The sequence below is a fragment of the Methylobacterium sp. WL7 genome, from assembly GCF_008040085.1.
Lineage (GTDB): Bacteria > Pseudomonadota > Alphaproteobacteria > Rhizobiales > Beijerinckiaceae > Methylobacterium > Methylobacterium mesophilicum.
The window spans coordinates 1-40,625 of record NZ_VRVG01000038.1; the positions used below are offsets into that span (position 1 = coordinate 1).

The 40,625-nt window shown below is 70.8% G+C and carries 46 protein-coding genes, 1 tRNA gene and 1 pseudogene; 28 read left to right on the forward strand and 20 right to left on the reverse strand.

Going from position 1 to position 40,625, the window contains the following annotated elements:
• From FV233_RS12305 to FV233_RS12330, 6 genes and pseudogenes are all read left to right on the forward strand, one after another.
• A pseudogene (locus FV233_RS12305) lies at positions 1-474 on the forward strand (cyclic nucleotide-binding domain-containing protein); the annotation flags it as partial.
• Positions 461-2,446: a family 2A encapsulin nanocompartment cargo protein cysteine desulfurase gene (locus FV233_RS12310; protein WP_147897648.1), complete on the forward strand. Its 1,986-nt coding sequence runs from the start codon at positions 461-463 to the stop codon at positions 2,444-2,446. The pseudogene FV233_RS12305 and the gene FV233_RS12310, both read left to right, overlap by 14 nt.
• Before the next feature lie 553 nt (positions 2,447-2,999).
• Positions 3,000-4,097 carry an LLM class flavin-dependent oxidoreductase gene (locus FV233_RS12315; protein ID WP_147897649.1) on the forward strand — a complete coding sequence of 366 codons (1,098 nt, stop codon included), beginning with the start codon at positions 3,000-3,002 and terminating at the stop codon, positions 4,095-4,097.
• Positions 4,097-5,047: an ABC transporter substrate-binding protein gene (locus FV233_RS12320; protein WP_147897650.1), complete on the forward strand. Its 951-nt coding sequence runs from the start codon at positions 4,097-4,099 to the stop codon at positions 5,045-5,047. Before FV233_RS12315 ends, FV233_RS12320 begins: the two co-directional genes overlap by 1 nt.
• 31 nt (positions 5,048-5,078) lie before the next feature.
• Complete coding sequence (locus FV233_RS12325) at positions 5,079-5,627, forward strand: cupin domain-containing protein (RefSeq protein ID WP_147897651.1); 549 nt, start codon at positions 5,079-5,081, stop codon at positions 5,625-5,627.
• A gap of 19 nt (positions 5,628-5,646) precedes the next feature.
• Positions 5,647-6,993 carry an LLM class flavin-dependent oxidoreductase gene (locus tag FV233_RS12330; protein WP_147897652.1) on the forward strand — a complete coding sequence of 449 codons (1,347 nt, stop codon included), beginning with the start codon at positions 5,647-5,649 and terminating at the stop codon, positions 6,991-6,993.
• Positions 6,994-7,147: 154 nt separating this feature from the next.
• Here the strand turns inward: FV233_RS12330 and FV233_RS12335 are convergent, their stop codons facing one another.
• Together FV233_RS12335 and FV233_RS12340 are read right to left on the reverse strand one after the other, a co-directional pair.
• Positions 7,148-7,510, reverse strand: a complete 363-nt coding sequence (locus FV233_RS12335; RefSeq protein WP_187278098.1) for a DUF6481 family protein — start codon at positions 7,508-7,510, stop codon at positions 7,148-7,150.
• A gap of 181 nt (positions 7,511-7,691) precedes the next feature.
• Complete coding sequence (locus FV233_RS12340; RefSeq protein ID WP_147856337.1) at positions 7,692-7,901, reverse strand: cold-shock protein; 210 nt, start codon at positions 7,899-7,901, stop codon at positions 7,692-7,694.
• A gap of 569 nt (positions 7,902-8,470) precedes the next feature.
• On the opposite strand from FV233_RS12340, the gene groES reads away from it, so the two are divergent.
• The 5 genes from groES (at position 8,471) to FV233_RS12365 (ending at position 11,859) form a co-directional block, all read left to right on the forward strand.
• Positions 8,471-8,758, forward strand: a complete 288-nt coding sequence (gene groES / locus FV233_RS12345) for a co-chaperone GroES (protein WP_007565402.1) — start codon at positions 8,471-8,473, stop codon at positions 8,756-8,758.
• Between the two features lie 90 nt (positions 8,759-8,848).
• Positions 8,849-10,483 (forward strand): chaperonin GroEL, encoded by a 1,635-nt coding sequence (gene groL, locus FV233_RS12350; RefSeq protein WP_147897653.1) that lies wholly within the window; start codon positions 8,849-8,851, stop codon positions 10,481-10,483.
• Positions 10,484-10,666: 183 nt separating this feature from the next.
• On the forward strand, positions 10,667-11,017 hold the full coding sequence (locus FV233_RS12355; protein WP_238261418.1) for a hypothetical protein: 351 nt from the start codon (positions 10,667-10,669) through the stop codon (positions 11,015-11,017).
• A 107-nt stretch (positions 11,018-11,124) separates the two neighbouring features.
• Complete coding sequence (locus tag FV233_RS12360) at positions 11,125-11,367, forward strand: DUF6522 family protein (RefSeq protein ID WP_147856339.1); 243 nt, start codon at positions 11,125-11,127, stop codon at positions 11,365-11,367.
• 123 nt (positions 11,368-11,490) lie between these two features.
• Positions 11,491-11,859: a hypothetical protein gene (locus tag FV233_RS12365; protein WP_147856340.1), complete on the forward strand. Its 369-nt coding sequence runs from the start codon at positions 11,491-11,493 to the stop codon at positions 11,857-11,859.
• Positions 11,860-11,977: 118 nt separating this feature from the next.
• Here FV233_RS12365 and FV233_RS12370 read toward each other — a convergent pair whose 3' ends face one another.
• Together FV233_RS12370 and FV233_RS12375 are read right to left on the reverse strand one after the other, a co-directional pair.
• Positions 11,978-12,505, reverse strand: a complete 528-nt coding sequence (locus tag FV233_RS12370) for a hypothetical protein (RefSeq protein ID WP_147897654.1) — start codon at positions 12,503-12,505, stop codon at positions 11,978-11,980.
• A 290-nt stretch (positions 12,506-12,795) separates the two neighbouring features.
• Positions 12,796-14,085, reverse strand: coding sequence for a TAXI family TRAP transporter solute-binding subunit (locus tag FV233_RS12375; protein ID WP_147857383.1), 1,290 nt, complete (start codon positions 14,083-14,085; stop codon positions 12,796-12,798).
• A gap of 181 nt (positions 14,086-14,266) precedes the next feature.
• On the opposite strand from FV233_RS12375, the gene FV233_RS12380 reads away from it, so the two are divergent.
• Positions 14,267-14,551: a hypothetical protein gene (locus tag FV233_RS12380; RefSeq protein ID WP_147897655.1), complete on the forward strand. Its 285-nt coding sequence runs from the start codon at positions 14,267-14,269 to the stop codon at positions 14,549-14,551.
• A gap of 233 nt (positions 14,552-14,784) precedes the next feature.
• Positions 14,785-15,099: a hypothetical protein gene (locus FV233_RS12385; protein ID WP_147897656.1), complete on the forward strand. Its 315-nt coding sequence runs from the start codon at positions 14,785-14,787 to the stop codon at positions 15,097-15,099.
• A 156-nt stretch (positions 15,100-15,255) separates the two neighbouring features.
• Here the strand turns inward: FV233_RS12385 and FV233_RS12390 are convergent, their stop codons facing one another.
• Positions 15,256-15,516 carry a hypothetical protein gene (locus FV233_RS12390; RefSeq protein WP_147897657.1) on the reverse strand — a complete coding sequence of 87 codons (261 nt, stop codon included), beginning with the start codon at positions 15,514-15,516 and terminating at the stop codon, positions 15,256-15,258.
• 181 nt (positions 15,517-15,697) lie between these two features.
• Here FV233_RS12390 and FV233_RS12395 point away from each other — a divergent pair, with 181 nt between their 5' ends.
• On the forward strand, positions 15,698-16,012 hold the full coding sequence (locus tag FV233_RS12395; protein WP_147857769.1) for a hypothetical protein: 315 nt from the start codon (positions 15,698-15,700) through the stop codon (positions 16,010-16,012).
• A gap of 307 nt (positions 16,013-16,319) precedes the next feature.
• A complete protein-coding gene (locus FV233_RS12400; RefSeq protein ID WP_147897658.1) occupies positions 16,320-16,580 on the forward strand; it encodes a hypothetical protein in 261 nt (86 codons plus the stop codon).
• Between the two features lie 106 nt (positions 16,581-16,686).
• Here the strand turns inward: FV233_RS12400 and FV233_RS12405 are convergent, their stop codons facing one another.
• Positions 16,687-19,137 (reverse strand): EAL domain-containing protein, encoded by a 2,451-nt coding sequence (locus FV233_RS12405; RefSeq protein ID WP_147897659.1) that lies wholly within the window; start codon positions 19,135-19,137, stop codon positions 16,687-16,689.
• A 519-nt stretch (positions 19,138-19,656) separates the two neighbouring features.
• Here FV233_RS12405 and FV233_RS12410 point away from each other — a divergent pair.
• The 6 genes from FV233_RS12410 to FV233_RS12430 all read left to right on the forward strand — a co-directional run bounded on the left by FV233_RS12410 (position 19,657) and on the right by FV233_RS12430 (position 21,610).
• The gene (locus FV233_RS12410; protein ID WP_147897660.1) at positions 19,657-19,917 is read left to right on the forward strand and encodes a hypothetical protein; all 261 of its coding nucleotides are present in this window, start codon (positions 19,657-19,659) and stop codon (positions 19,915-19,917) included.
• 157 nt (positions 19,918-20,074) lie between these two features.
• Entirely contained in the window at positions 20,075-20,359 is a 285-nt protein-coding gene (locus FV233_RS12415; RefSeq protein WP_147854925.1) for a hypothetical protein, read from the forward strand.
• 142 nt (positions 20,360-20,501) lie between these two features.
• The gene (locus tag FV233_RS12420) at positions 20,502-20,789 is read left to right on the forward strand and encodes a hypothetical protein (RefSeq protein WP_147854926.1); all 288 of its coding nucleotides are present in this window, start codon (positions 20,502-20,504) and stop codon (positions 20,787-20,789) included.
• A gap of 131 nt (positions 20,790-20,920) precedes the next feature.
• A complete protein-coding gene (locus FV233_RS30295; RefSeq protein WP_187277720.1) occupies positions 20,921-21,094 on the forward strand; it encodes a hypothetical protein in 174 nt (57 codons plus the stop codon).
• 75 nt (positions 21,095-21,169) lie between these two features.
• Positions 21,170-21,331, forward strand: a complete 162-nt coding sequence (locus tag FV233_RS12425; protein ID WP_147854927.1) for a YqaE/Pmp3 family membrane protein — start codon at positions 21,170-21,172, stop codon at positions 21,329-21,331.
• A 30-nt stretch (positions 21,332-21,361) separates the two neighbouring features.
• A complete protein-coding gene (locus tag FV233_RS12430; protein WP_147897661.1) occupies positions 21,362-21,610 on the forward strand; it encodes a hypothetical protein in 249 nt (82 codons plus the stop codon).
• 50 nt (positions 21,611-21,660) lie between these two features.
• Here FV233_RS12430 and FV233_RS12435 read toward each other — a convergent pair whose 3' ends face one another.
• The 3 genes from FV233_RS12435 to FV233_RS12445 all read right to left on the reverse strand — a co-directional run bounded on the left by FV233_RS12435 (position 21,661) and on the right by FV233_RS12445 (position 22,771).
• Positions 21,661-21,984, reverse strand: a complete 324-nt coding sequence (locus FV233_RS12435) for a hypothetical protein (RefSeq protein ID WP_147854929.1) — start codon at positions 21,982-21,984, stop codon at positions 21,661-21,663.
• A 202-nt stretch (positions 21,985-22,186) separates the two neighbouring features.
• On the reverse strand, positions 22,187-22,378 hold the full coding sequence (locus FV233_RS12440; RefSeq protein WP_147854930.1) for a DUF3606 domain-containing protein: 192 nt from the start codon (positions 22,376-22,378) through the stop codon (positions 22,187-22,189).
• Between the two features lie 75 nt (positions 22,379-22,453).
• Entirely contained in the window at positions 22,454-22,771 is a 318-nt protein-coding gene (locus tag FV233_RS12445; protein WP_147854931.1) for a hypothetical protein, read from the reverse strand.
• Between the two features lie 410 nt (positions 22,772-23,181).
• Here FV233_RS12445 and FV233_RS12450 point away from each other — a divergent pair, with 410 nt between their 5' ends.
• Positions 23,182-23,589: a hypothetical protein gene (locus tag FV233_RS12450; protein WP_147854932.1), complete on the forward strand. Its 408-nt coding sequence runs from the start codon at positions 23,182-23,184 to the stop codon at positions 23,587-23,589.
• Positions 23,590-23,752: 163 nt separating this feature from the next.
• Here the strand turns inward: FV233_RS12450 and FV233_RS12455 are convergent, their stop codons facing one another.
• The 9 genes from FV233_RS12455 to FV233_RS12495 form a co-directional block, all read right to left on the reverse strand.
• Positions 23,753-24,052: a hypothetical protein gene (locus FV233_RS12455; RefSeq protein ID WP_147854933.1), complete on the reverse strand. Its 300-nt coding sequence runs from the start codon at positions 24,050-24,052 to the stop codon at positions 23,753-23,755.
• Between the two features lie 229 nt (positions 24,053-24,281).
• Positions 24,282-24,905 carry a sigma-70 family RNA polymerase sigma factor gene (locus FV233_RS12460; RefSeq protein WP_246689970.1) on the reverse strand — a complete coding sequence of 208 codons (624 nt, stop codon included), beginning with the start codon at positions 24,903-24,905 and terminating at the stop codon, positions 24,282-24,284.
• A gap of 763 nt (positions 24,906-25,668) precedes the next feature.
• Positions 25,669-25,760: transfer RNA gene (locus FV233_RS12465), tRNA-Ser, on the reverse strand.
• Positions 25,761-25,772: 12 nt separating this feature from the next.
• Complete coding sequence (locus FV233_RS12470; protein ID WP_246689971.1) at positions 25,773-26,618, reverse strand: glycosyltransferase family 2 protein; 846 nt, start codon at positions 26,616-26,618, stop codon at positions 25,773-25,775.
• Positions 26,615-27,883, reverse strand: coding sequence for a diaminopimelate decarboxylase (gene lysA, locus FV233_RS12475; RefSeq protein ID WP_147854935.1), 1,269 nt, complete (start codon positions 27,881-27,883; stop codon positions 26,615-26,617). Before lysA ends, FV233_RS12470 begins: the two co-directional genes overlap by 4 nt.
• Before the next feature lie 134 nt (positions 27,884-28,017).
• Complete coding sequence (locus FV233_RS12480) at positions 28,018-28,365, reverse strand: lipoprotein (protein ID WP_147897662.1); 348 nt, start codon at positions 28,363-28,365, stop codon at positions 28,018-28,020.
• A gap of 116 nt (positions 28,366-28,481) precedes the next feature.
• Positions 28,482-28,784, reverse strand: a complete 303-nt coding sequence (locus FV233_RS12485) for a 3',5'-cyclic-nucleotide phosphodiesterase (RefSeq protein ID WP_147857822.1) — start codon at positions 28,782-28,784, stop codon at positions 28,482-28,484.
• A gap of 127 nt (positions 28,785-28,911) precedes the next feature.
• Entirely contained in the window at positions 28,912-29,613 is a 702-nt protein-coding gene (locus FV233_RS12490; protein ID WP_147897663.1) for a hypothetical protein, read from the reverse strand.
• A gap of 109 nt (positions 29,614-29,722) precedes the next feature.
• Entirely contained in the window at positions 29,723-30,343 is a 621-nt protein-coding gene (locus FV233_RS12495) for a DUF1134 domain-containing protein (protein ID WP_147857583.1), read from the reverse strand.
• A 347-nt stretch (positions 30,344-30,690) separates the two neighbouring features.
• Between FV233_RS12495 and FV233_RS12500 the strand changes: the two genes are divergently transcribed.
• Positions 30,691-31,164: a YHS domain-containing (seleno)protein gene (locus FV233_RS12500; RefSeq protein ID WP_238261423.1), complete on the forward strand. Its 474-nt coding sequence runs from the start codon at positions 30,691-30,693 to the stop codon at positions 31,162-31,164.
• On the opposite strand, the gene FV233_RS12505 is transcribed toward FV233_RS12500, so the two are convergent.
• Positions 31,145-32,026 (reverse strand): 3'(2'),5'-bisphosphate nucleotidase CysQ, encoded by an 882-nt coding sequence (locus FV233_RS12505; protein WP_147897664.1) that lies wholly within the window; start codon positions 32,024-32,026, stop codon positions 31,145-31,147. The genes FV233_RS12500 and FV233_RS12505 overlap by 20 nt on opposite strands.
• A 126-nt stretch (positions 32,027-32,152) precedes the next feature.
• The gene (locus FV233_RS12510; protein WP_147897665.1) at positions 32,153-35,089 is read right to left on the reverse strand and encodes a bifunctional [glutamine synthetase] adenylyltransferase/[glutamine synthetase]-adenylyl-L-tyrosine phosphorylase; all 2,937 of its coding nucleotides are present in this window, start codon (positions 35,087-35,089) and stop codon (positions 32,153-32,155) included.
• Positions 35,090-35,565: 476 nt separating this feature from the next.
• On the opposite strand from FV233_RS12510, the gene FV233_RS12515 reads away from it, so the two are divergent.
• The 5 genes from FV233_RS12515 to FV233_RS12535 form a co-directional block, all read left to right on the forward strand.
• Positions 35,566-36,276 carry a histidine phosphotransferase family protein gene (locus FV233_RS12515; protein WP_147857590.1) on the forward strand — a complete coding sequence of 237 codons (711 nt, stop codon included), beginning with the start codon at positions 35,566-35,568 and terminating at the stop codon, positions 36,274-36,276.
• A 103-nt stretch (positions 36,277-36,379) separates the two neighbouring features.
• Positions 36,380-39,115, forward strand: coding sequence for a hybrid sensor histidine kinase/response regulator (locus FV233_RS12520; protein ID WP_147897666.1), 2,736 nt, complete (start codon positions 36,380-36,382; stop codon positions 39,113-39,115).
• Positions 39,116-39,160: 45 nt separating this feature from the next.
• Positions 39,161-39,652, forward strand: a complete 492-nt coding sequence (locus FV233_RS12525; protein ID WP_147897667.1) for a chemotaxis protein CheW — start codon at positions 39,161-39,163, stop codon at positions 39,650-39,652.
• A 10-nt stretch (positions 39,653-39,662) separates the two neighbouring features.
• Positions 39,663-40,055 carry a response regulator gene (locus FV233_RS12530; protein ID WP_147856739.1) on the forward strand — a complete coding sequence of 131 codons (393 nt, stop codon included), beginning with the start codon at positions 39,663-39,665 and terminating at the stop codon, positions 40,053-40,055.
• 45 nt (positions 40,056-40,100) lie between these two features.
• Positions 40,101-40,625: response regulator (locus FV233_RS12535; RefSeq protein ID WP_147897668.1), on the forward strand; the 525-nt coding region annotated here is incomplete at its 3' end.

Consider the following 40,625-nt stretch of genomic DNA (forward strand, 5'->3'; position numbering starts at 1 on the left):
GGCGGCCCGCCCACCCCGGACGATCTCGACGAGCTGCTGACCCTGGTCTGGAAGAAGCCGGCCTTCTTCGTCGCGCATCCGCGCGCCATCGCGGCCTTCGGCCGGGAGGCCACCCGCCGCGGCGTGCCGCCGGTCGTCGTCCACCTGTTCGGCGCGCCGTTCATCACCTGGCGCGGCGTCCCGCTGGTGCCGAGCGACAAGCTGCCGATCGACATCGATCCGGTCACCGGCGCCGAGACCACCTCGATCCTGCTGCTGCGCGTCGGCGAGGGCGAGCAGGGCGTGGTCGGCCTGCAGAAGTCGGGCGTGACCGGCGAGATCGAGCCCGGCCTGTCGGTGCGCTACATGGGCACCAACGACCACTCGATCGCCTCGCACCTGGTGACCCGCTACTTCTCGGCCGCCGTGCTGGTCGAGGACGCGATCGCCCGCCTCGATAACGTCCTCCTCGGCAACTACCATGACTATGCCTGAGGGACTGGCCTTCGGTCGACCGGAGGCGAGCCCGGCCGAGCTCGCCCACAGCGATCTGATCGGGCGCCTCGCCCGTGAGATCTACCAGCAGGGGCAGGCCGCGAGCCAGCCCCTCGCCCCGACGCTGCCCGCGGGACCCCAGATCCCGCAGGCCCTCGAAGGGCTGCCTCAGGGACCGGGCGGCGCCCCGGTGCCGAGCGCGGCCATGGGAATCCCCTTGGTGCAGACCGGGGGGCAACCCTCCGGTCTGCACCCGGATGCCTCGGCGCTGGCGGCCCGCTCGTTCGGCGGGCCCGCCCTCGGCGTGCCGGGCCTCAGCGGCCCGACCTTGCCGAACCTCGCCCCCGCGAGCCCGGCCTTCTTCGACACCGCCGCGATCCCGCCGGTCCATCCGGCGAGCCCGCGTCCGGTCCTGCCGGATTTCGGGCTCCCGAGCGCGCCGCTTGCGTTCCCGGGCGGTGCCGACCTGCACCGTCAGGTGGCAGGGGATCATCCCCGCGCCAATGCCTTCGCGCACGCGGTCGCGCCGCAGCTGGTGCCGGCCGACCCGTCCCGGCCGGGCGTCGATGTCGCTCAGGAAAGCTTCGCGCGGACCGGGCACCTGTCCCGGGCGCCCGAGGCTCCGGTGTCCGACTACTACTTCCTGAACGCCGGTCCCGGCCCGGCCCGCAAGGCGCCGGCGAGCCCCCGGGTCGAGCCCGCCCGCTATCCGGGTCCGGCGCCGCGGCTGACGGCGCAGGGATCGAGCCCGGCGGCGGCACCGTTCGACGTGGAGCATGTCCGCCGGGACTTCCCGGCCCTGCACCAGAGCGTCAACGGCCACCCGCTGGTCTGGCTCGACAACGCCGCCACCACCCACAAGCCGCAGGCCGTGATCGACGCGACCTCGGAATTCTACGGGCGGCACAACTCGAACATCCACCGGGCCGCCCACACCCTGGCGGCGCGCTCCACGGACCTGTTCGAGGGCGGCCGCGAGGCGGTGCGCCGCTTCCTCAACGCCCCATCGAAGGACGACATCGTCTTCCTGCGCGGCACCACGGAGGCGATCAACCTCGTCGCCGATTCCTTCGGGCGGGCCAATATCGGCCCGGGCGACGAGATCATCGTCTCGACGATCGAGCACCACGCCAACATCGTGCCGTGGCAGCTCCTGTCCCAGGCGACCGGGGCGACGCTGCGGGTGATCCCGGTCAACGACCGGGGCGAGATCATCTTCGAGCAATACGCGGCCCTGCTCTCGGGCCGCACGAAGATCGTCTCGGTGACCCATGTGGCCAACGCGCTGGGCACCGTGAACCCGCTGCGGGAGATCATCGCGCTGGCCCACGCCTACGGGGTGCCGGTGCTGGTCGATGCGGCGCAATCCTCGCCGCACATGCCGCTCGACGTGCAGTCGCTCGACGCCGACTTCCTGGTCTTCTCCGGCCACAAGGTGTTCGGGCCGACGGGGGTGGGGGCGCTCTACGGCAAGACGCACCTGCTCGCGGCGATGCCGCCCTGGCAGGGCGGCGGGCACATGATCGAGGACGTCACCTTCACCCGGACCGTCTACAAGGGTGCGCCGGAGAAGTTCGAGGCGGGGACGCCGGACATCGCCGGTGCCGTCGGCCTCGGTGCGGCGCTCGACTATCTGGAGCGGATCGGCCTGCCGGCGATCGCCGCCTACGAGCACGACCTGCTGGAGTATGCGCAGGGCGGTCTCGCCGAGGTGAAGGGTCTGCGCCTGATCGGCACGGCCCGCGAGAAGGCGAGCGTGATGTCCTTCGTGATCGAGGGGCAGGAGAACGAGGCGGTGGCCCACCATCTCGACGCGCACGGCATCGCGGTGCGTTCGGGCCATCACTGCGCCCTGCCGGCCCTGCGCCGGTTCGGGGTCGACCAATCGGTGCGGGCGTCGCTGGCCTTCTACAACACCAAGTCCGACGTCGACGTGTTCCTGAAGGCGCTGCACAGCCTGCCGCGGCACTGAGCCGGCCCGCAGGGGCGAGGTTCCAGAACGAAGACCGGCCGGACCCTGAAAGGTCCGGCCGGTCTTTTTGCGTGTCGGAATACGGGGCGAAACCCAGGGCGGTGTGCCGTACCCTCGCGATCCATCGCGGGATGGCCCCTCGCTCGAAAACAAAGATCGCCTCTGATCCGTGAGCCGACGGTCAGCTTCTTCTCGTCATCCCCCGGTCAAGGCGAAGTCTCGTCCTGCGGCAGCGCGATATTCGAAAAACGGTTTCGTTGACGCTGCGGAGTTCCGAGCGGACCATCGCGATCCTGCCGTCGGATCCCACCGCCGCGTACGTCTCGCTTTGCCATGACCGGATTCGTGAAGCCCGCCATCACCGAGAACGCGATCGCGGTGGTCCAGCGCGTCGGAGGCAACTGCGGAAACGCGACCCGGACGCGGGCGCACCCGCTGGAGCGGCACCAGCGCGCCGTCCCGTGCGCGCGCATCCGCTGGCCGACGCGGTGCGCATCGCCGCCGGCAAGGCCGCCCTCGGGATCTGACCCGTCCCTCGACAAGGAGTTTCATCATGAGCCTGCTGCCCCCGGAGGCCGTCGAGTTCATCGGCTTCGTCGCCCCCCGCCATACCTCCGAGATTCACCCGGCCGAGGGTCCGTCCATCGACCGGGACTACCTGAAGCTCCTGGCCCAGGCGCATGAATGGGGCGGGTTCGACCGGGTGCTGGTGGCGTTCCATGCGACGGCGCCGGACGCCCTGTTGCTCGCCGCCCAGGTCGCCGCCGTCACCGAGCGGCTGGGGCTGATGATCGCCCACCGCACCGGCTTCACGGCGCCGACCGTGGCGGCCCGGCAATTCGCGACGCTGGACCAGCTCACCGGCGGCCGGGTCGCGATCCACGTGATCAGCGGCGGCGACGACCGGGAACTCGCCCAGGACGGCGACCACCTCACCAAGGACGAACGCTACGCCCGCACCCAGGAATTCCTGGACATCGCCCGCCAGAGCTGGACCGCCACCGCGCCGTTCGACTACGCGGGCACGTTCTACCGGGTCGAGCGCGGCTTCTCCGAGGTGAAGCCGGTCGATGCCATCCCGGTCTATTTCGGCGGGGCCTCGCCGGCGGCTCTGGCGGTGGCCGGCCGCCACGCCGACACCTACGCCCTGTGGGGCGAAACCCAGGCCCAGGTCCGGGAGCTGATCGGGCGCGTCCGAGACGCCGCCGCGCCGCATGGGCGCAAGCCCCGCTTCAGCCTGTCGGTCCGGCCGATCCTGGCCGAGACCGAGGCGCGGGCCTGGGCCCGGGCGGAGGATATCTTGGCCCGGACCCGCGCCGCCCGGGCGGCCAGGGGCCTCGGCGCGGCCGCCGCGCCGCAGAACGAGGGCTCGCGCCGGTTGCTGGCGGCGGCCGCCGCCGGCTCGCGCCTCGACAAGCGGCTGTTCACCGCCATCGCGGCCGAGACCGGGGCGGCGGGCAATTCCACGGCCCTGGTGGGGACGCCCGAGCAGGTGGCCGAGGCGCTGCTCGATTATCACGACCTCGGGGTGCGCACCTTCCTGATCCGCGGCTTCGATCCGCTGGAGGACGCGATCCAGTACGGCCGGGACCTGCTGCCGGCCTTCAAGGCGGCGCTTGCGGCCCGCGGCCGCGCCGCCGAGGCCGCCTGATGCGCGCCGCGTTTTTCTTGGTTCTCGCCCTGCTGGCCGTCGGGCCGGCCCGGGCGGAAGACGTGCTGCGGATGGGCGACCAGCGCGGCAACGCCCGCGCCCTGATGGAGGCGGCCGGCTTCCTCGACGGCCTGCCCTACCGGCTGGAATGGAGCGAGTTCCCGGCCGCCGCACCCCTACTGGAGGCGCTCAATGCCGGAGCGATCGATGCCGGCGGGGTCGGCGACGCGCCCTTCACCTTCGCGGCCGCCGCCGGGGCGCCGGTGAAGGCGTTCATGGCGTTCCGCAACCGGCAGGACGGGCTGGCGATCCTGGTGACGCCGGATTCGCCGATCCGCAGCGTGGCGGATCTCAAGGGCAAGCGCATCGCCACCAACCGCGGCTCGATCGGCCACCAGGTCGTGCTGGCGGCCCTGGAGGAGGCGGGGCTGCCGTTCGACGGCGTCGTATTCAGCTTCCTGCCGCCGGCGGACGCCAAGATCGCCCTCGCGTCCGGATCCGTGGATGCCTGGGCGACCTGGGAGCCCTACACCTCGACCGCCGAACTCGCCGGCCTGGCGCGGGTGGTCCGGGACGGCAACGGCATAACCCCGGGCCTGACCTTCACGGTGGCGCGCGACAGCGCCCTGGCGGCCAAGCGGCCGCTACTGGCCGATTTCGCCGCGCGCCTCGCGAAGGCCCGGGCCTGGGCGCTCAAGGACCCGGCGCCCTACGCGGCGGTCTGGTCGAAGCTGATCGGGCTGCCGGAGGCGGTGCCTTTGCGCTGGTTCAGCCGGGCTGGCTACCGGACCGGGCCGATCGATGCCGACGTGATCGCCGACGAGCAGCGCACCATCGACCTCTACGTCCGCGCCGGCCTGATCCCGAAGGCCCGCGCCCCGCAGGCGGCGGCGATCTTCGACACGGGGTTTTCCCAAGCTCTGTCCGAAGCCCCGGCGGCGGTGCAATGATGGGCACGCCCCCGGATCAGAGGTCCTGACAATGCACGACAGCGGCGACGGCCATACCCACGATCATCACGCCCATGATCATCTCGCCCACGATCACGGGGCCGGGGAGGGGGCACCCGAGGCGGCGCGCTGGAAGCATGACGGCGTGCGGGTGATCCCGGGCGACCAACTCGACAGCAACACCGCGCAGACCCCCGGCATGTTCCGGCAGGCGGCGGTCAACGCCGCCCGGGTCGGCGCCCAGAAGATCTGGGCCGGCACGGTGGCGATCCAGCCCGACGCCAAGACCGGCGTTCACCATCACGGCGCCCTGGAGAGCGTGATCTACGTGGTCTCCGGCCGCGCCCGGATGCGCTGGGGCGAGCGGCTCGAATATGTGGCCGAGGCCGGGCCGGGGGATTTCATCTTCGTGCCGCCTTTCGTGCCGCACCAGGAGATCAACGCCTCCACGGACGAGCCCCTGCACTGCGTGCTGGTGCGCTCGGACAACGAGGCCGTGGTGGTCAACATCCCGGATGTCGAGCCGGTGGAGCGGCCCGAATCCGTCCACTGGGTCGATCCGATCCACAAGCACCCGTGAATCCCTGCGGAGCGCAACCATGAGTCGAGACCGCCAGCTGCATCTCGGCGCGTTCATGCGCCCGGTGGGGATCCACACGGCCTGGTGGCGCTATCCCGGCGGCTACCCGGACGCGAACTTCAACTTCGAGCACCTGACGCAGTTCGCCCGGCGGCTGGAGGCCGCGAAGTTCGACGCCTTCTTCATGGCCGACCATCTGGCGGTGATGAACATGCCGATGGCGGCCCTGCGCCGCTCGGCCACCGTGACCTCGTTCGATCCGCTGACGCTGCTGCCGGCGCTCGCCGCGCTCACGTCGCGGATCGGGCTGATCGCCACGGCATCGACCACCTACAACGAGCCCTACCATGTGGCCCGGAAGTTCGCCTCCCTCGACCACATCTCGAAGGGCCGGGCCGGCTGGAACCTCGTCACCTCGGGCAACCCGGACGAGGCGCTGAATTTCGGCCGCGACGCGCATCTCGACCACGCGGTGCGCTACGCCCGGGCGCGCGAGTTCTACGCCGTGGTCACCGGCCTGTGGGATTCCTGGGCCGACGACGCTTTCCTGATGGATCCGGAGAGCGGCCTGTTCTTCGATCCCGACAAGCTGCACGTCCTCGACCACGCGGGCGAGTTCCTGAAGGTGAAGGGCCCGCTCAACATCGCCCGGCCGGTGCAGGGCTGGCCGGTGATCGTCCAGGCCGGCGCCTCGGAGGCGGGACGGCAGATCGCGGCCGAGACCGCCGAGATGGTGTTCGGCGCGAGTTCCACCCTGGAGGCCGCGCAGGCCTACTACGCCGACGTGAAGGGCCGGATGCCGGCGCTCGGGCGCGATCCCGACCACCTGAAGATCCTGCCCGGCGCCCTGGTGATCCTGGGCGAGACCGAGGCCGAGGCGCAGGCGAAGCGGGCGCGCCTCGACGATCTGGTCCATCCCGACAGCGGGCTCGCCAACCTGTCGGTGCGGCTCGGGGTCGACGCCTCCGGCTTCGATCTCGACGCGCCCCTGCCCGAGATCCCCGAGACCAACGCCAGCAAGACCAGCCAGGCTCAGATCCTCGGCGAGGCCCGCCGGACCGGCGCCACGGTGCGCGACCTCGCCCGCAGGGTCGGCGCCTATGCCGGGCTCCATTTCGTCGGGACGCCGGCGCAGGTTGCGGACCGGATGGAGGAATGGCTGGAGAGCCGCGGCTGCGACGGCTTCAACGTCATGTTCCCGTTCGTGCCCGAAGGGCTCGACGACGTGGTCGACCGGCTCGTGCCGGAACTGCAAAGGCGCGGCCTGTTCCGGCGCGACTATGCCGGCACGACCCTGCGCGACCATCTCGGCCTGCCGCGCCCGCCGAACCGGTTTTTTGCGTCGGACGAGACGGGCGGCGCGTGACCGAACAGGATGTGCCGTTTCTCGGAAGGATCGAGATCTGCGCGGCTGCCCAGGACGCCACTCCCGTCATTTCGGAGCGCCGCAGACGATTCCGGAATGACGGGGTGATCAAGGTGGAAAGCTTGGACGAACGGCTTTCGAAAAGAGCGCCGTGTTACCGCTTCACCTTGGCCTTGCGGGCGGCGAAGCGGGCGTCGCGGGTCGCCTTCTGCTCGGCGGCGAGGGCGGCTTGGCGCTCGACCTTCTCGGCGGCCTGACGGACGATCTCGGCCGCCGCGCGCTCCTGTTCGGCGAGGGCTTCGGCGGCACGGACCGCGTCGGCGGCGGCGCGGGCGGCCTCCCGCTCGCTCACCCGCACCTCGCGGGCCTCGACGACGGCCTGGCGCTCGGCCTGCCGGGCGAGGACGGCCGGATCGTCGGCCGGGGGGCGTGCCCGGAACTGGGCCAGCCGCTCTTCCTTGGCCTTCGCGCCGGCCTCGAGACGATCGGACAGCTGCGTTTCTTTGAATTGACCCACGGATACTCCTCGCGCGCTTCGCAGCGCCGGTGGCGAGAGCATCATCCCGAAAGGGTTTCGGAGACCGATGATGCCCGATCAAGAGCCCGAAACGGCATCGCGGATGCCGGTCCAGAAACAGAAGAAGCCGCTCCACACAGGGAACGGCTTCGAAACGCGTCCTCAGGGTGAGGCGCTCGGTTCAGGCGGCCTGGAGGCTGCCGGCGGACTGCTTGCCGCTGCGACGGTCGGTTTCCAGCTCGAAGGAGAGCTTCTGGCCCTCGATCAGGTTGCGCATGCCGGCGCGCTCGACAGCCGAGATGTGCACGAACACGTCCTTGCCGCCGTCGTCAGGCTGGATGAAGCCGAAGCCCTTGGTCTCGTTGAACCACTTAACGGTGCCGATGGTCATAAATATTCCAACTGCTTTAGAGCATGATGCGATCGACCAGCATTCCGGCCGATCAAAATCATCATACGGTAACAAAGATCCAGGGTTTGCTGCCGATGCGCTGCACGGGCAGCGAACGCTGGACGATCGAATGGGTCGAGCGCACGCCGTGCATGCGCTCATCCGCGAGTCGTCGAAAATGGGAGAGATGCAGAGCGCTCGCCCTGTTGTGGCGAGACGGCCGAATATCTGGCCTCAAATCGATATGCGTTCTCTAGCGCATTGCCGGGATAATCACAATCCCGAAAGAGGCTGCCGAGAAAAACGGTCCGGCGTGCCCGTGAAATCGCGGGTTCTTGCGATGTTGTTTTGGTGCACGACCTTCAATATTCAGGCCGCCCGTCCGGATCCGGGCCGCTCCGGCGGGTCGCGATCGGGCCCGTCGGCTTCGAAGAGCGTTAGCACTCTCGCCGATTGAGTGCTAAGAGGTCCCGACCCGGCGCGGATGATTCGGTCCGCTGCCGCCTTTCCCGTACGGGCTCCGTCATGCCGACGCGAGACCCGGAGGCGGGACGACCAGGATGCCACACATGAAGTTTCGCCCGCTGCACGACCGCGTGGTGCTACGCCGCATCGAGGGCGAGGAGAAGACCAAGGGCGGGATCATCATCCCCGACACCGTCAAGGAGAAGCCCCAGGAGGGCGAGGTCGTCGCCGTCGGACCCGGTGCCCGGGACGAGGCCGGCAAGATCAATCCCCTGGAGGTGAAGCCCGGTGATCGCGTGCTGTTCGGCAAGTGGTCCGGCACCGAGGTCAAGATCGACGGCCAGGACCTTCTGATCATGAAGGAATCCGACATCATGGGCGTCGTCGCCTAAGGGCGTCCGCCCAGCCCAAAGCTCCTCAAGCCCTTCGAGGCGCCCGCTCCGGCGCGCCTCGGGGCCGAACGACAACAGAAGAGATCGTCCATGTCAGCCAAAGACGTCCGTTTTTCCGTCGATGCCCGCGAGAAGATGCTGCGCGGCGTCGAGCTGCTCGCCAGCGCCGTGAAGGTGACGCTGGGTCCCAAGGGCCGCAACGTCGTGATCGAGAAGAGCTTCGGCGCCCCGCGCATCACCAAGGACGGCGTCACCGTCGCCAAGGAGATCGAGCTCGCCGACAAGTTCGAGAACATGGGCGCCCAGATGGTGCGCGAAGTGGCCTCGAAGTCGAGCGACATCGCGGGTGACGGCACCACCACCGCCACCGTGCTGGCCGCCTCCATCGTCCGCGAAGGCGTGAAGTACGTCGCCGCCGGCATGAACCCGATGGACCTCAAGCGCGGCATCGACCTCGCGGTCGCCGCGGTCGTGAAGGACATCAGCGAGCGCTCCCGCAAGGTCGCCTCCTCGGAGGAGATCGCCCAGGTCGGCACGATCTCCGCCAACGGCGACAAGGAGATCGGCGAGATGATCGCCCACGCCATGCAGAAGGTGGGCAACGAGGGCGTGATCACGGTCGAGGAGGCCAAGACGGCCGAGACCGAGCTCGACGTCGTCGAGGGCATGCAGTTCGACCGCGGTTACCTGTCCCCGTACTTCATCACGAACGCGGAGAAGATGATCGCCGAACTCGAGGATCCCTACATCCTGATCCACGAGAAGAAGCTGTCGTCGCTGCAGGCGATGCTTCCGGTGCTCGAGGCCGTGGTCCAGACCGGCAAGCCGCTGCTGATCATCGCCGAGGACATCGAGGGCGAGGCGCTGGCCACCCTCGTGGTGAACAAGCTGCGCGGCGGCCTGAAGGTCGCGGCCGTGAAGGCGCCGGGCTTCGGCGATCGCCGCAAGGCGATGCTCGAGGACATCGCGATCCTGACCAAGGGCCAGATGATCGCCGAGGACCTCGGCATCAAGCTCGAGAACGTGACGCTCGACATGCTCGGCCGGGCCAAGCGGGTGCGGATCGACAAGGAGAACACCACGATCATCGACGGGTCCGGCGAGAAGTCGGACATCGAGGCCCGCATCTCGCAGATCAAGGCGCAGGTCGAGGAGACCACCTCGGACTACGACCGGGAGAAGCTGCAGGAGCGCCTGGCCAAGCTCGCGGGCGGCGTCGCGGTGATCCGCGTCGGCGGCTCGACCGAGGTCGAGGTCAAGGAGAAGAAGGACCGCGTCGACGACGCCCTCCACGCCACCCGCGCGGCCGTCGAGGAAGGCATCGTCCCGGGCGGCGGCACCGCGCTGCTGCGCGCCAAGAAGGCCGCCCAGGGTCTGACCAGCGACAACCCCGACGTCTTGGCCGGCATCAAGATCGTGCTGAAGGCGCTCGAGGCCCCGATCCGTCAGATCGCCCAGAACTCGGGCGTGGAAGGCTCGATCGTGGTCGGCAACATCCTGGCCAACGCCTCGGAGACCTACGGCTTCAACGCGCAGACCGAGGAGTATGTCGACATGCTCCAGGCCGGCATCGTCGATCCGTCCAAGGTCGTCCGGGCGGCGCTCCAGGGCGCGGCTTCCGTCGCCGGCCTGCTGGTCACCACCGAGGCGATGATCTCCGAGCTGCCGCGCAAGGAAGCCCCGGCCATGCCGGGCGGCGGCGGCATGGGCGGCATGGACTTCTAAGCCGGCTCCAGACCTAAACACCACGATCCGGCGCGGGCGCTTTTCGCGGTCGCGCCGGATCCTCACTTGCAAGCCGGCCCGGGGCATCGATCCGGGCCTGCGCCGTCCCGCAACCGCGACCCCCTCCGCACCGCACCAAGCGGGCCGATGCGGGTTGACCCTGGTGCCGGTCGGGAGATTCTGATGCGCCTGCTCATCCATCGGGACGGGATCGTCCTGACGCTCGCCCCGCGCGCCGCCCTCCTGGCGCTGGTGACGACGGTCCTGGTGGCGCCCGCCCCGGCCCGTGCCTGGGGCATTCCCGGGTGCACCAACCTCCCCGAATACAATCGCGCCCTCGGCGCGCTCCAGGGCATGACCAGTGCCTGCGACATGAGCGTCGCGCATGCGCGCGAAGTCATCGCGGAGCATGACGGCGTCCCGGTGATGGTACCGCAGGCAGCGCCGCCGCCCCGGGTCCGGGTCCGGCGCCATCCGGCCCGATCTCACCACAGGACACCGCGCAAGCGGCGCGGCACGGCGCACGCCTTCTGATCCGCACCGTCGTTGTCCGGAGGAGCCAGCGCCCCGCTAAAGTTAGACGGTGGCGTCGATGCCGGCCGGCTCCGTTAGGGCACCCGTAGGGATAAAGGATTCGCGCCGTGCGGCTCGATCTCGGTCACAAAGGCGATTGGATCGTCGATCCCCGCGAGCTGGCGTCGCGCCTGGGCGTCACCATGGCCGTCCTCAAGCAGCAGGAACGCCTCGGCCAGGTCGAGGCTCGCATCAAGCCCGGCTCGGGCGCGGAGGCGGATCAGACCCGCGTGACGGTCCGCCTGCTCGACAAGGGCTGGCGGGGCATCTTCGATGAAAGCGGGGCGCTCATCGCCGAGGAGCGATGGTGACGGGCCGCCCGGAGCGGTTCGCGGCCGGGCAAAAGGTCATCGCGGCCAAGAAAGCCGCGGCGCCGGGACAATGCGTGGTACAGACCTGAAGAGATTCCGCCGCTGCTCTCGTCGAGGACCGACATGAACGCCTTCAGATGGCTTATGGCCAAGGTTATCGGCTTCCTGTTCTCGCAGACGATCGACCACAAGAACCGCAAAGCTGCTGCCGACAAGGAGGGCGGGACCTACGATGCCGCGCCGGCTTATCAGTCATCCGGGTTCGAAAGTGATTATCATGCGGCGACCAACCTGCTGAAGCAGCGGATGGACAAGAACTTTCCGGATAATTTTCACGCCCGGCTCGGGTCGCAGGCCAACAGCATGTACGATTACGGTGAGGACCGTGCGGAGGCCGTCGACACGGCCTCGACCGCGATCGCGATGGCGCTCCGGAACGGCGCGACCGTCAGCCAGGCCGCGGAGGCGGGCGCGGCCAGCGTCGGCATCTGAGGGGGGACGGACGGCTGCTCGGCCCCGCAGCCGTCTGCAAAAAGGGTCGCAACCGGGGAGAGAAGCCGCACGGCCCATCGAGCTCCGCGGCGTTACCGCGGGGCGGCCTCGGATCCGATCACCAGAGATTGCGCGGCAACCGCCGCTTCCAGCGCTCGCCGGCCTTGAGGGTGTCGCCCTGCCGGGAAAGCCGGACCGGGCGCGTCGGCATCGCGGCCGGCTGGCTCACGACCGCGACCGGCGCCGGGGCGAGAACCGGCCGCGCCACCGTGACCACGGGCGTCTGCGCACGCTTGGACGGCACCTTCGAAGCCGGCTTCGAAACGGCCTTGGCCCGGCGCACCCGCGGCAGGCGCTCGACCGACGGGGCGTCGTCCGCCTCGTCGGCGTCGGGCTCGCTCGCCGTCGCGAACATCGGAACGAGGCTCGGCAGCACCCGCCGGGCCGGGGTCTCGGGCGGCGCCGGCTCGACAGGGGCGGCGGGCGCGAACGCGGCCTCGGCCGGCTTGTCGGCGGTGTCCGGCGGAATGTCCCACCACAGATCGGGATTGTCGCGGTGTCGCGCCGTCGTATCGACCAGCGCGACGCGGGAGGTGCGGGTATGCTTGACTTCGACCGTGAACGGCCGCGCGCTCCGGCGCTTCATGTGTGCGGAATTCCTGAGACTAACGTGCCCGGCGGCGCAAAATGTGCCGGCAACGTTCAAGCATCATACGGGACTGAACCACGCGTTGTCGAGCGCGGAGATCAACAATCCTGTTCGTGCAGCATAGGCTTTTGGGATGACCTCAAGTGCCGCGGCTCCATAGCACAGTCGAAGTACTGCCTTCCGCGCTTCATGGTTGTGGCAGCGGTGCCGATATGGGTCCGTCGGGTTCGTGCGTCGCCACCTCCGGACCGGCCGCCGTGCCGGCCTCGAATCCGGGCCGTTGAAGGCTACGACGTCTGCCGCGCCGCGCGCCTGCGTCTCTGGACGGCCTCGCGGACATGCGTGACCAGCAGGGCGACGAGGCGCATCTCGACGCTCTCCGTCCGCCCGTGCGCCTCCGACCGGATCGCATCGGCTGCGAGCGCGTCGGCCTCCCGCTCCAGCCGTTCGAGGTCGGCGGGCTCGGCGCCCGACACGGACAGCCAGATCTCCAGGAGGCGCATGACCCGGGTCGGCGGCCGCCGCGGCCGGAAGCGGCGATACAGGCCGATGCCCGCCGCGCTCAGCGAGGCTGCCGCGCTGATCATCAGCCCGAGCCAGTAGGCCCCATTCTGCGCCTGATCCGCCAGGCTCGGCTGGTTGCCGGTCAGGTAGGCGGCGGCACCCGGATGGATGGGGAGCGCCTGGACCTTGTCGTCGGTGTCGGGCGCCTCGATGCCGGCCAGGTCGTCGTCGAGCGCCACCAGCCGCGGCTTGCCGGTCAGCACCTCGCGGGTGATCTCGCCGGCGAGCCAATCGGGCATCGCGCCCCTGGCGACGAGCCGGTGGCTGACCGACAGGGTGGTGATGTCGTCGCCCGGCGCCGGCAGGGAACCCAGGAAGGCGCCCTTGGGCACGTCGATCGTGTCGAGCACGGGATGTTCCTTGGCGATCGCCGCCGCCTCGTCGACCTCGAACAGCTTCACCGCCCCGGAGCCTTTGCGGAGCGCCGTGAACAGCGGCAGCCATAGTGCGCTTCCGACCGGCGCCACGACGAACAGCGAACCGATCTGCCGGGTGCGGGCGGCCTCGGTCAGCTGGTCCACGCTCAGGATCCGGCGATGGACGCTTCCCGGAGGCACGCCGAAATGGGTCAGGATCAGGTCGAGCAGCCGCGGATCGAGCTTGCGTCCGTCGAGGAGCCCGACCGTGCTGCCCTTGAGCTTGGCCACGCTGTCGACGGCGCTGCCGCCGGGCGCGATGAACACGACCGCGTCGCGGCGCAGGATGACCAGGGTCTGTCCGTCCTTCGGGGCGGCATCGCTGCGCACCAGGGCGAGCTGGGTCTTGCCCCTGTCGAGGGCCTCCGCTGCCCCGAGGCGATCCGGCTCGTAGATCGTCCGGATGCGGACCCGCGGATGCCGGGTTTCGAAGAGCTGCGTCAGCGCCTGTGCCGCCTCTCGATCCTCCGTGCTGGTCTTCGCGACGGCGATGTCGAGGGCGAGCAGGCCGAGCAGCAGATGGACCAGCACCGCGACGATCGCGGCGCCGGCGATGACGCCCAGGGCGATGAGTGTCGTCTTGGAACGCCCGATCATCCGTGCCGCGCTGTCTGCCGAGCCGACAGCATAACGTGAGGACGCGGCTCAAGGTCCGGGCGAACGCTCGCCGACCGCCGGCAACCTTTCCGGATCGGAAGGATCCGTGAACCGGAGGGCGGCTCGCGAACTTCTCCCTGCGCCGGGGCGATCCGTTGGTGCCGCGGCAGGAGGAATCTCGATGCGCATCCCCTATCTCGCGGCGCTGGCCGGTGCCGGCCTCGCCATCCTGAGTCTACCGGCCGCGGCCGTCCCGGCAGGCCCCGGGGCCGGATTGGCCGCGCCGTCCGCCCTGCTCACCCAGGTTCGGATGCGCCACCACCACAGGCGCCGGGGCAGCATGGCGCGGACGCAGCGGAAGTACCCGGGTGCGAGCTTCGTGCGGAACACCACCCGCGGCGCGCCGGCCGGCAGCAGCGGCGGCAACGGCACCACCGGCAGCTACGCCGCCCCGAGCGGGAAGTAGCCTCCGGCGCCGGGCGAGGCCGCCTGCCGCGAGGGGGTTCGCCCCGCTCGCGGCAGGCTTCTTCGTGGCCGCTCCGGCTCCGGCGGATGCGCCGGTTCGTGATCCCGGACCGCCCGATGCCGGATGGCGCGGCCGGCGGGCCTATCGGCGGGAAACCCTGGCTCCCATCGTACGTTTTGGCACGACGGCCCCGTGCGACGCGCACGTCAGGCCGAGATGCCCAGGAGACCATGATGCGTCATGCCATCTTCGCTGTCCTTGCGCTGACTGCCACAACACCGTCCCTCGCCCAGACCAGTACCGCTCCCGCCCCGATCACGCAGCCCGGGCCGCCCCGGCCGGTGGCGCCCGGCACGCCGCCGGGAACCGTCGTCGTCCCGGACGCGGCCAAGAACGGCGGCCCGGGCAGCACGGCCGTCATCGCGCCGGCGGGGACGGGGGCGGCGACCATAACGACCGACACGGCGGCGGGCGGCAATGCCAGCCAGCCCGAGCGCGGCGTTCCCCAGACCGGCGGCGGCGGCGGCGGCGACAATGGCGGCGGCTGATTGATCGCCGCCTGATGCGCGCCGGGCGCGGTCCTGCGGATGGAACGCACGCCGCGGCCGCGAGACCGCCGGTTCGCCGGTTCGCCGGTGGCTCCAGGTCCTGGATCCAACCCTCTCGCCTGCGCCGGACCGGTATCCCCTCCGGCGGCGCGCGCCCTAGCCGCCACCCCCTCCGCCGCCGCCCGTTCCGGGGCCGCCGAGATTGCCGTCCTTGTTCGGGGTGTTCCAGTGGATGATGCCGTCGTCCGGGGCGCGCAGCGTCGTGGTCGGCGGTCGCGGATAGAAGAAGGGCTGCGCCTGGATCCCTTCGCGGCGATGGGCCCTGTCGGCTCGAACGCCCCGGGCGAATGCGGGGGTGCTGCCGAAGACCGCGAGCGCGACCACGAGCCACCGCACCGACGGGCGTTCTAGGATCATCGCGCACTGGACGCCGCGCGCCGTCCGGCCGGTTCGCCGACGAGCCGGGTTTGTCGCGTGGGAGCGGGGCGCATCCGCAGGAAGGCCGTTGCAGGTCACTCCGTCAGGAACGGTCCGAGAGCCCATCGGGTTGCCACTAAGCCGGGGCCGCGCATCAGCGGCCTCGGCAAGGAGAGAATCCGTGTTCAAGATACCGACGCTGACGGGTGGCCTGTTCGCAGCCAGCCTGTTTCTCGCGCCCCTCCCGGCCGCCGCGGCCCAGATCGGTCTCGGGGCCGTCGCCGAGGCTGCCCCGGCCGTGGAGCGGGTTCAGTACGGCTACGGCGGACCCCGCTTCGGACCCGGTTTCGGCGGCCACCGCCATGGCTACGGCGGCCCGGGCTTCCGGGGGCGGGGTTACGGCTACGGCCGCGGATACGGTCGCGGGTACGGTCGTGGCTATGGCCGGCCGCACGGCTATGGCGGTCCGCGCGGCTATGGGCGTGGCGGCTTCTGACCGCTTCCGATCCGAATCCTGATCCTCATGAGCCCGCCCGGCCCCCTGTCGTGGCGGGCTCGTCGTGCGTGCACGGTCCCGGCCCGGGACGATCGATCCCGAGGCACGCGCACGGCCTGCTAACCGCGGCTCGTCACCGTGCATCACGAGCCGCGTCGCGTATCGGCTCGACCGCTGGTGAGATCGGACGCTCCCCCGCCCCGTGAGCAGATCGGGGCGGGGCCGAGCGGCCGATCCGCCCGGCGCACACGCCCTCGTCATGGCCGTGGTCTTGAAACGGCCGAATCCCGGTTGCCCGAGTTCCAGCATGCGCCTGATCCTCGCCGCCCTCCTCGTTTGCTCCGCCACGGCGGCCTGCGCCGGGGAGCCGCTCATGGACGGTCCGGTCACGGGCGGCGGCTTCGGGATGAGCGGCGCGGACTATTACGGCGACATCCGCAGCCGGATGCCGTTCACGCAGGAGGCCTCGCCCCGGCCGATCGGCGTCGCCGAGGTCGAGCGTGCGCGGGCGGTGCGCAAGCGCGCCGAAGCGCGATACCCGGCGCGGCGGCGCTCGCCCCACGGCTGAGCCGGCGCCGTCGGCCATTCCCGCCCGGCCCGGCGCCGCGGCGGATTGTCTTGCAGGTTGGCGTTCCGGGCCGTGCATCGTCGGATCCTTCAACGGCGCGGGTGCGTCAGGCCCGCGCCCGGGCGACGGGCGCCATCTCTTCGGAGTGGTCCGGAAAACACAGCATCTCGGCGTAGTCGCCGATCGGGCGCGGCTTGCCGAACAGGTAGCCCTGCATCTCCCCGCACGCCTCGTCGGCCAGGAACCGCCTCTGCGCGGGCGTCTCGACGCCCTCGGCGACGACCCCCATCCGGAGGCTCCGGCCGAGGCTCAGCACGGCGCGCACGATCACGGCCGCCTGCGGATCGACGCCGAGTTGCGCCACGAACGAGCGGTCGATCTTCATCTTGTCGAACGGGAAGGCCTGCAGGGTCGCCAGCGACGCGTAGCCGGTGCCGAAATCGTCCATGCTGATCCGGACGCCGAAGCTCTTCAGGCGCCGCAGGATGTTGATCGCCCGGGCCATGTCGTTGATGATCACGCTCTCGGTGACCTCCAATTCCAGCCGGTCGGGCGACAGGCCAGTCTGGGCCAGCACGGCCAGCACCGTCTCGGGCAGGTCCGGCTTCTGGAACTGCCGCGGCGACAGGTTCACCGCGACCTTGAGCGACGGCGCCCAGGTCGCGGCCTCGCGGCACGCCTCGCGCAGCACCCAGTCGCCGAGCGCGATGATCAGCCCGGTCTCCTCGGCCAGGGGGACGAACACCCCGGGCGGGATCTGGCCGCGCACCGGATGGGTCCAGCGCACCAGCGCCTCGAAGCCCACCAGTACGCCCGTCGCGCCGTCGACCTGGGGCTGGTAGTGCAGGCTCAGCGCCTCGTCGGCCATCGCCTGCCGCAGGTCGCTCTCCAGCACCCGGCGCTCCTCCGCTTCCTCGTCCATGTCGGCCGCGAACACCCGGTAGGTGCCCCGGCCCTCGGCCTTGGCCCGATAGAGCGCGAGGTCGGCGCGCCGGTACAGGCATTCCGCGCTCACCCCGTGCTCCGGCGCCACCGCGATGCCGACGCTCAGGCCGACGCCGATCCGCTGCCCGCCCACCTGGAGCGGCGCCGCGAACAGGCCGGTCAGGCGCTCGGCGACCGTGACGGCTTCCTCGGGGCCGCCGGTGAGCAGGACGGCGAACTCGTCGCCGCCCAGGCGCGCCACGACGCCGTCCCCCACCGACGACCGCAACCGGTCCGCCACGCTGCGCAGCAGGTCGTCGCCGGCTTGGTGGCCGAGCGTGTCGTTCACGCCCTTGAAGCCGTCGAGGTCGAGGTAAAGGACCGAAGCGGTGCCGCCCCGGATTGCGATCTCGGTGAGGCACCCGTCGAGATGCTCCCGGAACAGGCCGCGGTTCGGCAGGCCGGTCAGGATGTCGTGCCGCGCCAGCCGTGCGACCTCGGCCTCCGCGGCCTTGCGCTGGGTGATGTCCGTGAAGGTCCGCACGAAGCCGCCGTCCGGCAGCGGCACGGTCCGGATCTCCAGCACCAGGCCGTTCGGGCGCACGCGCTCGTGGACATGCGCCTGCTCCGGACCGCCGCGCTCGATCCAGTCCCGGTACGACCGGTCGGTGCGGTTGTGCTCGCGGTGGCGCAGCTGATGGCGCAGGACGGCCTTGTAGCTCGGGGCCCCCAGCATCATCGCGCGCGGCAGGTCGAGGAGCGCCAGGGCGCGCTCGTTGCACACCTGAACCGTGCCGCGCCCGTCCACCCGGATCAGCCCCTGGTCCATGCTGTCCAGGGTCATGTCGAGCAGCAGGGTCTTCTCGCGCAGGGCGAGGCCCTGGCGGGCCAGCGCCGCGTTGATGGTGCGCAGGTGGTCCAGCATCAGCGCCAGCGCCGCGAAGGCCAGGATCACTGCCATCATCACGGCGATGCCGCCCGCCACCGCACCGCGGGCGAGGCCGAGATCCAGGGTCTCCTGCGCCGGGTCCGGGACCACGCGCGCCGCCGCCATGGCCAGGAAGTGCAGCCCGGCGATGGCCGCCGTCAGGATCGTGGCGGCGGCCATCCGGGTCCGGCCGTCGCCGCCGCGTCCATGGACCATCAGGGCCGCGCCGGAGAGGCCGCAGCCGATCGTCGCCGCCACGACGGCCAGGGTCGGATCCCAGTCGAAATGTCCGGGCAGCACCACGCCGGCGATGCCCAGGAAGTGCATGCAGGCGATGCCGCCGCCCAGGACCAGGCCGGCGACGGCCCCGGCCCAGGGCGCGCCCTGGTGCGCGGCGCGCAGCAGCGTGAAGGCGACCAGGGCGGCCGCGATGGCGACGATCAGCGACAGCAGCGTGGTGGCGACCTCGTAGCCGACGACGATTCCGGGATCGTACCCGAGCATCCCGATGAAGTGGGTGCTCCAGATGCCGGCGCCGGCCGAGAAGCTGGCGGCCAGAAGCCAGCTCGGCGCCCAGGCGCCGCCCTTGCGCACGCGCTGCTCGAGCAGCAGGGCGACGTAGCACGAGATCCAGCAGACACAGGCCGCCAGGGGAACCACCCAGGGGGTGTGCTCGTCGGTCAGGCAGGCCAGAGCGCGGTACATGGGAGCCTCGCCACGCGGCAATACGGGCGCACGATAGCGCGGCCAATACTAATCAGAAGTTGCATTTCGGAATAAGATTTCGCCTCTCAGGAGGGGTGTTCCGGGTCATCGCGTCGTCGCTTGTGTGGCATGATCAGAAAGTCCCGGCCCGAACTCCGAAGCGGGCCTGCCGGATCTCCGCGCCCGGCCCACCCGTCCGGTGCCGTGAATCGCCGTCGATGGACGCGAAAAGCCCCGAAGATTGCTCTTGGGAACGGTTCTCAAGCCGGCCAGCGTGGCGGTTACATGCCGCCAGCGCGCGTCGGCCATGCCTCATGACCGGTGTCCCGGCCGCCGGAGGCGCGGTAGGTGACGGCTCCTCCCAAGACGACCCCTTCGAGCCCGCTCGGCACAAGCCGCGGCGGGCTCTTTTTCGTTAAGCGTTTCGCCATACCCCTCTTCGGTATCCACGATCCGACGGCGGCTCGGCTCTCCGCCCGCCGCCGACGGATCGTTTGACGGCTTCCTTTGGCATCCCGCATGAAACACCGCTTCGCGTTCCTGGCCTTGATGATCGTATGCGCGGGCCCGGCCCTCGCCCGGGGCGACCGGTCCGGGCCGGGCTGCGACGACCCGCAGACGACCGGGTCTCTGCCCACCGGGATGCGGGACCTGGACGCCCTGGCCGTCGAGTCCGACCGGGTCGCCGTGATCCCGCCCGAGGACAGCTGGCAGGAGCAGGCGCAGCAGAACGCGGAACGCCGCCGGCGGAAACGGGCGGAAGGATGCGGGGTCGATTGACGGTCGTCGGCCGCGTCCCGAACAGGAGGCGGGACAGCCTGCCACTTATCGTTGATTCCCCGGGCAATCACCGGCACTGTGCCTGCGGCCGCGCCGACACGCGCCGGCAACGCTCCGCGGGCACGCATGCGGACCTGAACGCGAAGGGCGATCCGACATGAGGCTTCTGGCTCTCGGTGCCGTCATGGCCCTCACGGCAGCACCGGAAGCGCTGGCGCAGAGCATGCAGGACGTTCCGGTCCAGCGCGACCTCAGGCGGATGGACCGGCTCGACAGGCGCCTCAACCGCGACGGCATCCGGCGGGTCGATCCGAACGTGACGCCGGACAATCCCGACGGCGTCGTCGGCTTCGACGGCGTACCCGACAATTACGGGGATCGCGGCGTCATCGATGACGGCCCCCTGCCGCCCGGCTCGCCGGCCGATACCGACGACGACTGAGCTTCAGCCGCAGCGCCGCGGGAGCGGTGCCGATTGCAGTGCAACCCTGTTCGCCGCTCGGGCTTTGATGTCACGCGCGCCGGCGCCGGGCCGGTCCCCGCTTCGGCGGCTCGCGCGCCGCAGGCGATCGGGAGACGGACAGATGGCTGACGACACACCGCACGCCGACGGCGTCGCCCGGAGGATTGCCGAGAACGTCTACGCCGCGTTCTGCCGGCAGGCGACGATGCCCGCCCACCCGCTCGAAGAGCAGACGATCCTGGCGCGGCTCGTCGAGGCGATCCGCCCCCAGGTCGGGACCGGTTCGCCCGGAGCGCTCGTCGAGGCCGCCAACGCGGCCCTGTCCGCGTGGGAACAGCGGGACCCCGAGATCCGCGGGCCGCGCGTCGTCGCGGTGAACCCGATCGACGGTGCCGTGACCGTCGGATAGGGCGTCGTCCCGAAGACCGCTGTCCGGCACGATGGGCCGGCCGCGCGGGAGCGATGCCAAAGGGGCGGCGGTTTTAAGCAGGGATGCGCATGCGCAGGGGTCGGCCGAGGTCTGGCGCTTCGAAGCGGGCTTTGCCCGAAAGCCTGACGCAGCATCTCTCGGATCCGAAGATCCGGGTCCTCAAGACACCGGACGGCCGGCGTCGCTCCGACCGCGCGGCCGGCGTGGTCCGGAAGGTCCTGATCTCGCTCGTGACCCTCGCCGTGCTCGTGCTGGCCGGGGGGCACCTCGTGCACGCGTGGTAGGAAAACGCGGCGGGATCGGCCCTACCTGAAACGGCCAGGCTGCCTATGTCTCCGCTGCAAGGAGCCGTTCAACCCATGATCATGATCATCATCTGCTTCCTCGCGCCATGGCTCGCCATGTTCCTGCGCGGGAAGATTCTGCAGGGCATCCTCTGCATCATCCTCCACATCACGATCATCGGATGGATCCCGGCGACGATCTGGGCGCTGGTTGTCACCCGCAGGGAAGCCGCCTGACACGCCGCCGGCGCCGACGAGGAGGTCCGCATGCCGCCCAAGCTCATGAAGACGATCATCGGGGCCGTGGTCGCCGTCGCGCTCGCGGCGGCTGTGTCCTACGGGGTGATCAGCCAGCAGACCGCCGACCAGATCCAGACCAAGGCCAACGAGGCGCTGCAGACCGACCAGACCGCGCCGGCTCCGCAGCAGCAGACCCAACCGGCGCCTCAGACTCCCGGCCCGCAGACTCCGAGCCCGCAGACTCCGAACACGCAGGCGCCCGCGGCCCGTCCGTAGGGGGCGGCCTCCCTCGCTCCACGATGCCGGAGGGGCCCTGGGTCCGCGCCTTACTGGAGCGAGCCCGGTCCCGGCGACATCGAGCGCCCGGCCTCGAGCAGCGCGCGGATCTTCGCGGTGGCGTGGGCGAGGATGTCGGGGCGCGCCTCGTCGTAGGACGTTTCCGTGACGAAGCTCTGGAGCGCCTCCTCGATCCGGTCCTCGATCTCTTCCATCACCGTCAGGGCCTGTGGGCCCTCCCGGCGCATGTAGGCATCCGCCAGGGCCAGGTAGGCCGCGCTGGCGAGTAGAAACGCGACTCCGTTGGCTTCCTGCGCCATCTCGGAGCCCGGCTCCGGGCTGCCGGCTTGGTCGTCCGAGAATTCATCGATCATAAAGTCATGCTCTGCACGGAAACCATGCCAGAGCATGTCTCAGTTATTGCGACGCACACAGCTGCAAAGACTGCGTATCAGCTTGACCATAAGGCGTCGAATACTACTTTTGGGTCGACGATCTCAGATAATTGCACTCTGTGGTTGTAATTGACCGTGGGGCCGCATCGGTCCGTACCCCAGCTGACAGCGGGCCTTCATCCTACACGATACCGCTGCCGTCGTACGGCCACGGTCGGCCGAGATGGGCCGCGACGGCGGCCGGATCATCGCCGACCGCCTGCACGGCTTCCGTCACATTCTCGACCGGCACCTGAAGGCGGCGCGCCCAATAGGCGGCCGAACTCGGGTCTTCGACGTTCACACGCTTCGGCTCTTGGGACACATCGGACATGGCAACCTCCGCCGGGAGAACCGCCCGGGAACCCGGACGGTTCAGACGCCGGGTCCGCGCCGGGGAGCGTACGAACTACCAGCCGCCGTAGAACCGGCGCGGGCCGTCGTAGCCGCCGGGGCCGCGCTCATACCCGCCCCCGTGGCCGTACCCGTATCCCGGGCGGCCACCATAGGGGCCGCGGGGGCCGCCATAGCCCCATCCGCGATCGTTGGGACGGCAATGGCCCCATGGGTTCGGATGAAAGCCCGGACCGCAGCCGCCGGCCACGCGCTCGATCAGAACGGTGCTGTCCGGCGGCGCGTAACCGAACGGGGCCGCCTTCGCCGCCGTGCCGGTGGCAAGTCCTGCCGCGACGACCGCGGCGATACCGAGCATCCTGGAACGCACCATGACCCGATCTCCTGAACCCGTCGGCCCGCACCTGCCGGACCGGATGCCCAGAGGATGTGGCCGGCGCCCTGAACCAGTTCTGGTCGGATCGTTCATCAATCCGACGGGAGACTGGATTGATCGATCCCACGGCGGCCTTCCTGGATGACGCATCAGGATGGCGTCTTCGCCGATCTCGCACGCTGCGAAGACCTGTGCGGGCGCGCACGGTGCCAGAGTGCCGGCAGGCGTAGCCGTGTGAACGCCGGATCCGGCAGGCGGTGCGCCGCCAAGGCCCTGTCCGCCGCTTTCGACGCTCTCACCGGTATGCCCATCCTTCTGTACCGTGACAGGCTGAACCACCTTCAATTTGGAACGGGCCGGCGGCGAAATTGTTGAGACGCCATATTCACCACAACAGGACAACCCGGATGCGCAAGCTTGCACTCGCTTCCACGGCACTGCTCGGACTAGGCCTGCTGGCGTCGGCACCCGCCGAGGCTCGCGGCTGGGGTTACGGCGGCGGCTACGGTCATGGCGGCTACGGATACCGGGGCGTCGGGTTCCGCGGCGGCTACGGCGGATATCGTGGCTACGGACGCGGCTATGGTTACCGTCGCGGCATCGGTCCGGGCGCGGCCATCGGCCTCGGCATCGCCGGCCTCGCGGCAGGCGCCATCGTGGCCAACAGCTACGGCGGCTACGGTGGTGGCTACGGCTACGGACGCCCGGTCGGTTACTACGGCGGCGGCTACGGTTACGCGCCGGCCTACGGCTATGCGCCGGCTTACGGCTACGGCGGCGGCTACGGTTATCCGGCTTACGGTTACGGCTACTGAGCCTCTGACCGCCTGACGCCATCACCTGTCGGGGCACTCGGATTCGATCCGGGTGCCCCTTTTCATGTGCGACGTACTCGGCATCTGATGGCTCGAGGCTGCTGCGGTCCGTGAGAAGCCGCCCGGCGTCGCTCCGGGCGGCTTCGTTCAGGTCAAGGTCGGATCACCAGCGGTGGTGCCAGCCACCGTGCCGGTAGCCGCCGTGCCAGCCCCAGGGCCGGTGGAACCCGACGGGGCGATAGCCGCCCCAGCGATGCCAGCGGGGGCCGTACCAGCCGACCCTGCGGTAGCCGTAGAAGACCGGCCGGACCACGACGGGACGGTAGATGACGTTCGGTCGGCAGTACCCGTCATAGCCGCGGTGGCCGCCGAACCCGCATCCATCGCGAGCCTGCGCGGTACCGGCCGTCGCTGCAATCGTTCCCAGTGCCAGGGCTGCCGCGCCAACAAGCTTGAGTCGCATCTGCACCTCCTCTGCTGCGATGGCCTGAAAACATCGATCCCCGCGGGAGGGTTGCAGGTTTCTACGATCGAATACGTTGCCAATTGTATCTGGCTGAGGGGACTCACCTTATCGTTACCTGCGCGGCGGTGCCGGCGCCCGATCCTGAGGCCGTCACGAACCCGATCGGCGGATATCCGAGGTCCGGCGACGGCTGGCTGTCACCACCTGCCTGACCGCGGCGGAGACGTCACACGCCCAGGGCGAGGGAGAGGCGCTCGCGGGCCCGGCTGACCCGGCTCTTCACCGTACCGGGCTGGCACCCGAGGATCGTGGCCGCCTCCTCGTAGACGAGACCCTCCAGCACCACGAGCAGGAGGGTTTCCCGCTGCTCGGTCGGGAGATCGTTCAGGGCCGCCTGCAACTCGGCGAGGCCGATGCGATGCTCCTGCTCGGGCGGCAGGCTCAGGCGGGACGCATGGGTCCCGTCGACGTCCTCGACCTCGCGCCGAGACCGCAGCCCCTGGTTGATGTGCGCGTTGCGCAGGATCGTGAACAGCCAAGCGATCAGGTTCGTGCCGGGCTGGAAGCGGGCGCGATGCTCCCACGCCTTCAGCAAGGTCCCCTGCACCATGTCGTCCGCCTCGGCCGCGCTGCCGGCGCGGACCATCGCGAACCGGCGCAGGCGTGGCACCGCCGCGATAAGGCCGTCGCTGAACGCCTGCGAGACCTGCCGCTCCACCTGAGCATCGCGCAGGGCGGCCCGGAGCCGCAGCAGGACCTGCCCGAGTCGCGTTCCGGGATCGACCTCCTCCATGGAGGGCAGGATCTCGTTCAACCGGCGGCCGATCAGGTCCTGGACATGCCGCGGCAACCCCTCGGTCGTCGAAGGTCCGTCAGGTGCTTCACGCGAGAGCATGGGAAGGACCGTCCTTCTTCCGTACGGGAGCGCCCATCGGCCCCTGTACGACGCTGTTCAGATCACGCGTTCTGGCTGGTTGATCCTGCTCACGTCAATGATCCGAGTATACCAGTCCAGGCCCGGACGTTCACGCAACCGGTAACGGTCGGTCCGATTTCGCGCCGCGACCCGGCGTAGGGTGAAGCGCGACCGTCATCGGTTCGGATTCGGGCTGCAAGATCGGTTCATTCGCGCTTTCGGCGGCGGTGGAAGCTCCGGGCCATTCCTCATGGCGGCCGGAGGGCGGCACGCTGTCGATCTGGAACTCCTCGTCGCCGGACGGCCGTCACGTCGCTGACTTGACGGAGGACACGTCCGAAGCGCCGACCTTACCCGTCCCACCGCGGCCCCGGGCCGCTTACCCGCGTCGCGGCCGATCCGCGACGCGGGTGTTCGACGTAAACTCAGACGGATCCGCCGCGGCGGGATCGGAGCGCGACGGGGCGCATCCGGGTGCATCGCTTGGGTCGCAGCCACCGCCCAGGCGGATCTGCACCCAACGCCTCAGCCAACACGTCCCGCATGCCGCTCGCGCGAAACCAGCAGACCTTGGCCGGGCGACCGTCCATCAGCGCTGGACATACGGACGAACCGAAGTCGCCCGCTGTTCGACAGTCGAGCGGCATGTCGGCCGCTTGGAGAATGTGAATTGGGGCAGGCGCTTGAGCCACGTGAGTGGCGGAGACGGAGGGATTCGAACCCTCGATACCCCTTTCGGGGCATGCTCATTTAGCAAACGAGTGCCTTCAGCCGCTCGGCCACGTCTCCGGCGCTCTGGCTCTAGAAGGTCGGATCGGGCGGGTCAACCCGATCCGGACCGGTGGCGGTGCGGCGGCGGCGTTCGTAGTGTTTGGCGATGCGCAGATGCCGCGAGATCGCGTAGTTCATGGCCGTCAGGAAGCCGTAGGTGCCGCGCACGACGTGGCGTCGGCCGAGATAGGCCTTGAGGAAGTTGCCCGGCAGCTCGACGAACACGCGCCAGGTGGGAATCACCACGCCCCGGGCCTCGAGGTCGTCCGCCTGCTGGTCGGAGTAGCGGTTGAGCTTGTCCAGCTGATCGCCGAGCGAGCGCACCGAGAAATGGTGGATCACCCCGCGCAGGCGGCCGGGTTTCACCCCGGGCTCCAGGGCGACGCGGTCGTGGACCGGGGAGGCCGCGTAGCGCCCCCGGTCCTTGCGATAGAGGCGAACCGGAGTCAGCCGGTAGGCCCACGGGTGGGGCCGGCCCTCGCCCGGAAAGACCTCCGCGATGCCGATCCGCCAGGCCGGCCGGCTGGGCTCGCCGGAGGCGAACAGGGTGCGGATCTCGGCCGCCAGCTCGGCGGGGACGACCTCGTCGGCGTCGAGGTTCAGCAGCCAGACGTGCCGGCACTGCTCCTCGGCGAAGCGCTTCTGCGGACCGTAGCCGGGCCAGGGCTTGTGGATCACCCGGGCGCCCAGCGCGGTCGCCAGGGCCTGGGTGCCGTCCGTGGAACCCGAATCGACGACCACGAGGTCGTCGGTCAGGTCGCGCACCGCCCGGATGGTGGCGCCGATCCGGTCCGCCTCGTTCCGCGCGATGATGAAGATCGACAGGGGCAGCGGTCCCGCGCTGGCTTCTCGCAAGCCCACCGGCGCGCCGGTCACGCCAGCCAGTCCGGCACTCGATCGAGGGCGACGAGATCCTCCACGCTCATGCGCGGGCGCACCACGGCCGCCCGGTCGCCGCGCACCAGCACCTCCGGCACGAGGGCGCGGGTGTTGTAGGTGCCGGCCTGGACCGCCCCGTAGGCGCCCGCGCTCATCACGGCGATCAGGTCGCCCGCCTGCACCGCGGGCATCTCGCGGTTGAGGGCGAGATAGTCGCCGGTCTCGCAGACCGGGCCGACCACGTCGGCGACGATGCGGGGCGTGTCCGGCCCCGGCTCGGCGACGGGGCGCAGGCCGTGATACGCCTCGTACAGGGTGGGGCGGATCAGGTCGTTCATCGCCGCGTCGATGATCACGAAGGTGCGCCCCTCGGACTGCTTCACGTACAGCACCCGGGTCACCAGGATCCCGGCATTGCCGGAAATCATCCGGCCGATCTCGAAGACCGGGCGCAGGCCGAGCGGCGTGAAATGCGGACGCAGGGTCTCGGCCAGGGCGGCGGGGTCGGGCGGCGGGGCGTTGTCGTCCCGGTACGGGATGCCGAGACCCCCGCCGAAATCGATGTGGCGCAGGGGATGGCCGGCCGCCAGCAACTGCCGGGCGAGGTCGGCGAGCAGCCGTGCCGCGCTGGCGAACGGGGCCAAGTCGGTGATCTGGCTGCCGATATGCATGTCGACGCCGTGGATCGCGATCCCCGGCAGGGCGGCGGCCGCGGCATAGACCTCCGGGGCCCGGGTGATCGGGATACCGAACTTGTTCTCGTACTTGCCGGTGGAGATCTTGGCGTGGGTGCCGGCATCCACGTCCGGGTTGACCCGCACCGAGACGGGGGCCGTCAGACCGAGGCCGGTTGCCGTCTCGGACAGCTGGGCGAGTTCGGGCTCGCTCTCGACGTTGAAGCAGAAGATTCCGGCCTGGAGCGCCGCCACCATCTCGTCCCGGGTCTTGCCGACGCCGGAAAACACGATCTTGGCCGGATCGACCCCGGCCGCGAGCGCCCGATGCAGCTCGCCGCCCGAGACGATATCCATGCCCGCGCCCTGGGCGGCGAGGGTCCGCAGCACGGCCTGATTCGAATTCGACTTCATGGCGAAGCAGACCAGCGCGTCGTCGCCCGCGAAGGCCTCCGCGAAGACCCGGTAGTGCCGCTCCAGGGTGGCGCTGCTGTAGCAGTAGAAGGGCGTGCCGACTTCCGCTGCGAGATCCGTCAGATCGACGTCCTCGGCCTGCAGGCGACCGTCGCGATAGTGGAAATGGTGCATCTCGGCCGTGTCTCTCCTGCGTGCCGGAGCGCGGGGTGTTTCCCGTGAAACATCCCGGCCGCCTGCCGGCGGGGCGCCCATCGACGAGGGCGCGACACGGCGCAGGCGCGGAGGCGGCCTCCGGCAGAAGCCGTCTACAGCAGCGGATCGAGAATGAAAGGCTCCTTGGGGATCCGGTAGCCGCGCTTCGCGCCGCGGCCGGTCTCGATCGGTGCCCCGGTGCCGCCCGGCGGAACCGCCGCGATGGACAGCTCGTCCCCGGCCCGCACGGCAGCCGCCGTCGGCTCTTCCGCGCCGCCGCCGAGGCCGACCGAGACCGGCAGGGTCCGGCGGCCGGCGACCGCGTCGGAGCCCGCCTGCGCGGCCGGGGACGGGGCCGCGGTCTGCGGTGGCTCCAGGGAGCCGCGTCGGCCGCAGGCGGCGAGCGCCAGGGCGACGAGGCCGGAAGCGGCGAGGAGCTTCAGGGCGGGAGACGACAACATCGCGCGAGGATCCGGCGGGCTCGGCGCCGGCGCTCGAGGGCCGGCGGGAGCCTCACCTTAGCGGTTGGCGGGCGCCGGCGCGAGCGCCGACCCGCCACAGCAAGCCGGGCTTGGCCTCAGCCGCGCTGATCCTTGGTCCCGCGTGCGCCCTGCTTGCCCTTGGCCGGGGCGTCCTGCTGCTGCTGGGCCTCGTAGGCGTCGATCGCCCGGCGGCAATTCTCGCTGAGCTTCTTCCAGTTCTTCTGGAAGCAGGCGTCGGTGGCCGGATCGTCGGGGGCCAGGTTGCCGCAATAGGTCAGATAATCGCCGGTGCAGTATTTCTTCAGGGTCTCGTTGCCGCGCTTCGACTGCTGCGCCGCGGCCGGCAGCGTCAGGGCGGTAGCCGCCGCGACGGCGAGAAGGATTGGCTTCAGGCGCATGGGGATACGTACCATCTCTCGGAGGCAGGAATGTCGGGAAAAGTCCCGGTTGCGATGATGCCTTTGCATGGTCGAAACAAGGCAATCAGCGAACGTTTCTCAGCGGCGATCGGGCTTTGCGCTCCGATCAGACGCGCTCGGGCTGCGGGGCCGGAAAGGTCGCCCTGGGCATCCGGTCCTGGCCGGTGAGGGCGTCGGCGACCTCCGAGATCCGCCTGCGCAGGTCGGCGTTCTCTCGCTCGACGCCGCCCTGACGATCCGCCAGCGTCTGGGCGAGAGCTTCCTCGGCGGCCTTCAGGCTGGCGCGCAAGTCGTCGCGCTCCGCCGCCTGGGCGACGGGATTCGCGTCGGCATTGCCGGCCGGCGTCTGCTCGGCGCGCCGGCCCTGCCGGACCGCCAGGAGGCTGTCGAGCAGGTCCGCGTGCGCCTCCTCGAGGACGCGGAGCGTGGCGGCGCTCGCGGTCCCGTCCTCGCGGGCGCTGGCGAGTTCGGTCTCGAGTTCCCGGGTCTTGGCCTGCGCCTGGGCGATCTCGGCGTCGCGGGCCGCCACGTCCCGGGCGAGGGCTGCCGCCCGCATGGCGCCGGCACCGATCGCCGCGAGGTCGGCATGGCGCTTGGCCTGCACGGTCTCGACCCTGCGCTCCAGGCGCCGCTGCTGCACGGCGAACTGCGCGCGCAGGAAATCCCGCTCCGCGGCGATCTCGGCCGGCGACAGCGGCAGCCGCGCCTCCGCCCGCCGTCGGGCCAGGCGCGCGGCGCGCGCGTTGAGGGCCGGGAGCAGCAGGAGGCCGCACAGGCTCGCCGCCAGGAAACCCAGCGCGAAGATCATCACGGTTTCGATCACGAGGGGACGGCCCGCGCAGACGGCCGGAAGACCCGGCCCAGGATCAGTCTAACCCAGGTCGGCCGCCGGGGCGAAATCAAGCTCCACCCATCAATCAGAACGGGTTCCAGGTCGCCTCCCGGGTGAACTTCAGATAGCCGACATTGATCCCCAGCCGGGCGCCGACGCCGCTGCGGATCGGCACCACGATGATACGGTCGCTCACGACCGCCGTCATGCCGAAGCCGCCCACCAGGTAGGCCGAGCCGTCGACGCCGCCGAAGCGCCGGAACAGCTCGCGCACGTTCGGCAGGTTGTAGACCAGCATCATGGTGCGGGCGCCGTCGCCGCCGACGTCGAAGCCCACGGAGGGACCCTGCCAGTAGACGTGCTTCTGCCCGGCGTTGCGGGTGTAGAGCGTGCCCTCGCCATAGCGGACGCCGGCGACCACCGCGCCCCCGCCCTCCTGTCCGAGGATGTAGCCGTTCGGCTCGCCCCAGCGCCGTCCCGCCTCCTCGACGGTGAGTGCGAGGCCGCGGGACACCGACCCGAAGAAGCGATGGCCCGATTCCACGATCTCGCCGGGGCGGAACGTCTCGGGCGTGTCCAGTTCGCCTCCGCGCGCCAGCGCCGCGCCGATTCCGGAAACGCCCGCCAGGGGCGCGCCCAGCGCCAGGCCGAGGCCCGCGCGGAGCAGGTGGCGGCGGTGGGTGCCGCGCTCGTCTCGTACCGTCATCGTTGCCTCCTCGCCCGGTTCAACGGCAGCATCGGATCCAGGCCGATGTTGCCGGTCTTGAGACTCGCATCGTCCGAAAGCCGGTGACCATCTTCCGCGCGATGCTTTAACGGTTCCGCGGCGGATCCAGGCCGCCGCGGGCACGAGCCGGTCGCGGCCGCATCCGCGACCGGGATCCGCACGAGGACGGGCCCGCGATCCGGGACGGCGCGGACCGAACCGTGGGACCAGCTTCTGAGGAAAACCGCAAGATGTGGTTAACGCGCCCTGACGCCGCTCCGGCCCCGGCCTCGCTCCGCGCGCGGTGTCCCGGGTACTGGCGCATACGGGCTGGCCGAACCGGCCTGATGCCCATTCTGGCGTTCGCCGCCCTGATGGCCGGCGCGCCTGCGGCGGCCGAGCCGGGAGACACGGCGGCGATCGAGCTTCTGGCGCTCCAGGGGTTCGACCCGGTCAGCTATTTCCTCAAGGACGGGCCGCGGGCCGGCGCCCCACGGTTCGAGATCTCGTGGGGCGGCCAGGTCTGGCGCTTCGCCAGCAGCGCCGACAGGACGGCTTTCCGGGACAACCCGGAGGTCTACGCCCCGCGGCTCGGCGGCTTCGACGCCGCCGGCATCCTGGACGGGCGCCTGGTCGATGCCGACCCCCTGGTCTTCGCCGTGATCGGCGAGCGCCTCTACCTGTTCCGGGATGCGGCCCGGCGCGACCGGTTCCTGGCCGCGCCCGAACTGGTCCGTCAGGCGGAGGCGGCCTGGCCCGGCCTGCAGGACCAGTTGGACATGCCGCCTCGGGATGCGCCGATCAAGAATGCGCCGCGGTGAGGCGCGTCCGCACCGGCCGGGCGGGCCCGGATGCCGGCAGGGCGAGGCCGGCGGCGAGATCAGGGTCGCCCAGGGCCGCGAACGGCCCGTTGCGGTAGCCGGCGCGGTAGCGCCCGTACCGGATCGGGCCGCCGCCGGGGACCACCACGCAGCCGCCGGCCGCCGCCAGGATGTGGTCGCCGGCGGCCGTGTCCCATTCCATGGTCGGCCCGCAGCGGACGTAGACGTCCGCCTCGCCGGCCGCGATCAGCCCAAACTTGAGGGCGGATCCGGTCTGGCGAGTCTCCGAAACGGGCAGGGCGGCGAGGCACGTCGCGGTCTCCGGGTCGCCGTGCCGTCGGCTCCCCAGGGCGACGAGGCCGCCGCGCGGCGCCGGACGGGCCCGCACCGGCCTGCCGGCGCCCGGGTGCCCGTCGATCACGGGGGCCTCGACGGTGGTCGCGCCGGCCCACCAGGCCCGCCCGAGGCCGGGGGCCACGAGGGCGGCCGCCACCGGGCGCTCGCCCGCGATCAGGGCGATGTTGACGGAGTAATCCGGCGTCCCGGCCAAGAAGTCGCGGGTGCCGTCCAGCGGATCGACCAGGAAGAAATTTTGGGCCGGCCGCACCGCGAGTTCGTCCGCCGGGGTGCTCTCCTCGGCGACGACGGCCATTCCGGGGAAGCGTGCGGCCAGCGCCGCGACGATCAAGGCCTCGGCCTCGATGTCGGCGGCGCTCGACGGCGATCCGTCCGGCTTGAGGGCGTGGGGGCAGGGGCCGCGATGATAGCGCCGCAGCACCTCACCGGCGGCGCAGGCGATCTCGGCGAGCGCCGCGGCGATCCGCTCGCGCTCAGGCCCCGAAAACATCGCCGCGCCCGTCATGTCGCCTCCCGCACCCGCTTGCATGCCCGAGCGGGTTGAGATTGTCGACGGTTCGGGCCGGGAAACGGTTCCGTTGCGTGGTGTTGATCGGGGAGTGGCGGCTGAACGGATAGGGGGCTGATACCTCTATGGGGACTGGACCCCGATCACCGTCCGCTTGATCCGGGCGAGCAGCGCACAGGTCCGGCGCCGGTGGCGATGCAGCTCCGCCGCGAGGCTGCGGGCATCCGGCAAGCCCACGGCCTTGGCGATCTGCCGGGCGGCGCCGTCGGAGGGGACGGCGCCGGGATCGGCCATCACCAGCCGCTGCCATTGGTAGACCGCGTCGAGGAAGCCGTAGGTCTCGGACAGGGGCTCGGTCATGGCGGTGGGCAGGATCCCGCGCGCGCCGGCCTTCCGGAGCACAGCCTCCCCCGAGAGGCCGATGCCGTCGGCCTGGACCTGCGGGTGGCTCAGCACGATGGACTGGGCCAGGAAATCGAGGTCGAACAGCCCGCCGGGGGCGAGCTTGAGGTCGTACGGCCCGGCATGGCCGCGCTCCGCGGCGACGAGCCGGCGCATCTCCCCGGCCGCGGCGCAGACCTGGGCGGGATCGCGCGGCTGCCCGACCGTCTCGGCGATGGCCGCCATGACGGCCGCGCCGAGTTCGGGATCGCCCGCCACCACCCGGGCCCGGGTCAGGGCCATGTGCTCCCAGGGTTCGGCGGCCTCGCGCTGATAGGTCACGAAGCCGTTCAGCTGCACGGCGGGCGGGCTGTGGCTGCCGTAGGGCCGCAGGCGCAGGTCGACCGCGTAGAGCCGGCCGCGGCGTGTGGCGGTGGTCAGCGCCGCGTAGAGCCGCTGCGCCAACCGGTTATAGGCCACGACCGCGTCGAGCGGGCGCGGGCCGTCGCTCATCCGGTTCTCCGGATCGAAATCGTACAGGAACACGAGGTCGAGGTCGGAGACCGCGCTGAGCTGCCGGGATCCGAGCCGGCCGAGCGCCAGCACGCAGCACCGGCCCTTCGGAACGGCGCCGTGGTCCTGCGCGAACCGGCGCTCCTCCGCCTCCAGGTTCAGCGCGACCGTCGCCTCCGCGATGGCCGAATAGGCCTCCCCGGCTTGGCGCGGCGTGATCAGGCCGGACAGGAGCCGCGCCCCCGTGACGAAGGCCATCTGCCGGGTGGCGTCCCGGCACCGGTCCAGAAGCTCCTCGTGGCTCGGCGGCTGCCCGACCAGCGCCCGGTACTGGTCGCGGACCTGCTCAGGATCCGGCACCGGCGCCACGAAGTCGGGATCAAGCACGGTGTCGAGGACGTGGGGGCTGAGGCTGACCGTGTCGGCGAGGTGGGGCGAGGTCCCCAGGATGTCGGCGAACAGCAGGCGCAGGCGCGCGTGCGAGCGCAGGATGGCGAGCAGCTCCGCCACCGCCGGCATCCGGGCGAAGGCCCGGTCGAGGGTGAGCAGGGCCGCGTCCGGATCGTTCGTGCCGCCGAGCGCCCGCAGCAGGCTCGGCAGCAGCTCGGTCAGGATCTCCCGGGCGCGGCCGGCCTGGAGCGCCGGACGGCGGCCGACATGCCAGCCCTGCACGGTCTCCCAGGCTGTCCGCGGATCGCGGAACCCGAACGCCGCCAGGGCCTCCAGGGTGCCGGGGTCGGCCTCGCTCTCGCCGAACACCAGGGCGTCCTCCGGCGCTCCGTCCCCGGGCGCCGCCTCGAACAGCAGGGCGTAATGGGCCTGGACGCGGCCGGCCTGGTGCAGCAGCGCCGCCTCGAACGCCGCCCGCGTGGGGAAGCCCGCGAACAGGGCCAGCGCGTCGAGCGCCGCATCCCCGGTTGGCAGGCGCTGGGTCTGCTCGTCGCGGATCATCTGGATCCGGTGCTCGAGGGTGCGCAGGAACCCGTAGGCCTCCGTGAGCTCGTCCCGGGCTTGTCCGTCGATCCAGCCCTCCGCGACGAGGCGGGACAGCATCTCGACGGTCCGGCGCCCCCGCAGGGCGGGCTTGCGGCCGCCGAACACGAGCTGCTGGGTCTGGACGAAGAACTCGATCTCCCGGATTCCGCCGCGGCCGATCTTGATGTCGTGGCCCGCCACCGTGATCGTGTCGTGCCCGCGGACCAGGTGGATCTGCCGCTTCATCGCGTGGATCTCGGCGATGGCCGCGAAGTCGAAGTGCCGGCGCCAGATGAACGGCGCGAGATCGGCCAGGAACGCCGCGCCGGCCGGGATGTCGCCGGCGATCGGCCGGGCCTTGATGAAGGCGGCGCGCTCCCAGTTCTGGCCCAGCGTCTGGTAGTAGTCGAAGGCGAAGCCGGTTGAGAGCGCCACCGCCGTCGAGCCCGGGTCCGGCCGCAGCCGGTAGTCGATCCGGTGGACGTAGCCATCGGCGGTGCGCTCCGAGAGGAGCTTCACCAGGCCCTGCGCCAGCTTGACGAAGAACGCCTTGGGGTCGCCGCCGGTGGCGGCCGCGGCGGGCTCGGCCTCGTAGAAGACGACGAGGTCGATGTCGCTGGAATAGTTCAGCTCGGCCCCGCCATGCTTGCCGAGCGCCAGGATCACCAGCCCGGAGCCGACCTGCGGCGCCTCCGGGTCCTGCGGCCGGAACCGGCCGGCCGCCATGCCCTGCCGGAGCAGGGCGTCGGTTGCCGCGCTCACCGACGCGTCGGCGAAGTCGGACAGGGCCCGGACGACCGTGTCGAGGTCCCAGCAGCCCCCGAGATCGGCCAGCGCCACCAGGAGGGCGTGCGCCTCGCGGTTCCTGCGGAGCTGGCGGCCCACCTCCGCGAGGTCGGGGTTGGCCCCGCAGGCGCCCCCGACCGCGCGCTGCCGCTCGATGATCGCCCGGCTGGCGGCGCCCGGCGGCTGCCCCATCAGGGCGACGAGCCGCTCCGGGGCGCGGGTGACGGCCTGCCAGAGGAACGGCGAATGGTCGGCGAGACCGAGCAGCAGGGCACGACAGGCGGGGGTGAGGAAGCCTTCGGGGAGGGCCGGCTCGATCTCGGCGAGCCGCGCGCGGGCCGCCTCGGGATCGGCGGGCCGAAGGCTGGGGCGCAGGCTGTCGCGCAGGGTCGGTTCGGGCAGCATCGGACGGCCCATCGTCAGCGCGGCCGGCCGGGCACGGCCGCCCGGATCCGGCCCCGGGGCGTGCCGGGGCGTGCCCCGGCGATGGAGCGTCCGCTTCGACCGGTGGTCTCGCGTCTCACGCCGATCCTCCCTGTCGCGCGCCGCCCCCGATCGCGCCGGGCTTCCGGGACGACGCACGATCCGCGTCGCCCTCGGCACGATGGCCGGCATCCTAACCGATCCGGGCGCGGCCGGCACCGGGGCTTTCCGGGCGACCCGCCGCGTTGCCCGCCGAACCGCCCGGTAACGCTTTTCAAAGGCGACCGTGGCGTTTATCCGTGCGGACCGGTCCATCGCCCCCGGCCCGGCCGCCGGGCCGCGCGGCGAGTTTCGCGGGGACTCGACCGCCAACCGGGCGGCCAAGGATCGGCGGTTCCGACGCGACGGGCCGGCCCGCAGATTATTCGCCCCCCAGATCCGCCCGCCCGGAGCGCAGCATGTCCTCCCCGAACGCACCCCGCCTGACTCTCGACGGCCTCGACCTCGCCGCCCTGCTCTGCTCCCGCGTCTGCCACGACGTGATCAGCCCCGTCGGCGCGATCGTGAACGGGCTGGAGGTGCTGGAGGACGACGATGACGAATCGATGCGGGTCTTCGCCCTCGAACTGATCGGCAAGAGCGCCCGGCAGGCCTCGGCCCGGTTGAAATTCGCCCGGATCGCCTTCGGGGCGGCCGGCTCCGCCGGCGCCTCGATCGACCTCGCCGACGCCGAGAACGTGGCCAAGGGCATGTTCAGCGACGAGAAGACCAAGCTGGCCTGGAGCGCGCCGCAGGCCCTGTTCCCCAAGAACAAGGTCAAGCTGCTCCTGAACCTCGTGATGATCGCCACCTCGGCGATCCCGCGGGGCGGCCTGATCGACGTCACCGTCTCCGGCGACGGCGAGGCGCCGACCCTCGTGCTCACCGCCAAGGGCTCGCATGCCCGCATCCCGCCCCATGTCGAGGAGCTGATGGCCGGCAGCCCGGAGAGCGGCACCGTCGACGCCCACGCCATCCTGCCGTTCTATGCCGGCCTCGTGGCGCAGGCCGCCGCCATGGATGTGCGATTCGCCATCGAAGGTGATGAAGTGACGATCACGGCCTCGCCGACAGTGATCGCAACACCCGCGGAGGCCGGTGAGGAAGATTCCGGCACGGCGCTCGCCTAAAAAACTGGAAAACCACGGGGTGGGGAGGGGATTGAAACGCTTCCCTAACCCCGCGCGAGTAAGTACGTTACGCGAGAGCCTCTTCGTGTAACGAGTATCGCCGATGGACGACCTGCTTCGTGAGTTCCTGACCGAGAGCGGGGAGCACCTCGACACGGTCGATGCTGAATTGGTTCGGTTCGAGCAGGATCCGAATAATCAGACGATACTGCGGAATATCTTTCGACTCGTCCACACGATCAAAGGAACCTGCGGGTTTCTCGGCCTTCCGCGCCTCGAGGCCTTGGCGCACGCCGCCGAGACCTTGATGGGCCGTTTCCGGGACGGCCTGCCCGCCACCTCCGAATCGGTCACGGTGATTCTCTCGACCCTGGACCGGCTGAAGGCGATCCTGGCCGACCTGGAAGCCACCGGCACCGAGCCGGCGGGCTCCGACGACGACCTGATCTCCGAGCTGGAGCGCATGGCCTCGGACGAGCCGGAGGCCCAGGCGGCACCGGCCCCCGCGCCCGAGCCAGTGCTGCCGGATCCGGTCTCCCGCGAGCCGAAGCCGGGCGAGGTGACCCTGGACGAGCTGGAGGCGGCCTTCCTGGCAGCCCCGGGCCCGAGCGAGGCCGACTTCGCCGCGCCGGCCCCCGTCGAGGCGCCGAAGGTCGAGGCACCCAAGCCCGCCGCTGCCAAACCCGCCGCCCCCGTCGTGCTCAAGGCCGAGCCGGCCGAGGCCGATTCGGGCAGGGCCGAGCCGGCGGGTGACACCGAGGCCGTGGTGGCCACCGAGACCACGGCGGCCGGAAAGATCCAGACGATCCGCGTGAACGTGGATACGCTCGAGCACCTGATGACCATGGTCTCGGAGCTTGTGCTGACCCGCAACCAGCTCCTCGAGATCGCCCGCCGGCACGAGGATTCGAGCTACAAGGTTCCGCTCCAGCGCCTGTCCCACGTCACCGCCGAGCTGCAGGAAGGTGTCATGAAGACGCGCATGCAGCCGATCGGCAGCGCCTGGCAGAAGCTGCCGCGCGTCGTGCGCGACCTCTCGGCCGAACTCGGAAAGCAGATCGACCTCGTGATGGTCGGCGCGGAGACCGAGCTGGACCGGCAGGTCCTCGAGGTGATCAAGGACCCGCTGACCCACATGGTCCGCAACTCGGCCGATCACGGCCTCGAGTCCACCGCCGGGCGCATCGCGGCGGGCAAGCCGGCCCGCGGCACGATCCGCCTCGCCGCCTACCACGAGGGCGGCACGATCACGATCGAGATCGCCGACGACGGCAAGGGCCTCGACCTCGCGGCGATCCGCAAGAAGGCGGTAGAGCGCGGGCTGGCGGCCCAGGCCGATGTCGAGCGGATGACCGACGCGCAGGTCGCCAAGTTCATCTTCGACGCCGGGTTCTCGACCGCGGCGGCGGTCACCTCGGTGTCGGGCCGCGGCGTCGGCATGGACGTGGTCAAGACCAACATCGAGACCATCGGCGGCATCATCGACATCGCCACCACGGCGGGCCGCGGCACCACCTTCACCATCAAGATCCCGCTGACCCTGGCCATCGTGGCCGCCCTGATCGTGCGCGCCGGCGAGCATCGCTTCGCGCTGCCGCAGGTGGCCGTGCTCGAACTGGTGCGGGTCGATGCCGGGGCGCAGCGGGTCGAGCGCATCAACGGTTCGCCGGTGCTGCGCCTGCGCGAGCGGCTGCTGCCGATCGTGTCGCTCACCGGTCTGCTCGGGCAATCGGCCGACTCGGGCGAGGAGGCGACGCAGGCGGGCTTCGTGGTGGTGGCCCAGGTCGGGCGCGAGCGCTTCGGCATTCTGGTCGACGAGGTCTTCCACACGGAGGAAATCGTCGTGAAGCCGATGTCGGCCAAGCTGCGGCACATTCCGATGTTTGCCGGCAACACGATCCTCGGCGACGGCGCCGTGGTGCTGATCGTCGATCCCAACGGCGTGGCCCGGCAGGTCGCCCAGGGCGTCCAGGGCAGCAACAGCCATGCCGATCCCGACGCCGAGGCGGAGATGTCCGACGGCATCGACTCCAAGACCACGCTCCTGGTGTTCAAGGGCGGCCAGGGCAGCTTCAAGGCGGTGCCGCTCTCCCTGGTGACCCGCCTCGAAGAGATCGAGTGCGACAAGGTCGAGTGGCTGGGCGGCCGTCCGCTGATCCAGTACCGCGGCCGGCTGATGCCGCTGGTCCCGGCCGACTCGGCGATCACGATCCGCTCCGAAGGCACCCAGGCGCTGGTGGTGTTCTCCGACGGCGAGCGCGCCATGGGCCTGGTGGTCGATGAGATCGTCGACATCGTCGAGGAGCGCCTCGACATCGAGATCGCAGCCGACCGCTCGGACCTGATCGGCTCGGCGGTGCTGCGTGGCCGCGCCACCGACATCATCAACATCGCCCACTTCCTGCCGCTCGCCTACGACGACTGGGCGCGCGGCCCGAAGAAGTCGGAGCAGGTCTCGACGCTCCTTCTGGTCGACGACTCGGCCTTCTTCCGCGACATGCTGAGCCCGGTGCTGAAGGCCGCGGGCTATCAGGTCATCACCGCGGCGAGCGCCGATGCCGCGTTGGCACTCCTCCAGTCGGAGACCCGGATCGAGATCGTGGTCACCGACCTCGAGATGCCCGGCCGCAGCGGCTTCGACCTCGTCGCCGCCATGCGGGCTTCCGAGCCGCGCCTCGCCGGCCTCCCGGTGATCGGCCTGACCGGGTCGGTCGGGGCCGAGGCGGTGGAGCGGGCCCGGGCGCTGGCGATCAGCGACCTCGTGGCCAAGTTCGACCGCAGCGGACTGATCGCGGCCCTGGCCGAGATCAGCGCCACGGATGTCTCTCAAGCCGCCTGATCCCGGCACCGCCCGCCCTACGACGATCGAACCCGGAGAGTTCTGATGCAGGCTGCCAATGCCAACGGCGCCGAGACCGGCCCCACCGACGACTATGTCACCGTGTTCGTGGGCGACACCCTGTTCGGCCTGGCGATCGAGCGCGTCCACGACGTGTTCGTCCCCTCCGGCGTGACGCCGGTGCCGCTGGCGCCATCCGAGATCGTCGGCCTGCTGAACCTGCGCGGCCGCGTGGTCACGGCGGTGTGCCTGCGTCGGCGCCTGGGCCTGCCCGATGCCGTGGTGCAGGACGAGAAGGCCAATCCCAAGATGGCGATCGGCCTGGAGCAGGGCGGCGAGACCTTCGCGCTCGTGGTCGACGGCGTCGGCGAGGTGCTGAAGCTCGGCACCGCCAGCCGCGAGGCGGTGCCGATCAACCTGGATCCGCGCTGGCGCAACCTCGCCACCTGCGTCCACCGCCTCGACGGCCGCCTCCTGGTGATCCTCGACGTGGACGCGCTCCTCGGCTTCAGCGCTGCCGGCGCGAAGGCCGCGTGAAGGAGGGGGTATGAAAGCGCCACACGAGACGACCTGCCTGGTGGTCGACGATTCCGCGGTGATCCGGAAGGTCGCGCGGCGGATCATCGAGGCCCTCGGCATCAATGTGAGCGAGGCCGAGGACGGCAGCGCCGCGCTCGAAGTCTGCGCGGCCGGCATGCCGGACGCGATCCTGCTCGATTGGAACATGCCGAACATGGACGGCTACACGTTCCTCCAGGCCCTGCGCCAGAGCGAGGGGGGGACCGTCCCGAAGGTCCTGTTCTGCACCACCGAGAACGATGTCGGGGCGATCGCCCGGGCGCTCCGAGCGGGGGCGGACGAGTACATCATGAAGCCCTTCGACCGCGACATCCTGGCGGCCAAGCTCGAACAGGTCGGTCTCGTCGCAGACGCGGCCTGAATCGGCGCCGACCCCAACCGCGACCCAGTACCCGAGGCAAACATCATGGCCCTGAGCCCCGCGGTCGTCCCGCTTCGCAGTCCGCCTGCGCAATCCACGACATCCACGGCGGCTCCGATCCGGGTGCTGATCGCCGACGATTCGGCCGTCGTGCGCGGGCTCGTCGCTCGTTGGATCGCCGAGGCCGGGTTCGAACTCGCCGGGACCGCCTCGAACGGCCGCATCGCCCTGGAGATGATGGCCAAGCACGACCCGGACGTCGTGCTGCTCGACATCGAGATGCCGGAACTCGACGGCAAGACGGCGCTGCCGCGCATGCTGGCGATGAGCCCGAATCTCCAAGTCGTGATGATGTCGACGCTGACCACGCGCAACGCCGACATCTCGCTGAAATGCCTCGCCCTCGGCGCCGTCGACTACATCGCCAAGCCCGAGAGCAACCGCGGCGTCACCACCTCGGAGACGTTCCGAGTCGAGCTGATCGAGCGCGTGCGGGTGTTCGGCGCCGCCCGGGCCCGGGCCCGGCGTCCCATGGGCGCCCCGGGCGCCGCGCCGGCCCCCGCCCAGGCC

What these genes read in the sequence shown, in the direction of transcription:
- FV233_RS12365 (WP_147856340.1), top strand. Translation starts at nt 11,491, where the DNA reads ATGAACGCCTTCAGATGGCTTATGGCCAAGGTTATCGGCTTCCTGTTC.
- FV233_RS12485 (WP_147857822.1), bottom strand. Translation starts at nt 28,784, where the DNA reads ATGCGCCTGAAGCCAATCCTTCTCGCCGTCGCGGCGGCTACCGCCCTG.
- FV233_RS12445 (WP_147854931.1), bottom strand. Translation starts at nt 22,771, where the DNA reads ATGGTGCGTTCCAGGATGCTCGGTATCGCCGCGGTCGTCGCGGCAGGA.
- FV233_RS12440 (WP_147854930.1), bottom strand. Translation starts at nt 22,378, where the DNA reads ATGTCCGATGTGTCCCAAGAGCCGAAGCGTGTGAACGTCGAAGACCCG.
- FV233_RS12330 (WP_147897652.1), top strand. Translation starts at nt 5,647, where the DNA reads ATGAGTCGAGACCGCCAGCTGCATCTCGGCGCGTTCATGCGCCCGGTG.
- FV233_RS12315 (WP_147897649.1), top strand. Translation starts at nt 3,000, where the DNA reads ATGAGCCTGCTGCCCCCGGAGGCCGTCGAGTTCATCGGCTTCGTCGCC.
- FV233_RS12310 (WP_147897648.1), top strand. Translation starts at nt 461, where the DNA reads ATGACTATGCCTGAGGGACTGGCCTTCGGTCGACCGGAGGCGAGCCCG.
- FV233_RS12400 (WP_147897658.1), top strand. Translation starts at nt 16,320, where the DNA reads ATGCGCCTGATCCTCGCCGCCCTCCTCGTTTGCTCCGCCACGGCGGCC.
- FV233_RS12520 (WP_147897666.1), top strand. Translation starts at nt 36,380, where the DNA reads ATGGACGACCTGCTTCGTGAGTTCCTGACCGAGAGCGGGGAGCACCTC.
- FV233_RS12380 (WP_147897655.1), top strand. Translation starts at nt 14,267, where the DNA reads ATGCGCATCCCCTATCTCGCGGCGCTGGCCGGTGCCGGCCTCGCCATC.
- FV233_RS12355 (WP_238261418.1), top strand. Translation starts at nt 10,667, where the DNA reads ATGCGCCTGCTCATCCATCGGGACGGGATCGTCCTGACGCTCGCCCCG.
- FV233_RS12410 (WP_147897660.1), top strand. Translation starts at nt 19,657, where the DNA reads ATGAAACACCGCTTCGCGTTCCTGGCCTTGATGATCGTATGCGCGGGC.
- FV233_RS12430 (WP_147897661.1), top strand. Translation starts at nt 21,362, where the DNA reads ATGCCGCCCAAGCTCATGAAGACGATCATCGGGGCCGTGGTCGCCGTC.
- FV233_RS12525 (WP_147897667.1), top strand. Translation starts at nt 39,161, where the DNA reads ATGCAGGCTGCCAATGCCAACGGCGCCGAGACCGGCCCCACCGACGAC.
- FV233_RS12405 (WP_147897659.1), bottom strand. Translation starts at nt 19,137, where the DNA reads ATGTACCGCGCTCTGGCCTGCCTGACCGACGAGCACACCCCCTGGGTG.
- FV233_RS12515 (WP_147857590.1), top strand. Translation starts at nt 35,566, where the DNA reads ATGTCCTCCCCGAACGCACCCCGCCTGACTCTCGACGGCCTCGACCTC.
- FV233_RS12505 (WP_147897664.1), bottom strand. Translation starts at nt 32,026, where the DNA reads ATGACGGGCGCGGCGATGTTTTCGGGGCCTGAGCGCGAGCGGATCGCC.
- FV233_RS12420 (WP_147854926.1), top strand. Translation starts at nt 20,502, where the DNA reads ATGGCTGACGACACACCGCACGCCGACGGCGTCGCCCGGAGGATTGCC.
- FV233_RS12490 (WP_147897663.1), bottom strand. Translation starts at nt 29,613, where the DNA reads ATGATCTTCGCGCTGGGTTTCCTGGCGGCGAGCCTGTGCGGCCTCCTG.
- groL (WP_147897653.1), top strand. Translation starts at nt 8,849, where the DNA reads ATGTCAGCCAAAGACGTCCGTTTTTCCGTCGATGCCCGCGAGAAGATG.
- FV233_RS12480 (WP_147897662.1), bottom strand. Translation starts at nt 28,365, where the DNA reads ATGTTGTCGTCTCCCGCCCTGAAGCTCCTCGCCGCTTCCGGCCTCGTC.
- FV233_RS12435 (WP_147854929.1), bottom strand. Translation starts at nt 21,984, where the DNA reads ATGATCGATGAATTCTCGGACGACCAAGCCGGCAGCCCGGAGCCGGGC.
- FV233_RS12385 (WP_147897656.1), top strand. Translation starts at nt 14,785, where the DNA reads ATGCGTCATGCCATCTTCGCTGTCCTTGCGCTGACTGCCACAACACCG.
- FV233_RS12450 (WP_147854932.1), top strand. Translation starts at nt 23,182, where the DNA reads ATGCGCAAGCTTGCACTCGCTTCCACGGCACTGCTCGGACTAGGCCTG.
- FV233_RS12510 (WP_147897665.1), bottom strand. Translation starts at nt 35,089, where the DNA reads ATGCTGCCCGAACCGACCCTGCGCGACAGCCTGCGCCCCAGCCTTCGG.
- FV233_RS12500 (WP_238261423.1), top strand. Translation starts at nt 30,691, where the DNA reads ATGCCCATTCTGGCGTTCGCCGCCCTGATGGCCGGCGCGCCTGCGGCG.
- FV233_RS12425 (WP_147854927.1), top strand. Translation starts at nt 21,170, where the DNA reads ATGATCATGATCATCATCTGCTTCCTCGCGCCATGGCTCGCCATGTTC.
- FV233_RS12415 (WP_147854925.1), top strand. Translation starts at nt 20,075, where the DNA reads ATGAGGCTTCTGGCTCTCGGTGCCGTCATGGCCCTCACGGCAGCACCG.
- FV233_RS12375 (WP_147857383.1), bottom strand. Translation starts at nt 14,085, where the DNA reads ATGATCGGGCGTTCCAAGACGACACTCATCGCCCTGGGCGTCATCGCC.
- FV233_RS12325 (WP_147897651.1), top strand. Translation starts at nt 5,079, where the DNA reads ATGCACGACAGCGGCGACGGCCATACCCACGATCATCACGCCCATGAT.
- FV233_RS12340 (WP_147856337.1), bottom strand. Translation starts at nt 7,901, where the DNA reads ATGACCATCGGCACCGTTAAGTGGTTCAACGAGACCAAGGGCTTCGGC.
- FV233_RS12495 (WP_147857583.1), bottom strand. Translation starts at nt 30,343, where the DNA reads ATGACGGTACGAGACGAGCGCGGCACCCACCGCCGCCACCTGCTCCGC.
- FV233_RS12320 (WP_147897650.1), top strand. Translation starts at nt 4,097, where the DNA reads ATGCGCGCCGCGTTTTTCTTGGTTCTCGCCCTGCTGGCCGTCGGGCCG.
- FV233_RS12390 (WP_147897657.1), bottom strand. Translation starts at nt 15,516, where the DNA reads ATGATCCTAGAACGCCCGTCGGTGCGGTGGCTCGTGGTCGCGCTCGCG.
- groES (WP_007565402.1), top strand. Translation starts at nt 8,471, where the DNA reads ATGAAGTTTCGCCCGCTGCACGACCGCGTGGTGCTACGCCGCATCGAG.
- FV233_RS12530 (WP_147856739.1), top strand. Translation starts at nt 39,663, where the DNA reads ATGAAAGCGCCACACGAGACGACCTGCCTGGTGGTCGACGATTCCGCG.
- FV233_RS12370 (WP_147897654.1), bottom strand. Translation starts at nt 12,505, where the DNA reads ATGAAGCGCCGGAGCGCGCGGCCGTTCACGGTCGAAGTCAAGCATACC.
- lysA (WP_147854935.1), bottom strand. Translation starts at nt 27,883, where the DNA reads ATGCACCATTTCCACTATCGCGACGGTCGCCTGCAGGCCGAGGACGTC.
- FV233_RS12455 (WP_147854933.1), bottom strand. Translation starts at nt 24,052, where the DNA reads ATGCGACTCAAGCTTGTTGGCGCGGCAGCCCTGGCACTGGGAACGATT.